The sequence below is a fragment of the Nonomuraea sp. NPDC059023 genome, from assembly GCF_042740095.1.
In the GTDB taxonomy this organism is placed as follows: Bacteria; Actinomycetota; Actinomycetes; order Streptosporangiales; family Streptosporangiaceae; genus Nonomuraea.
On the sequence record NZ_JBHYIO010000013.1, the window covers coordinates 53743 to 110316 of the forward strand.

The 56574-nt window shown below is 70.8% G+C and carries 51 protein-coding genes (2 of these 51 cut by a window edge); 21 read left to right on the plus strand and 30 right to left on the minus strand.

Features of this window, described 5'->3' with window-relative positions; genetic code table 11:
• The 3 genes in view from ACFWYW_RS22750 to ACFWYW_RS22760 are tightly spaced (each overlapping or abutting the next) and all read right to left on the minus strand, a layout consistent with a single transcriptional unit that may run on beyond the window.
• On the minus strand, positions 1 to 85 hold the 5' portion of the coding sequence (locus tag ACFWYW_RS22750; RefSeq protein ID WP_379624170.1) for an ATP-binding cassette domain-containing protein. It extends 674 nt beyond the left edge of the window; 85 of the gene's 759 nt are visible here — the first part of the coding sequence; it begins with the start codon at positions 83 to 85; its stop codon lies off the left edge, out of view.
• On the minus strand, positions 82 to 1116 hold the full coding sequence (locus ACFWYW_RS22755) for an ABC transporter permease (RefSeq protein ID WP_379624168.1): 1035 nt from the start codon (positions 1114 to 1116) through the stop codon (positions 82 to 84). Before ACFWYW_RS22755 ends, ACFWYW_RS22750 begins: the two co-directional genes overlap by 4 nt.
• Entirely contained in the window at positions 1113 to 2102 is a 990-nt protein-coding gene (locus ACFWYW_RS22760) for a sugar ABC transporter substrate-binding protein (protein ID WP_379624166.1), read from the minus strand. Before ACFWYW_RS22760 ends, ACFWYW_RS22755 begins: the two co-directional genes overlap by 4 nt.
• Positions 2103 to 2232: 130 nt before the next feature.
• On the opposite strand from ACFWYW_RS22760, the gene ACFWYW_RS22765 reads away from it, so the two are divergent.
• Positions 2233 to 2871 carry a TetR/AcrR family transcriptional regulator gene (locus ACFWYW_RS22765; protein ID WP_379624164.1) on the plus strand — a complete coding sequence of 213 codons (639 nt, stop codon included), beginning with the start codon at positions 2233 to 2235 and terminating at the stop codon, positions 2869 to 2871.
• Positions 2872 to 2926: 55 nt separating this feature from the next.
• On the opposite strand, the gene ACFWYW_RS22770 is transcribed toward ACFWYW_RS22765, so the two are convergent.
• Together ACFWYW_RS22770 and ACFWYW_RS22775 are read right to left on the minus strand one after the other, a co-directional pair.
• On the minus strand, positions 2927 to 3289 hold the full coding sequence (locus ACFWYW_RS22770) for a cupin domain-containing protein (protein ID WP_379624162.1): 363 nt from the start codon (positions 3287 to 3289) through the stop codon (positions 2927 to 2929).
• Positions 3290 to 3303: 14 nt separating this feature from the next.
• Positions 3304 to 3549, minus strand: a complete 246-nt coding sequence (locus tag ACFWYW_RS22775; RefSeq protein WP_379624160.1) for an SCO4226 family nickel-binding protein — start codon at positions 3547 to 3549, stop codon at positions 3304 to 3306.
• A gap of 102 nt (positions 3550 to 3651) precedes the next feature.
• Between ACFWYW_RS22775 and ACFWYW_RS22780 the strand changes: the two genes are divergently transcribed.
• The 3 genes from ACFWYW_RS22780 to ACFWYW_RS22790 all read left to right on the plus strand — a co-directional run bounded on the left by ACFWYW_RS22780 (position 3652) and on the right by ACFWYW_RS22790 (position 6344).
• A complete protein-coding gene (locus ACFWYW_RS22780; protein WP_379624158.1) occupies positions 3652 to 4362 on the plus strand; it encodes an HAD family hydrolase in 711 nt (236 codons plus the stop codon).
• A 10-nt stretch (positions 4363 to 4372) separates the two neighbouring features.
• Positions 4373 to 5113: a GntR family transcriptional regulator gene (locus ACFWYW_RS22785; protein WP_379624156.1), complete on the plus strand. Its 741-nt coding sequence runs from the start codon at positions 4373 to 4375 to the stop codon at positions 5111 to 5113.
• Positions 5114 to 5249: 136 nt separating this feature from the next.
• Complete coding sequence (locus ACFWYW_RS22790) at positions 5250 to 6344, plus strand: glycoside hydrolase family 26 protein (RefSeq protein ID WP_379624154.1); 1095 nt, start codon at positions 5250 to 5252, stop codon at positions 6342 to 6344.
• On the opposite strand, the gene ACFWYW_RS22795 is transcribed toward ACFWYW_RS22790, so the two are convergent.
• Entirely contained in the window at positions 6322 to 6993 is a 672-nt protein-coding gene (locus tag ACFWYW_RS22795; RefSeq protein ID WP_379624152.1) for a formylglycine-generating enzyme family protein, read from the minus strand. The genes ACFWYW_RS22790 and ACFWYW_RS22795 overlap by 23 nt on opposite strands.
• A gap of 130 nt (positions 6994 to 7123) precedes the next feature.
• On the opposite strand from ACFWYW_RS22795, the gene ACFWYW_RS22800 reads away from it, so the two are divergent.
• On the plus strand, positions 7124 to 7492 hold the full coding sequence (locus ACFWYW_RS22800) for a hypothetical protein (protein WP_379624150.1): 369 nt from the start codon (positions 7124 to 7126) through the stop codon (positions 7490 to 7492).
• A gap of 189 nt (positions 7493 to 7681) precedes the next feature.
• On the opposite strand, the gene ACFWYW_RS22805 is transcribed toward ACFWYW_RS22800, so the two are convergent.
• Positions 7682 to 8401, minus strand: a complete 720-nt coding sequence (locus ACFWYW_RS22805) for a class I SAM-dependent methyltransferase (RefSeq protein WP_379624148.1) — start codon at positions 8399 to 8401, stop codon at positions 7682 to 7684.
• Between the two features lie 222 nt (positions 8402 to 8623).
• Between ACFWYW_RS22805 and ACFWYW_RS22810 the strand changes: the two genes are divergently transcribed.
• Entirely contained in the window at positions 8624 to 9439 is an 816-nt protein-coding gene (locus ACFWYW_RS22810) for an NmrA family NAD(P)-binding protein (protein ID WP_379624146.1), read from the plus strand.
• Between the two features lie 60 nt (positions 9440 to 9499).
• On the opposite strand, the gene ACFWYW_RS22815 is transcribed toward ACFWYW_RS22810, so the two are convergent.
• The 3 genes from ACFWYW_RS22815 to ACFWYW_RS22825 all read right to left on the minus strand — a co-directional run bounded on the left by ACFWYW_RS22815 (position 9500) and on the right by ACFWYW_RS22825 (position 13981).
• Positions 9500 to 11911 carry an ExeM/NucH family extracellular endonuclease gene (locus ACFWYW_RS22815; RefSeq protein ID WP_379624144.1) on the minus strand — a complete coding sequence of 804 codons (2412 nt, stop codon included), beginning with the start codon at positions 11909 to 11911 and terminating at the stop codon, positions 9500 to 9502.
• Positions 11912 to 12071: 160 nt separating this feature from the next.
• Complete coding sequence (locus ACFWYW_RS22820) at positions 12072 to 13397, minus strand: flavin monoamine oxidase family protein (RefSeq protein ID WP_379624142.1); 1326 nt, start codon at positions 13395 to 13397, stop codon at positions 12072 to 12074.
• 122 nt (positions 13398 to 13519) lie between these two features.
• Entirely contained in the window at positions 13520 to 13981 is a 462-nt protein-coding gene (locus tag ACFWYW_RS22825) for a MarR family winged helix-turn-helix transcriptional regulator (RefSeq protein ID WP_379624140.1), read from the minus strand.
• Between the two features lie 88 nt (positions 13982 to 14069).
• On the opposite strand from ACFWYW_RS22825, the gene ACFWYW_RS22830 reads away from it, so the two are divergent.
• Entirely contained in the window at positions 14070 to 14246 is a 177-nt protein-coding gene (locus ACFWYW_RS22830; RefSeq protein ID WP_379624138.1) for a hypothetical protein, read from the plus strand.
• A gap of 49 nt (positions 14247 to 14295) precedes the next feature.
• Here the strand turns inward: ACFWYW_RS22830 and ACFWYW_RS22835 are convergent, their stop codons facing one another.
• The 3 genes from ACFWYW_RS22835 to ACFWYW_RS22845 all read right to left on the minus strand — a co-directional run bounded on the left by ACFWYW_RS22835 (position 14296) and on the right by ACFWYW_RS22845 (position 20009).
• Positions 14296 to 15771, minus strand: a complete 1476-nt coding sequence (locus tag ACFWYW_RS22835) for a trypsin-like serine protease (protein ID WP_379624136.1) — start codon at positions 15769 to 15771, stop codon at positions 14296 to 14298.
• Between the two features lie 126 nt (positions 15772 to 15897).
• Complete coding sequence (locus ACFWYW_RS22840; RefSeq protein ID WP_379624134.1) at positions 15898 to 18693, minus strand: AAA family ATPase; 2796 nt, start codon at positions 18691 to 18693, stop codon at positions 15898 to 15900.
• A 179-nt stretch (positions 18694 to 18872) separates the two neighbouring features.
• Entirely contained in the window at positions 18873 to 20009 is a 1137-nt protein-coding gene (locus tag ACFWYW_RS22845; protein WP_379624132.1) for an ROK family protein, read from the minus strand.
• Between the two features lie 54 nt (positions 20010 to 20063).
• Here ACFWYW_RS22845 and ACFWYW_RS22850 point away from each other — a divergent pair, with 54 nt between their 5' ends.
• The 8 genes from ACFWYW_RS22850 to ACFWYW_RS22885 all read left to right on the plus strand — a co-directional run bounded on the left by ACFWYW_RS22850 (position 20064) and on the right by ACFWYW_RS22885 (position 31153).
• A complete protein-coding gene (locus ACFWYW_RS22850; protein WP_379624130.1) occupies positions 20064 to 21332 on the plus strand; it encodes an ABC transporter substrate-binding protein in 1269 nt (422 codons plus the stop codon).
• A complete protein-coding gene (locus tag ACFWYW_RS22855; RefSeq protein ID WP_379624128.1) occupies positions 21333 to 22232 on the plus strand; it encodes a carbohydrate ABC transporter permease in 900 nt (299 codons plus the stop codon).
• Positions 22229 to 23038, plus strand: a complete 810-nt coding sequence (locus tag ACFWYW_RS22860) for a carbohydrate ABC transporter permease (protein WP_379624126.1) — start codon at positions 22229 to 22231, stop codon at positions 23036 to 23038. Before ACFWYW_RS22855 ends, ACFWYW_RS22860 begins: the two co-directional genes overlap by 4 nt.
• Positions 23035 to 24315, plus strand: coding sequence for a Gfo/Idh/MocA family protein (locus ACFWYW_RS22865; RefSeq protein WP_379624124.1), 1281 nt, complete (start codon positions 23035 to 23037; stop codon positions 24313 to 24315). The genes ACFWYW_RS22860 and ACFWYW_RS22865 overlap by 4 nt, the downstream gene beginning before the upstream one ends.
• 22 nt (positions 24316 to 24337) lie before the next feature.
• Positions 24338 to 26683, plus strand: a complete 2346-nt coding sequence (locus tag ACFWYW_RS22870) for an Ig domain-containing protein (RefSeq protein WP_379624122.1) — start codon at positions 24338 to 24340, stop codon at positions 26681 to 26683.
• A 116-nt stretch (positions 26684 to 26799) separates the two neighbouring features.
• Positions 26800 to 28980, plus strand: coding sequence for an RICIN domain-containing protein (locus ACFWYW_RS22875; protein ID WP_379624120.1), 2181 nt, complete (start codon positions 26800 to 26802; stop codon positions 28978 to 28980).
• A 251-nt stretch (positions 28981 to 29231) separates the two neighbouring features.
• Entirely contained in the window at positions 29232 to 30584 is a 1353-nt protein-coding gene (locus ACFWYW_RS22880) for a hypothetical protein (protein ID WP_379624118.1), read from the plus strand.
• A gap of 113 nt (positions 30585 to 30697) precedes the next feature.
• Positions 30698 to 31153, plus strand: coding sequence for a hypothetical protein (locus tag ACFWYW_RS22885; RefSeq protein WP_379612528.1), 456 nt, complete (start codon positions 30698 to 30700; stop codon positions 31151 to 31153).
• Between the two features lie 116 nt (positions 31154 to 31269).
• On the opposite strand, the gene ACFWYW_RS22890 is transcribed toward ACFWYW_RS22885, so the two are convergent.
• The 14 genes from ACFWYW_RS22890 to ACFWYW_RS22955 form a co-directional block, all read right to left on the minus strand.
• Positions 31270 to 31509, minus strand: a complete 240-nt coding sequence (locus tag ACFWYW_RS22890; RefSeq protein ID WP_379612529.1) for a hypothetical protein — start codon at positions 31507 to 31509, stop codon at positions 31270 to 31272.
• Positions 31506 to 31805, minus strand: coding sequence for a type II toxin-antitoxin system Phd/YefM family antitoxin (locus ACFWYW_RS22895; protein WP_379612530.1), 300 nt, complete (start codon positions 31803 to 31805; stop codon positions 31506 to 31508). Before ACFWYW_RS22895 ends, ACFWYW_RS22890 begins: the two co-directional genes overlap by 4 nt.
• Positions 31806 to 31906: 101 nt before the next feature.
• A complete protein-coding gene (locus ACFWYW_RS22900; protein ID WP_379612531.1) occupies positions 31907 to 32365 on the minus strand; it encodes a dihydrofolate reductase family protein in 459 nt (152 codons plus the stop codon).
• A gap of 10 nt (positions 32366 to 32375) precedes the next feature.
• Complete coding sequence (locus ACFWYW_RS22905; RefSeq protein ID WP_379612532.1) at positions 32376 to 32990, minus strand: TetR/AcrR family transcriptional regulator; 615 nt, start codon at positions 32988 to 32990, stop codon at positions 32376 to 32378.
• Between the two features lie 10 nt (positions 32991 to 33000).
• Complete coding sequence (locus ACFWYW_RS22910) at positions 33001 to 33450, minus strand: S26 family signal peptidase (protein ID WP_379612533.1); 450 nt, start codon at positions 33448 to 33450, stop codon at positions 33001 to 33003.
• Entirely contained in the window at positions 33447 to 35210 is a 1764-nt protein-coding gene (locus ACFWYW_RS22915) for an ABC transporter ATP-binding protein (protein WP_379612534.1), read from the minus strand. The genes ACFWYW_RS22910 and ACFWYW_RS22915 overlap by 4 nt, the downstream gene beginning before the upstream one ends.
• A 34-nt stretch (positions 35211 to 35244) precedes the next feature.
• Complete coding sequence (locus tag ACFWYW_RS22920; protein ID WP_379612535.1) at positions 35245 to 35790, minus strand: TlpA family protein disulfide reductase; 546 nt, start codon at positions 35788 to 35790, stop codon at positions 35245 to 35247.
• A gap of 21 nt (positions 35791 to 35811) precedes the next feature.
• Positions 35812 to 36318 carry a MauE/DoxX family redox-associated membrane protein gene (locus tag ACFWYW_RS22925; RefSeq protein ID WP_379612536.1) on the minus strand — a complete coding sequence of 169 codons (507 nt, stop codon included), beginning with the start codon at positions 36316 to 36318 and terminating at the stop codon, positions 35812 to 35814.
• Between the two features lie 14 nt (positions 36319 to 36332).
• Positions 36333 to 36968 carry a hypothetical protein gene (locus tag ACFWYW_RS22930; RefSeq protein WP_379612537.1) on the minus strand — a complete coding sequence of 212 codons (636 nt, stop codon included), beginning with the start codon at positions 36966 to 36968 and terminating at the stop codon, positions 36333 to 36335.
• On the minus strand, positions 36959 to 38371 hold the full coding sequence (locus ACFWYW_RS22935; protein WP_379612538.1) for a hypothetical protein: 1413 nt from the start codon (positions 38369 to 38371) through the stop codon (positions 36959 to 36961). Before ACFWYW_RS22935 ends, ACFWYW_RS22930 begins: the two co-directional genes overlap by 10 nt.
• Entirely contained in the window at positions 38368 to 39228 is an 861-nt protein-coding gene (locus ACFWYW_RS22940) for an ATP-binding cassette domain-containing protein (RefSeq protein ID WP_379612539.1), read from the minus strand. Before ACFWYW_RS22940 ends, ACFWYW_RS22935 begins: the two co-directional genes overlap by 4 nt.
• A 392-nt stretch (positions 39229 to 39620) precedes the next feature.
• A complete protein-coding gene (locus ACFWYW_RS22945) occupies positions 39621 to 40526 on the minus strand; it encodes a helix-turn-helix transcriptional regulator (RefSeq protein ID WP_379612540.1) in 906 nt (301 codons plus the stop codon).
• Between the two features lie 221 nt (positions 40527 to 40747).
• Positions 40748 to 41221 carry a hypothetical protein gene (locus ACFWYW_RS22950; RefSeq protein WP_379612541.1) on the minus strand — a complete coding sequence of 158 codons (474 nt, stop codon included), beginning with the start codon at positions 41219 to 41221 and terminating at the stop codon, positions 40748 to 40750.
• Positions 41222 to 41319: 98 nt separating this feature from the next.
• The gene (locus tag ACFWYW_RS22955; RefSeq protein ID WP_379612542.1) at positions 41320 to 46554 is read right to left on the minus strand and encodes an amino acid adenylation domain-containing protein; all 5235 of its coding nucleotides are present in this window, start codon (positions 46552 to 46554) and stop codon (positions 41320 to 41322) included.
• A gap of 357 nt (positions 46555 to 46911) precedes the next feature.
• On the opposite strand from ACFWYW_RS22955, the gene ACFWYW_RS22960 reads away from it, so the two are divergent.
• From ACFWYW_RS22960 to ACFWYW_RS22975, 4 genes are all read left to right on the plus strand, one after another.
• A complete protein-coding gene (locus tag ACFWYW_RS22960; RefSeq protein WP_379612543.1) occupies positions 46912 to 47685 on the plus strand; it encodes an ABC transporter ATP-binding protein in 774 nt (257 codons plus the stop codon).
• On the plus strand, positions 47685 to 50153 hold the full coding sequence (locus ACFWYW_RS22965) for an FtsX-like permease family protein (RefSeq protein ID WP_379641057.1): 2469 nt from the start codon (positions 47685 to 47687) through the stop codon (positions 50151 to 50153). Before ACFWYW_RS22960 ends, ACFWYW_RS22965 begins: the two co-directional genes overlap by 1 nt.
• A gap of 227 nt (positions 50154 to 50380) precedes the next feature.
• The gene (locus tag ACFWYW_RS22970; RefSeq protein WP_379612546.1) at positions 50381 to 51019 is read left to right on the plus strand and encodes a DUF2306 domain-containing protein; all 639 of its coding nucleotides are present in this window, start codon (positions 50381 to 50383) and stop codon (positions 51017 to 51019) included.
• Positions 51019 to 52173 (plus strand): metallophosphoesterase, encoded by a 1155-nt coding sequence (locus ACFWYW_RS22975; RefSeq protein ID WP_379612547.1) that lies wholly within the window; start codon positions 51019 to 51021, stop codon positions 52171 to 52173. Before ACFWYW_RS22970 ends, ACFWYW_RS22975 begins: the two co-directional genes overlap by 1 nt.
• A 9-nt stretch (positions 52174 to 52182) precedes the next feature.
• Here ACFWYW_RS22975 and ACFWYW_RS22980 read toward each other — a convergent pair whose 3' ends face one another.
• Both ACFWYW_RS22980 and ACFWYW_RS22985 read right to left on the minus strand, forming a co-directional pair.
• Positions 52183 to 52854, minus strand: coding sequence for a response regulator (locus ACFWYW_RS22980; RefSeq protein ID WP_379612548.1), 672 nt, complete (start codon positions 52852 to 52854; stop codon positions 52183 to 52185).
• Positions 52851 to 54038 carry a sensor histidine kinase gene (locus ACFWYW_RS22985; protein WP_379612549.1) on the minus strand — a complete coding sequence of 396 codons (1188 nt, stop codon included), beginning with the start codon at positions 54036 to 54038 and terminating at the stop codon, positions 52851 to 52853. The genes ACFWYW_RS22980 and ACFWYW_RS22985 overlap by 4 nt, the downstream gene beginning before the upstream one ends.
• Positions 54039 to 54300: 262 nt before the next feature.
• Here ACFWYW_RS22985 and ACFWYW_RS22990 point away from each other — a divergent pair, with 262 nt between their 5' ends.
• A complete protein-coding gene (locus tag ACFWYW_RS22990; protein ID WP_379612550.1) occupies positions 54301 to 54591 on the plus strand; it encodes a hypothetical protein in 291 nt (96 codons plus the stop codon).
• Here ACFWYW_RS22990 and ACFWYW_RS22995 read toward each other — a convergent pair.
• A complete protein-coding gene (locus ACFWYW_RS22995; protein WP_379612551.1) occupies positions 54581 to 55711 on the minus strand; it encodes an acyl-CoA dehydrogenase family protein in 1131 nt (376 codons plus the stop codon). The genes ACFWYW_RS22990 and ACFWYW_RS22995 overlap by 11 nt on opposite strands.
• A 63-nt stretch (positions 55712 to 55774) precedes the next feature.
• Between ACFWYW_RS22995 and ACFWYW_RS23000 the strand changes: the two genes are divergently transcribed.
• A protein-coding gene (locus ACFWYW_RS23000; protein ID WP_379612552.1) for an endonuclease/exonuclease/phosphatase family protein crosses the window boundary here: on the plus strand, positions 55775 to 56574 show its 5' portion. It continues 118 nt past the right edge of the window; the window shows 800 of its 918 coding nt (coding positions 1-800); its start codon is at positions 55775 to 55777; its stop codon lies off the right edge, out of view.

The window sequence follows — 56574 nt, forward strand, 5'->3', positions numbered from 1 at the left end:
GCCCGGCGGCCACGCCCATGGACACCTCGCGCAGCGCCAGCACCGAGCCGAACGCCTTGCCGATCGCCCTGGTCTGCAGGATCACCGCTTCACCTCTTCCGCGTAACGCCGTACCAGGCGGTTGGCGAGGGTGGCCAGCAGCAGCATCGCGCCGAGGAAGAACTTGAACCAGTCGGCGTCCCAGCCCAGGAAGACGATGCCCTTGTCGGCCATGCCGAAGATGACGGCGCCGATCGCGGCCCCGATGGCCGAGCCGTACCCGCCGGTGAGCAGGCAGCCGCCGATGACGGCGGCGATGATGTAGATGAACTCCTGCCCGATGCCGATGTTGGCCTGCACGGACGTGTAACGCAGCGCCATGATCGAGCCGACCAGCCACGCGGCGAACGCCGTCGTCATGAACAGCGCGATCTTCGTGCGGGCGGCGGGCACGCCGACCGCGCGGGCGGCCTGCTCGTTGCCGCCCGCGGCGAAGATCCAGTTTCCGGCGCGGGTACGCATGAGCACCCACGTGGCCAGCGCCGTCGCCGCCAGCCACCACAGGATCGCCACGCGGAAGTGCACCTGCCCGATCTGGATCGTGCCCGCGAAGATCACCCGCGCCGACTCGAAGCCCGAGGCCGTGCGCAGCCCGCTGACCTGCACGGTGCCGGTGATCAGCTTGGTGACGCCCAGGTTGATGCCCTGCAGCATGAGGAAGGAGCCGAGCGTCACGATGAAGCTGGGCAGCTTGGTACGGGTCACCACGATCCCGTTGAGAAAACCGATCCCGAGCGCCACCGCCAGGCTGATCAGCATGGCGAGCCAGACGTTCACGCCGTACTCGGTGGCCAGCGTGACCAGGATGAGCCCGGTGGTGCCGGTCAGCACGCCCGCCGACAGGTCGAACTCGCCGCCGATCATCAGCAGCGCGATCGCGACCGCCATGATGCCGAGCGTGGCGGCCGGGTCGAGCCAGTTGGCGATGCCGGCGGGCGAGCGGAAGACCGGCGACTGCGCGGCGAAGAAGGCGAAGACGATGATCGCGCCGACGACCGCGCCGAGCTCGGGGCGGATCAGCGTCCGCCGCAGCCGTCCGACGTCGGCCAGCCGCTCGTCGGGCTTGACCGCGGTCATCGGGTGCCTTCGCCGGCCAGCTTCTCGACCTGCGCCGCGTTGTCCTTGGTGACGAAGCCGGGACCGGTGTTGACCGGCAGCCCGCCGCCCACGGTGTTGAGGTTGTCCTTGTAGAGCTTGAGGAAGGTGATCGGCAGCCAGCCCTGCAGGTACTGCTGCTGGTCCACGGCGAACAGCACCTCCCCGGCGTTGATCGCGGCGATCACGTCGGGCGACAGGTCGAAGGTGGCCAGCTTGGCCTGCGAGCCGGCGTCCTTGATCGCGTCGCGGGCGGCGACGGCCACGGCCGGGTTGAGCGCGAGCACGCCGGTGACGGAGGTGTCGGACTGCAGCTTGGCCGCCACCTTGGAGGTGACGTCGGCGAGGTTGCTGACGTCCACCTGCAGGCGTTCGACGGTGCCCCCGAGGCTCTGCTCGGCGCCCTTGCACCGCTGCTCCAGCCCGACGTTGCCGGCCTCGTGGATCACGCACAGCAGCTTCGACACCCCGGCCGCCTTCAGCTGCTCGCCCGCGCCGCGCCCGGCCACGTCCTCCGACTGGCCCACGTGGGTGAGCGCGCCGAACGCCTTGGAGGATTCGGCGCCGGAGTTGATGGTCACCACGGGAATCTTCGCGGCCACCGCCTTGCCGATCGACTCCTTCAGCGCGTCCGGGTTGGCCATGGAGACCACGATCCCGTCGACCTTCTGCGAGACCGCCTGGTCGATGAGCTGTGACTGCTTGCCCGCGTCGCCGTCGCCCTGGTAGGTGACGCTCGCGCCGTACTGCTTGCCCGCGGCCTCGGCGCCCTTCTTGACCACGTCCCAGAACTTGTCGCCGGCCGCGGCGTGGGTGATCACCGCGTACGTGCCCGCCGCGCCGCCGGTGGCCGCCGGCGCCTCCGCGGCCGGGGAGCTCGCGGCGCTCTGGCCCGCCCCGCCTCCGCCCGAGCATCCGGCCAGCGCCAGGGCGCCGAGCACGGCCACCACGATCCGGGTTCGCTTCATGGCTTCAACCTCCAAGACCAACGGCTTGCCCCGGTTCTAGTCCCGCCACGCTCCACTGTCAACCATTTGTCGTGACATTAAGACCTACAATATAGAACGGAATTCTCCGTTCCAATGCTACAGTGGGAAGATGACGAGCACACCGATGAGCGGACGCAAGAAGCAGGCCGCGCGCAACGACGAGGTGATCCTCCAGGCGGCCAAGGAGGTCTTCACCGCCAACCCCTCCGCTCCGATCGCCGCCGTGGCCGAGCGCGCCGGTGTGGGCATCAGCGCACTCTATCGGCGCTACCCCAGCAAGGACGCGCTGCTGCAGAAACTCTGCGCCGACGGCATGCGCGCCTACAACGCCGCCGGCGAGCGGGCCCTCGACCCCGGCATGGACCCGTGGGAGGCCTTCGCCCGCTTCATGGAGGAGGTGGTCGACGCCGACACGCACTCGCTGACGATCTCGCTGGCCGGCACCTTCCAGCCCACCCCCGAGCTGTTCGAGCTGTCGGCGCGCGGGGGCGAGCTGTCGCACGCCGTACCCGACCGCGCCCGCGAGGCCGGCGCGCTGCGCCCGGACGTGACCAACTCCGACGTGGCCCTGCTGTTCGAGCAGCTCGCCTCGGTCCGCCTGGGCGACGAGGCCCGCACCGCCGAGTTGCGCCGCCGCTACCTCGCCCTCGTGCTCGACGCCATCCGCCTGCCCTCCGCCGCCCGCCCGCTGCCGGGCGACCCGCCGACGCCGCCGGAACTGCGCGAGCGCTGGGTCCCCAAGAGCTGACACCCCCTCCCCGCCCGTACGGCGGGGCCCGCGCCCCGCCGCAGCCATGGCCGGACTAGCTCCCTTCGCGTTTGGCGTACTCCGCGGCGCCGCCCGCGAAGTCGTAGACGATGAACTGCTCGTCGCCGACCACCCAGGCGTCGTGTCCTGGCGGGCAGACGAACACGTCGCCGGGCCCGACCTCGGCCTCGGTGCCGTCGCCCATGCGCAGGCGCAGGCGGCCCTGGACGACGTAGCCGTTGTGGTGGACCTCGCACAGCTCCGTGCCGGCGATCGGCTTGACGGACTCCGACCACCTCCACCCGGGCTCCATGGTCGCGATGCCGAAGCTGAGCCCGCTGAGGTTGCACACCTCCAGGTGACCGCGCGGGAAGTCCCGGCGCTCGTCGGGCTTGTCGACGTTCTTGACCTCGATCATGTTTCCTCGCCCCCTCAGATCGTCAGCGGCACGGGGTGGATCTCGTCGGCCGGATGGCCCGCGCGCTGGTGGATCCGCTGAACGGCGGCGGCGTCCGGCGCGTCCGACAGGCAGTAGACGAGCCCCGAGTCGGGGTCGGCCCAGGCCTGCTCGAAGGTGACTCTCTCCTCCGATTGGATGGCCAGGTCGGCGTCATGGGCCTCGCGCAGCTGATCTGCCGTGATGCCCTGCATACCGTGGTGGACGTCCATGAACTTCATGGTTCCTCCTGACTACGGATCCATCCCAGCGTAGGTCGGACCCGTGGCACCGGTTCGTCATGGTTTGCCAAAGAAGCCTGGTGCGTGCGGAAGGATGGGCGGGTGATCAAAGGCATCCTTTTCGACCTCGACGGCACCCTGATGGACCATCGCGCCGCCGCCGACGCGGGGATCGCCGCCTGGATCGAGGACTGGATCGCCGCCCGTGCGCCCGGCCTGCCGCTGCCCGAGCGGGCCGCGACGGTGTGGGCGGAGCTGGAGGAGGTGCACCTGTCGGCCTGGCACGCCGGGGAGTGCGACCTGCCGGAGCAGCGGCGGCGCCGGATCCGCGGGATCTGCCAGGCGCTGGGGCTGGCCGTACCGGAGGATCTCGACGCGGCGTTCGCCGCGTTCACCCGGCACTATCGCGCGGGCTGGAGCCCCTACCCCGACGTGCACGAGGCTCTCGCGCGGCTCGGCGGCTACCGGCTCGGCGTGCTCACGAACGGCAGCAGCCCCGTCCAGATCGCCAAGATGCGCGCGATCGGGCTCGGCGAGCTCGGGCCGGTGCTGAGCGGCGACGTGCTCGGCGGGCACTTCAAGCCCGCCCCCGCCTCCTATCTGGCCGCCGCGGACCGCCTGGGACTGGAGCCCGGCGCGATCCTGCTCGTCGGCGACGACCTCGTCAACGACGTCACCGGCCCGGCGGCCGCCGGGATGCGCTCGCTGTGGCTGGATCGCCTGGGCGTGGAGACCGCTCCGGAGGGGTTCGCGAGGATCGCCACGCTGAGCGAGCTTCCCGGCTATTTGTCAGGACATTCTGACCTCGGATAATCTGATCAGCATGTCCGCACCCTTGGCGATCGATCTGGACCGATCCAGCCCCGTGCCCCTGTATTTCCAGGTGGCCGAGCAGATCGCCGAGGCCATCCGGCGCGGGGATCTGGCGCCCGGATCGCGGCTGGACAACGAGATCCTGCTCGCCGACCGGCTCGGCCTGTCGCGCCCGACGATCCGCCAGGCGATCCAGTACCTGGTCGACAAGGGCCTGCTGGTACGCAAGCGCGGCGTCGGCACCCAGGTCGTGCACGGCCAGGTCAAGCGCTCGGTCGAGCTCACCAGCCTCTACGACGACCTGCGCAGGGCCGGGCAGGAGCCCGCCACGCAGGTCCTGGCCCTGGAGCCGCGGCCGGTCGCCGAGGAGATCGCGCCCATCCTCGGCGTCGAGGCCGGCACGGAGATCCTCTACCTGGAGCGCCTGCGCTTCGCCTCCGGCGAGCCGCTGGCCGTCCTGCACAACTGGCTGCCGATCGGCCTGGCCAGGCTCACCGCCGCCGACCTGGAGGGCCGCGGCCTGTATGAGCTGCTGCGCGGCGCCGGGGTCCGCATGCGGGTGGCCAACCAGCGCATAGGAGCGCGGGCGGCCAACCCGGCCGAGGCCAAGCTCCTCGACGAGCGGCGGGGCGCGCCGCTGCTGACGATGGTCCGCACCACCTACGACGACCAGGGCCGCGCCGTCGAGCACGGCTCGCACGTCTACCGGGCCTCGCTCTACTCCCTTGAGGTCACGCTGATCGAGCGCTGACTGTTGATCATCGTAGATTCACAGCAAATTTGCAGGTACGGCCGAGCCGGCGCACTCCTATAGTCGTCATCACGGGGTTGAAGTCCTGCAATATGCTTTAATAATAAACTACTACGATGAGTAGGAGCGGCTGGTCTTGTCGCCTATTTCCGCGGGACGGCGCGGCCTCGCGAGAGCCGGATGGACGGCTTCCGCAAGCCTCCTGGTACTGCTCGCCGCGAGCTGCAGCACCACCCCACCCCCCACCGCCGCCCCGAGCACGGCCCCCGCCGTTCCGAGCACGAGCGCACCCGCCTCCCCGGCCTCCACCTGCGCCGCCGGCGACAAGCTGGTGCCGCCGTGCGGCGCGTACTGGGGCATGTACATCGCCCCGCCGGGCAACCGCACCCCCGTCGGCCAGGCCGTCGGCAACATGGAGTCGCAGCTGGGCCGCAAGCTCGACATCGTCTTCAGCTACCACGACATGTCCACCGGCCCCAATGGAACGTTCATGCGCGAGGACGAGGTCGCACTCGGCCGCGACCGCATCCTGCTGCTGAGCTGGGAAGCCAAGATCTGGGGCAGCCCGGAGCGCACCCTGCTGTGGCGCGACATCGCCTCCGGCACCATGGACGCCTCCGTCATCGACAAACAGGCCCAGCGCATCAAGAAGTACGGCAAGCCCGTCATGATCGGCTTCGACGGCGAGATGGACCGGCGCACCACCAGCGGCACCCCCAAGGAGTACGTGGCCGCCTACCGGCACATCCACGACCGCTTCCAGAAGCTCGGCGTCACCAACGTGATCTGGGTGTGGGCCGTGACCGGGTTCATGGAGTACAAGGACCAGTGGAAGGCCCTGTATCCGGGCGACGAGTACGTGGACTGGATCAGCTACGACCCGTACAACTTCGCGACCTGCCGCGGAGCTCCGTGGAAGAGCTTCGATGAGACCCTCAGGCCCACCTACGACTGGTTCCAGGCCAACGGATTCGACGACAAGCCGATCATCATCGGCGAGTACGGCACCGAGGTCGACCCGCGCAGGCCTGCGGCCAAGGCCGACTGGTTCCGCGGCATCCCCGCGGCGCTCAAGACGATGCCGAACATCAAGGCGCTCCTGCAATGGAACGCTGTATTGAACCCCGAGTCGCCCGACGGGTGCGACTTCCGGCTGGAGGGCCCGGGGGTGGTGGAGTCGTTCGCCGAGGTGGGCCGCGACCCCTACCTCAACCAGCGCACGCCCGGCTGAACCCGGGCGCCCCGGAACCGCGGGCCAGGCGGAAGCCGAGGTCGTCGATGCGCAGGGACGGGTGCGACTTGCGGCGGGCGGAGGCGCGGCAGCCCCGCGGGGTGTCCTGCCAGCCGCCGCCCCTGAACACGCGATACGGCCCGTAGGCCACCGGGTCGAACAGGTCCCAGCACCATTCCCACACGTTGCCGATCGTGTCGTGCAGGCCCCAGGCGTTCGGCCGCCTGGTGCCCACCTCGCGGGCGGCGCCGCCGGAGTTGCCCCGGTGCCAGGCGATGGCGTCGAGGTCGCCGTAGCGCTCACCGGTGGTGGCGGCGCGGCAGCCGTACTCCCACTCCGCCTCACTCGGCAGCCGGTACCCGTCGGCGCTCTCGTCACGGACCACGTCAAGGGCGTCGGGATCGTCCCCGATGACATAGCAGGGGTTGAGACCCTCTTCGGCCGAGAGCCGGTTGCAGAAGCGCAGCGCGTCCCGCCACGACACGTCGGTCACCGGCTCCTTCCCCGCCGCCCCGCCGACGACCGACCGGTACAGATCCCGCGTCACCGGATGCACCGCCAGCTCGAACGCGGGCAACCGCACCGTCCAGGCGACCCGCGTGGCCTCGTTCCGCAGCACGATCTCACCCGCCCCGATCCCCCGAAACACCACACCACCTCTTCCCTATCACTCCCTGATACAGACCATCATAAGGAATCCAGGGTCGTTGGGCCGACGGCGCGGGGTGACGCGATCAGGGAGCGGCCCCTGCCTCCATCACCGGGCATACTGCATGGTGATGATCGAATATGACGACCCGGCCTCGCTCCGCGGGCAGCTCCAGCGTGGCCGCGGAGCCGCCGTGCGGCGCGCGCCGGCCGAGCCCGGGGCCGCCGACGCGGTTTACGAGTGCGTGGTCACCGATACGCGCTGGGACCGGCAGGTCGACCAGCGCGACAGCTATCTCGCCGGTCTCATCGTCCGGCTCGGCCTGCCACTGGCGCCGATCGAACAGTACCTGTCCGGCTACGACGGGGCGGACGGCGATCCCCTGGCGCCAGACGTTCACGACGCCGCGAACACCAGACTGATGGAGTTGGCCGCTCTCGGCGTTCCAGGTGCCGCAGCGGAGTCCGAAGGACCTGGCCGGGCGCACGGCCAGGTCTGACACGGCCTCTTCACGAATAGGACCACGGCATGCTGTGGCGCACGACCATGTGATGTCGCGGAGGGCCATGCTGCTGAAGCCGGCGGAGGATCGGCAGGCGGCCGGGCGGTTCCAGGTCTACGCCGATCCTGCGGGGCACCCGTTCTGCCTCTGCCGGCACGAGTCGCGGGGTGGCGGCTGACGCGGCCGTCAGCCGGCTTCCAGAACGAAGAACAGGAAGCCCAGGAACCTCGGGGCGGCGAGTTCGGGGAACAGTTCGCGGGCTTCCGGCGCGGGTGGCGGTTCGCTGATGACGCTGATGCGGAAGCCGGCCGCAACGAAGGCGTCGGTCATCGCGTGCAGCGGCCGGTCCCAGAAGCTCATCTGGGCGGTCTGCCCGCCCATGGTCCACTCTTCGGTCCGGTTGCGGATCTCGAAATAGTTGGTCTTGTCCCCGGCCAGGCGACGCATGAGGGTGATCGCGAAAGGGTGCTCGACCGAGACCAGTAGCCGGCCGGCGGGCCTCAGCACGCGGCGCAGCTCGGCCAGCGTCGGTCCCCAGTCTTCCAGGTAGTGCAGCACCAGGGACGCGATGACGTCGTCGAACGCGTCGCCGGGGAAGGGCAGCGGGCGGGCCAGGTCGGCGACCCGCAGGTCCGCGTCGGCGCCCAGCCGCCGCCGGGCCAGTTCCAGCATCCCGGCGCTCACGTCGACGCCGGTCACGAGGGCGCCGCGATCGCGCAGCGCGGAGAACAGGGGGCCCGAGCCGCAGCCGGCGTCGAGGATCCGCCGGCCGGTCACGTCTCCGGCGAGCTCCAGCATGGCGGGCCGCTCGTAGTAGGCGTTGAGGAGGCTGGCCTCGTTCTCGGCCGCGTACGCCTCGGCGAAACGGTCATAGTCATTGAACGGGGACGGCTGTGCGGTTGGCATGCAGGCCATTTTGACCTACCGATCCAGGAGGTCGCCGACCCTCTCGACATGGCGAAGCTCGTTCGCCAACGGGCCGGCCGCGACCTGGTGCCTCGTCCAGGACGGCCGGCGCATCGGCCTCACCCACGAGGACGCCGCCCTCACGCGGTTGACCTCAAGTCCGCTTGAGATTCTAGGCTCGTCGGCGACGCATCCAGGCAGGACGACCTAAGGAACTTGACTGTGACGACCTTGGTGACGGGTGCCACCGGGAACACCGGCCGGCACGTTGTGGCAGAGCTGGTACGCCGGGGAGAGCACGTTCGGGCCCTGACCCGGGACCCGGCGGCGAACGCGGGAAGCTTTCCGGCCGGAGTGGAACTGGTGGGCGGGACGCACAACGCGCCAGAGAAGCTGGACGCCGCGCTCCACGGCGTCGGCCGGTTGCACATCACGGTGACGGCGGGGCTGGCGGAGGTCGGGCCCGAGCTGGTCCGGCGGGCGGTGGCCGCGGGCGTTGAGCGCATCACGGTGCTGTGGGGTGGCGCGGTGGGCCCGGTCGAGAAGGCGGTGGCGGACTCAGGTGTGGAATGGACGCGTCTGGAAGCACAGGAGTTCATGTCCAACACGTTGACCTGGGCGGCGTCGATCCGGGCCGAGGGAGTGGTCAGGGAACCGTACGACCTTCCCAGCGCTCTGGTGCACGAGGCCGACATCGCGGCCGTGGCGGCCGTCGCCCTGCTCGATGACGGCCACGCGGGGCAGGCGTACAACCTCACCGGACCCGAACCGCTGACCCCACGTGAGCGGATCGCGATCCTGTCGCGGGCCGTCCGCCGCGAGATCGCCTTCGAGCCGATCACGCACGAACAGGCGATCGTCAGGCTGACGGCCACCGGTGTGTCCCGGGCGGACGCCGAGTATGTCATCGGCTGGTACGCCGCGCACGATGAGGCCTCCACGACCGTGGACGACACGGTCACACGGGTGACCGGCCGCCCGGCACGGACGTTCGCGCAGTGGGCGGACGAGCACGCGGAGCGTTTCCGGGCGGGATGACGAACGGCCCGTACCGAAGCAAGGGCGGGCCCGGAGTGGCCCGCCCTCCTTCAGCGGGGTCTAGTGCTTATTGCCGACCAGGCCGAACAGGTCGAGCCCGAGCAGCAGGGGGTCGTGGTCCGAGGCGCGGTAGGGGCCGGGGCTGTACAGGTCGCCCGCCGTCCTGAACTCGGTGTTGTAGTCGTAGTAGACGTCCTCGTCGGCGTTGACGTGCCAGATGGTGGCGCCGGCGATGCGGCGCATCACCTGCTTGGTGGTCAGGACGTGGTCGAGTTCGCCGGAGGCGCCGCCGAAGACGTAGCTGTAGCGGCCGGCCAGCGGCACGAACTGCTTGCTGACGCTGCGCAGCCCGGCGGAGGCGAAGGTCTGGATCGGGTCCTCCTCGCTGTAGGCGTTGAGGTCGCCCACGACGAGCGGGTTGACGAGCTTCTGCTTCTTGATCATCTCGATGATGGCCTGTGCCTGCAGGACACGCTGGGCGTTCCAGCAGCCCTGGCCGTGGTCGGCGTTGTCACCGGTGGCGTCGCCGCAGCTCTTGGACTTGAAGTGGTTGGCGATCACGGTGAACGGGCGCAGCGACAGCAGGAGCTTGGTCGAGCGGAAGGTCTGGGCCAGGGGCGGGCGGGCGTTGAAGAAGCGGGGGTCGGAGATGGTCTTCGGCGAGCCGACCGGCTTCACGGCGGCGGGCTTGTAGATCATCGCGACCGCGATGGCGTCGGTGCCGGGGCCCGGGTGGGTGATGAGCTTGTACGTGCCCGCGCCGACCTCGGCGTTGAGCGCGTCGACCAGGGCCTCCAGGGCGGCGGGCAGGAAGCCCGTGCCGGCCAGATCGGGCCTGGGGTTCTCGACCTCCATGAGGCTGACGATGTCGGCGTTGAGCGCCTTCAGCGTGGCCACCTCCTTGGCCAGCTGGCGGTCGCGCTCGGTGAGGGTGTTCGCGCCGCGCGGGGTGAAACCGGGGCTGTAGGGCGGATTGGGGTATCCGGCGGCGTTGAGGGTGGTGAACCAGTTCAGGGTGTTGAAGGTGGCGATCTTCACGTCGCCGCCCACCTTGGCGGGAGCCGAGGTTCGGGCGTTGTCGCGGGTGAAGGTGAGCGGGCCCGTCGGGTGCACGAGGTACTTGACGTTCGTGCTCGTGGAGCCGTACGCGCCCTGGTTGAGCACGCCGGTCAGGCCGCTGACGCCGTCGCCGGAGCGGGCGAGCTGGTCGCCGGCCGGGTAGTGCGGCATGGGGTTGGGGTTCTGGCCGGAGGAGCCGTCGTCGATGACGACGGAGCGGCGCAGGTCGGCGGCGGGGTCGACGCCGGGGCGGTCGGTCGGGATGTACAGGCGTCCGCCGGTGGCGGCCAGCACCTGGCCGTAGCGGGCGTGCCAGTAGTTCTCGCTGACGGTCAGCTTGCCGGGCACCGTCACCAGTACGCCCTCCAGGCGCTCGAAGGTGTCGGAGGCGGCGATCGGCAGGGTGAGGGTGGCGGCGGCGATCGTGCCGGTGCCGCAGACGTCGAGCGCGGTGACGGTGGACAGCTGGGTGGCGCCGCCGAACTCGGTGGCGGTGCCGGAGACCTTGACCCGCGTGCCCGCGTTCAGCGCGGTGGAGGCGAAGGCGGGGGCGAAGACGAACAGGCCGTCGGAGGTGGCCGGGTTCGCGTCGGGCGTGTCGTCCTGGACGAAGAAGCCCGAGCGCGCGGTGGCGCTGGTGAAGGTACGGGTGACGACGCCCTCGACGCGGACCTGCTGCCCGGCCAGCGGGGTCTCGGAGCCCGCGCCCTGCACGTCGGCGACCTGGTGGGTGGCGGCGGTGTCGCACGGGTCGGCGGTGGGCGTCGGGGTCGGGGTGGGCTCGCCGCCGCCGGGGCCGGTCTGCCCGGCCAGGTTGGTGGGCGTGGGCGCGCCGGCGGCTAAGTCGGCGGCGTTGTTGTCGGTGTCCACGGGGGTGGCCGCGCGGCTGATGGAGTTGCTGTTGGACGGCGCGGGGGCCGGGGCTCCCTCGAAGGCGTTGGCGCTCGTGCCGTACCCGATGAAGTCGATCACGCCCGGGGCGGTGACCACGTCGGAGCCGGCCAGCGCGGTGGTGCTGGAGACCAGGGCGACCTTGCCCGCGGTGGCGCTCATCGGGATGGTCCCGGTGGCGTCGGCGGGCGGTAGCGGCTTGTCGGTGACGGTGGTTCCGGCGGCTTCCTGGACCAGCAGGCGGCTGCCGGGGGGCAGGCTGCCGCTCAGCGGGGTCACCTGCCAGGTCGTGCCCGCGGCCGAGGCGTACTGCACGCTCCAGCCGCTCAGGTTCACCGCGTCCGATCCCAGGTTGTACAGCTCGATGAAGTCGTTGCTCCACGTGGCGCCGGAGTTGCCACCGCCGCCGTAGACCTCGGCGATGACGACGTTGGCCGACACCGCTCCTGCCGGGGCGGCCCCGGTGATGGCTCCGGCCGCCAGCGCGGTGGCCACGAGTGCCGCCTTGGCACGTCTGGTCATGGGGATCTCCTCGTAGAAAGCGATTCTGAGCATTTCTACAGGTAGATCGTTGTTTGTGTCTTTGACACGATGTGCCGAGTATCGCGGGCTCCGGCTGGAGGTTGTCGGCACGCGTACCGCACGGGAGGAGTCGAATGCGGTACGCGCCTGGTCCGGCAGGCTACGTCACCGCCTCGGCGGCGGCCTCACCGGAGCGGATCGCGCCGTCGATGTAGCCGTACCAGCGGGTCGCGGTCTCGCTGCCCGCCCAGTGGACACGGTCCACCGGTTCGCGTACCGCCGGTCCGTACCGGGTCCAGGTGTGCGGGGGGAAGAGCGCCGCGTACCCGCCGCGGCTGAACGGGTCGGCGCTCCAGTCGTGCTGGACCCAGGCGACCGGCCGGCCCGCCGCGGCGCCGAACAGCCGGGTGAGCTGTTCCAGGACCGCCGCCTGGGACGCCGGTCGGTGCAGCACGGCGACCAGGACGCCGCGTCCTCCCGTTCGCGGGCTGCTGTCGGCGACGCCGTCGACGGGGCCGCGCATGCTGACGGCCTGCCCGCTGAGCCCGGCCGCGCGCCAGAACGGCTCGCCGTACACCAGCACGCACTTGATCGCACCGCCCATGGGCAGGCGCTGCGTGAGGCGGTCGCGGGCGGCGGGCAGCGGCGGGTCGTAGAGGATGCGCCCGGCCAGCGTCGGCGGGATCGCCACCACCACCTGATCGGCCCGCACGCTCCGGCCGGAACCGGTCGTGACCACGACGTGGGAGGCGGTGCGCGCGATCCGGTGGACCGGCGCGGCCAGGCGGACCCGGTCCCCGAGGCGGGCGGCCAGCCGCCGCGCCATCTCGCCCGCGCCGCCGTCGAGCCGGTCCTGCTGCGCGCCGCCCTCGGTGGCCATCACCGCGTTCAGCCCGCCGGCCGCCCTGGCGTAGAACAGCGCGTGCAGGAGCGACAGCTCGCCGGGCTCGCAGGCCCACATCAGCCGGCTCGCCGCCGTGAACAGCTCGCGTCCCCCCTTCGTCCAGAGGGTACGGCGCAGCCAGCCGCCCAGCGTCTGGCCGTCGAGCCGGGCGGCGCCTGACCCGCTCCAGGGGGAAGCCGGGTCGATCGTGCGGGCGAGCCGCTCGAACCTGGCGATCGCCTGCGCCAGATCGAGCATCTCGGGGACGCTCAGCCTGGGCAGGGTCCCCCGCCAGGGCCGTACGCGCCCGGCGGCCGTCTCCATCAGGTGGTCACCGGCGTTGTACGTGGCGAAGACCTCGATGCCCAGTTCCTCGGCGAGGGCGTAGGCACGATCCTGGCCGGGGCCGATGAACTGGCCGCCGAGATCGATGCGTTCGCCGCCGGCCTCGACGGTGCGCGTACGCCCGCCGACGTGGTCGCGCGCTTCCAGCACGAGGACGTCGGCGCCCCGCCCGAGCAGGGCGTTCGCGCAGGTCAGCCCGGCCATTCCGGCGCCGACGACGACAACGTCGGCGCGATCAGAGGTGTGGTGGTCGGTCATGGCACTCCTTGGGTGCGTCATGCCCTGCCGTGAGCGCGTCGCGGGAAGCGGACGCGTTCACGGCACGGCGAACACGTCAGCGCGCCCACCGACCACCATGGCACCGACCTACTGATCACACCTTACGGCTCCCGCGGGTCGCGGTCGGTCGCCGCGATCACTCGCGTGAGGACCCCGTGCAGGTGCTGGAGCTCGGCGAGGTCCATGCCGAGACGTTCGACGATGGCCGGGGGAATCTTCTCGGCCTCGGCCCTGAGCGCGCGCCCGGCGGGGGTGAGGGTCACCGCCAGGGCGCGTTCGTCCTTGGTGTTGCGTTCGCGGTGGATGTAGCCGAGCGCCTGAAGCCGCTTGAGCAGGGGCGACAGGGTGCCCGGGTCGAGGCGGAGCAGTTCGCCGAGTTCCTTGACCGACAGCGGCTCGTGCTGCCAGAGCGCCAGCATGACCAGGTACTGCGGATGGGTCAGCCCCATGGGCTGCAGCAGCGGGCGGTACAGGGCGATGACGCTGCGCGAGGCGATGCTCAGGGCGAAGCAGACCTGGCGGTCCAGGGCCAGGAGATCTGTTGTGTCTGTCACAGACTCCATGTGCGTACGCCTCCGGGTGACGGCCGCTAGATTAGTTGGTGTACAAATTAATAGCCTACCAATCAATGCCGCACAAAGGGACGTCCGCATGTTTCACCGCAAGCCGCTGGAGGAGCGCATCGCCGAGCGGCAGGCCAAGCTGCCTCCTCTCAAGGAGGGCAAGCACTTCGAGCACGGCCCGGCCAAGTTCGTGTTCGTCTCGCTGCTCGTCGCCGTGGTGCTCATGCACGTCGTCGGCCTGGCCATCGTCATGCACTTCGCCTGAGCCCACGCCTCCGGGCCGGAGGCGTGGGCGGCAGAGGCGGCAGGGGCGGCTACCTTCTCACGGTCAGCGTGAAGGTCGCCGTGCCGGTCCTGCCGTCGGCGGACCTCGCCCTGAGCACGATGGGATAGGTGCCGGGCGGGGTCGCCTGGGAGAAGCCGGTCAGGAGGGTGATCGAGCTCCGGCCCCCCTGCGGGATGGTCGCAGGCGTCATCAGCGCGTGGACCCCCGCGGGCAGCCCGGACAGTGACAGGGTCAGGTTCCCCGCGCCTCCGGTCGCGGTGGCGGAGGTCGTGGCCATCATGCCGGAGCGGACCGAGGCCGCGGGCGGGTTCAGCGTCACCTTCACCTCACCCGTCGGCGGGCCGCCTTCGACGGTGAGCGTGAGCGTGGCGCCGGCGGTCCTGCCCGCGGCGTTGGTGGCGGTGACCGTGACCGGCGAGGTCCCGGCGGGGGTCGAGGCCGAGGTCTCGACGGTCAGCCTGGCCGTGTCGCCGGTCATGATCGAGGTGGGCTGGAAGACGGCCCTGGCCCCGGCCGGAAGCCCGGCGGCGGACAGGGTGACGGACTCGGGGGCGCCGGAGGCGGTCGAGACGACGGTGGTCGAGACGGACTGGCCGGGGGCCGTCCGGACATCCGCCGGAGACAGCGACAGGCCGAACTCGCCCGGCTGCTGGCCGCCGATCTGCTCCTTGACCCAGTCGCCCATGTCGTTGGTGAGGCGGCCGTAGACGCTGTACCACTTGAAGTCGGCGCGGCTCCACGACGCCACGCCGACGATCTTGCCGTCGATGATCAGGGGGCCGCCGCTGTCACCGGGCAGGATGGTCACCCGGCCGTCGCCGTACCCGGCGCAGATCATGGTGGCCGCCTTGAACCCGGCGCCGACGCCCTGGCAGAGCCGTTCGCCGTCCACGACGGGCAGCGTGGCCTTGTCGAGGGTGACGTCGCGGGCGGTGTCGTTGAAGTCCTTCTTGCCGTAGCCGTAACCGACCCCGTCGCGCCCGGGTACGGCCAGCCCCTCGTCGGCGGAGGTGGCGACCTTGGCGTAGCCGCCGCCGGGTACCGGGATGTCGTCGGCGACGGTCACGACGGCCACGTCGTAGCCCTGGTCGAAGGTGACGTACCGGGGATGCTTCTTGTACTCGATCACCCGGGTGCGGAAGCCGCCCCCGGCGTTGAGGTCGTCCAGGCCGTACAGGAAGCTCTTCTCGCCCACGGCGTCGGCGCAGTGGGCGGCGATGAGGATCTTGCGGGGGGCGACCGCCGAGCCCGTGCACGACTGGCCCTGCGGGCGTGAGCCGCCCTCGCGCAGCCCGGCGATGATGGCGGGGTACTCCTGGACGGTGGTGTCCTGGCCGTTGTAGAAGCCCACCGGCCCGCCGGGGCCGGGTGTGGGAACGGTGTCGGACTCGTAGTTGGCGGCCGGTGGGGTGGCGGGGCCGGCGTGGGCGGCGGGCGGGCCGAGGGGGATCAGCGCCGCCGCGACGGCCAGCGGCAGCAGAGCCCGCGGGCGGGGAAATGTCACGTGTGGTCCTTTCCGCACTCCTGGGGGAGGAGATGGGGATAACTGCCGACCACGCTCAGCCCGCGCCCGCACCGCTGACCATCAGGGACAGGGTGGGTAGGGGTACCGGTCTTTGCCCGCGGCTACCTACTGCAGCAACTCGGTCCTGGAGTGTTTGCCCAGCTTCTGCAGGATGCGCGCGACATGCGTCTCCACCGTGCGCGGCGACAGGAACAGCATCCCGGCGATCTCCCGGTTGGTACGGCCGGTGGCCAGCAGCCGTGCGACGTCCTGCTCGCGGGGCGAGAGCGTGTCGCCGTAGCCCCGCCGCCCGCGGCGCACGACGACGCCGTGGGCGCGCAGGTGGTGGCGGCACCGCTCGGCGTCGTAGGTGGCGCCGAGTGCGGCGAAGGCGTCGCCGAGCTCGGCGAGTTTCTCCACGGCGCCGCCGCACAGGATGAGCCGTTCCGCGGCCAGGGCGGCGTAGTAGGGCGCGGGCAGCTCTTCGTAACGCCGCCTGGCCTGCTCGAAGTGCGCCCGCGCCGCGGCCGGGTCGCCGCCGGCCTGGGCGAGCTGCCCGCCGGCCATCCGTACCGCCGCGGCGGCCAGGGGCGCGTGCCGTCCGGCGAGCCCGCGTTCGAGCTCCGCGAGGAGGGTGCTCGCCTCCTCCGCCCGCCCGCTCTCCACCAGGACGTCGACCGCCACCGGGACCAGCTCGCCCGTCCAGGCCCACACGCCCTTGGTCCGCGCGACGCGCAGCCCGCGGTCGACGTCGGTGCCGGCCAGCTCCCGCTCGCCCCTGGCCAGGCGCGCCTTGGCGCGCGCGGCGAACGCGCTGAGCACGACGGGGATGATGGACTCCTGGGGTACCGCGATGCCGGTGCCGGCCAGCCAGCCCTCCGCCTGCTCCCACTCGCCCCGGGCGCTCGCCAGCCACCCGAGCACCAGCGAGAGCTCGCTGGCGACCGGCAGCAGGTCGCGGTACTCCTCCAGCAGCCGCAGCGTGCGCTCGTCCAAGCCCTCCCAGCGGCCGAGCATCCAGTCCAGCCGGGCCTGCGTGGCCTGCCCGGTGCTGGTCACGAACGTGGCGCCGACCTGCGCGGCCAGGTGCAGCCCGTCGCGCAGCAGGTGCCCGGCCCGCTCGTAGCGGCCGGTGCAGACGCAGGAGTCGGCGAGGTTGCAGCGCAGGCGGGCCAGGTGCCGCTGGGCGCCGAGCCCGGAGGCCCGCTCCGGCACCCGCGGCGTGCCCGGGTCGCCGACGGTCACCAGGGACGGCAGGTAGTTGGCCAGGAGCGACATGCGCAGCTCGCCCTCGGGGACGCTCTTCAGCGCCACCTTCAGCCGCCGCGTCCAGGGGTGGAGCCGGGCCAGCGGCGTGGTGCCGAGGTAGGGCAGGGCGAGCGAGGCGATCCCTCTGGCGACCAGGTCGGGCCGGTCCTCCAGCTCGTCCACCGCCTTGGCGATCGCCGCGCGGCCCTCGTCCAGCCCTTCGGCCTGGCGGATCAGCATCCAGCCGAGGAACAGCCGCACCTCCCCCCTGGCCGCGGCCGACAGGCGCGGGTCGTCCAGGAGCCGTTGGAGCGTGGTGGACGGGTCGCGCTGGTCCAGGCCGGTGTGGGCGATCTCGCCGAGCTTGATGGCCAGCCGGTCGACGTCTCCGGCGGGCAGTCCCGGGTCGTTGAGCAGGCGCTGGAGCAGGTGGGTGGCGGTGGCGATGTCCCCGACCCGGACGGCGGCGTCGGCCGCGGCCTCGCCGTAGCGCTGGGCGTCCTCGGCCAGGCCCGCGTGGCGGCTGTGGTCGGCCAGGCGGACCAGCGGCGGCGGGTCGAGGCGGCGCAGGACGTCGATCACCCGCAGGTGCAGGCGGCGGCGCTCGTATCCGGCCATGGTCGCGTAGACGGCCTGGCGGGCCAGGGCGTGGCGGTAGCCGTACACGCACTCGTCGATCTCGTGCAGGACGCCGCGGTCGAGTGCGGCGCCGAGCGCGGTCCGGCAGCGCTGGTCGTCGAGGCCGGACACCTCGCGCAGGTGCTCCAGCGTCGCGGGTGTGCCCAGGACCGCCACCGCCTGCGCCAGCGCGATGGCGTCGCCGGACAGGCTCGCCAGCCGTTCGGCCATGGCCTCGCGCAGCAGGACGGGGACCTCGGCGTTGTCCAGCAGGCGGCGGGCGGCCGCGCCGTCCAGGGGGACGCCGCCCGCCGAGGAGCGCACCGCGCGCAGGGTCTCCTCGATGACGAACGGCAGGCCGGCCGTGCGCTCGTACAGGCGCGTGGCGAAGTCCAGGGGGACGGAGCCGCCGAGGATGCAGGAGGCCAGCGTGCGGACGTGGCCCAGGGTGAGGGGGCGCAGCCGTACCACGATGCTGCCGGCGCGCGGCGGCGGGCGGTAGGCGCGGCCCAGCGGCACGCCGCCCGCGACCTCCTCGCGCCGGTAGCTCAGCACGACGGCCAGGTTGGCCGGCGGGTTCGACAGCAGGAACGACAGCAGGTTGCGGGTGCCTTCGTCGCTCCAGTGCAGGTCCTCGATCAGCAGCAGCGCCGGTCCCGCGGCGCCGAGCACCTCGCGGACCGCGCGGAACAGCCGGTGGCGCTCGGCCTGGGGGTCGCCGGTGGGGGCCGGGGACTGCGGCAGGTGCTCCGACAACTCGGGCAGCAGGTCGCGCAGCATGCCGGTGACGGGGCTGAGACGGGCGCGCTGGAAGGGGTGGGTGAAGCCGCGCAGGCCGTCCACGGCCTCCAGCACGGGACCGAACGGGAACGGCTCGCGCAGCGGCTGGCAGTAGCCTGTCAGGATCCGTAAGCTCGCCAGGTCCGGCTGGGCGATCAGCTCCCCCGCCAGGCGGCTCTTGCCGACCCCCGCCTCGCCCTCGATCATCGCCACCGCGGGCCGGGCCGACAGGACAGCGAGCAGGTCGCCCAGCTCCTGCTCCCGTCCGACGAGCACGGGCGACCTCGTCCGTATCCGCGTCACCGCCGACTGTCCCAAGGCTGCGGTCATGTCGTGTCCCGTTCACGTGCTCGGTTGGACAACGCCGGATAACAGGCCGTGAAATGCCGAGTTTAGGGGTTGGTGCCCGCCTGGGGAATGGTGCGTCGCGTACCCCTACCGACCCTTCTACGCATTCAGGCCCGGACGCCGAAGAGCTCCTCCTCCACGTGGTCGAGTGCCAGCCGTACGGCGCCCAGGGCGACGGACTCGGTGCCCAGCGTCGAGGCCTCCACCCGCACCGGGAACAGGCAGATCTCGGACAGTGCCGCACGCAGAGGCGCCGCCAGCAACTCGCCCGCGCCCGACATGCCCCCGCCCACCACCACCAGTTCGGGATCGACGGTGAGCACCGCGGCGCCGATCCCCTTGGCCAGGTCCTGGGCGAAGGCGCGGACGATCGTCGCGGCCTCCTCGTCACCCTGGCGGACGGCCTCGAAGACCCGTTCGGCGGCGCTCCTGGCGGAGCCTTCGCGGTCGGGGTCGTGGCCGGCGTAGGCCAGGAAACGGTCGAGCGCGGTGTACCAGCCGAAGGCGCGCATCACCCCGATCTCGCCGGCCGCGCCGTTGCGGCCCTGGTGCAGTTTGCCGCCGATGAGCAGGCCGGCGGCGATGCTCCTGCCGACCAGGATGCACAGCACGTCGTCGGTCCCCGCCGCCGCTCCGCGCCAGCGTTCGGCGACGGCCGCCAGGTTGGTGTCGTTGCCCACCAGGACGGGGCCGCCGGCCAGACCGTCCAGGGCGGAGCGCAGGTCCATGCCCGTCCACGCGGGCAGCCGGTCGCTGAGCACGACCTTGCCCACCGCGGGATCGACGACACCGGTCGTACCGACGCCGAGCGCGCGCACGGACGAGACGCCCGCCGACCGCAGGGATCTGCGCACCACCGCCTTGGCCGCGGCGATCCTGGCGGCGGGGTCGGTGGCGGGGGTGACGGCCGATCGGCGGGTGTCGACGATCGTGCCCTTGAGGTCGGCGGTGACGGCCAGCACCTTGTGCGGGCCGATGTCGAGGCCGACCACATGCCCCGCCTCGGCCCTGAAGCGGTAACGCTTGGCGGGACGGCCGACGGCGCGCGGGCCGCCCGGCGGGGGAACCACCTCCTCCACCAGGCCGGGCAGGCCCGCGAGCACGTCTTCCACCGTCGCCCTGGACACCGACGTCATCTTGACGATCTGGGTCAGCGTGAGCTCCTCGGCGCCATGGAGAGCGCGCAACACAGCTGCCGCGTTGAGGCGGCGCAGCAGGGCTGGGTCCTGTCCGGTCAAGGTCACGATTTGATGGTAGGGCATTGTGAATTATTTGAAGACCTACTAAAAATATCCACCATGAAGAAGGCCATGGTCCTCACCGCTGCCGCACTGGCACTCGCCGCGTGTGCCCCAGCGGGCAGTCAACAGCCGGTGCTCAGCGGGAAGAAGGAGGTCACCTTCCTCACGTTCGAGACGCCCAACCTGACCCCGCAGTACTGGGACGCGGCGATCAAGCGGGTCACCGACAAACATCCGGACATCACGGTGAAGAAGCTGGTGGCGCCCAGCGCCGGCGAGCGCAACGCCTACGCCAAGCAGCTCCTGGCCTCCGGGCAGCTGCCCGACGTCATGCAGGCCATCGCGCCGAGCGGGTTCGCCGAGAGTGGCAACCTCTACGCCTGGACCGACGAGGAGCTGAAGAACTACGACTTCCCCAGGTCGAACCCGCTGGGCGGGAAGATCTACCAGCTCCCCTACAACACCCAGCCGACGCCGCTGGTCTACTACAACAAGAAGCTGTTCGCCGACGCCGGCATCAGCGCGCCGCCCAAGACGTACGCCGACCTGCTCGACGTCGCCGGCAAGCTCAAGGACAAGGGCGTCAACCCGTTCGTCGTGGGCGGCGGCGGCAAGGACGCCTTCGCGGCCGGCTACCTCTGGATGGCCCTCGTCGGCTCGGACGTCTATGCCCGGCAGCCCGACTTCCTGCTCAAGCGGCGGGCCGGGCAGGTGCGGTTCGGCGACCCGCTCTTCGTGAAGGCGACGCGGAAGTTCGCCGACCTGGTCAAGCGGGGATACGTGGACAAGGCCGGGCTCAGCCGCGACTATCCCTCGACCGAGAAGGCGTTCCTCGACGGCAAGGGAGCCATGTACCCGATGGGTTCGTGGTTCGCCGCCTCCGCCGAGGCCGGTAAACCCTCCTTCGACGTCGGTGTCTTCGCCTGGCCGACCGACGACGGCAAGGTCGTGGTTCCCGCCTTCACCGGCGGCGGGCCGATCGTGAACGCCAAGTCCAAGAACCTCGACGCGGCCAGGACCTTCGCCCTGGAGTTCAACCAGAACGCCGACAACAACGCGGTGCTGGTCAAGACCGATGCCGCGATCATCGCCATCAAGGGCTACCGGCCGCCGCCGATGGGCCCGGTCTACAACGCCACCCTCGACGTGCTCAAGTCCGCGACCGTCGTCAACGCCTTCACCGTCGAGACGGGCGACGACGCGCTGCTGCCCGGGGTCGGCGACAAGGTCTTCGCCCTCGCCCAGGAGATCATCGCCGGCAAGACCGACGGCGACACGGCGGCCAAGGTCCTGGACGACGAGTGGGCCAAGGCGGGCGGCCAGTAGATGTTCCGCACCGCTCCGGCGGCCGCCCGCAGGGCGGCCGTCCCCTGGGACAGGCTGGCCTACCTGCTGAGCTTCGTCGCCCCGGGGCTGCTGATCTACGCCTGTTTCGTGCTGGCGCCGATCCTGCTCAGCCTCGGGTACAGCCTGACCAACGCCAACCTGTTCACTCCCACGGCCCGTTTCGTCGGCCTGGACAACTACCTGCGGCTGCTGACCGACTCGGGTTTCCTCACCTCGCTCAAGGTCACCACGATCCTCACGCTGATCATCGTGATCGTGCCGAACGTGGCCGGTGTCGGCGTCGCCGTCCTGCTGGACCGCAAGGGCTGGCTCTACAACGCGCTGCGCAGCGTGTTCTTCATCCCCGTGGTGCTCAGCTCGGTGGTGGTCAGCGTCGTCTGGATGGCGATGTTGCAGGACGAGGGCCTGGTCAACCGGCTGCTCGGCACCCGGATCGGCTGGCTGTCGGATCCCGATCTGGCGTTGTACTCGATCGGGATGATCATCAGCTGGCAGATGCTCGGCTTCTGCTCGGTCGTCTACCTGGCCGCGCTGCAGGGCGTGCCGCAGTCCCTGCACGAGGCCGCCTCGATCGACGGGGCGGGTCCGTGGACCCGCTTCCGCAAGGTGACCTGGCCGCTGCTGGCACCCGCGCTGACCACCAACACGGTCATGCTGCTGATCACCGGATTCAAGGCCTACGACCACATCCAGGTACTGACCGCGGGCGGTCCCGGCGTCGGCACCACCGCGACGGTGGCCTTCAACGTGATCCAGGTGGGCTTCACCGCCAACCGCACCGGCGAGTCGTCGGCCATGGCCGTCCTCATGCTGGTGATCATCACGATCGTCTCCGGCGTGGTGTTGCGGGTGCTCAACCGCCGGGAGGTGGACCTGTGATCCGCAAGGTGCTCGCGATCGGCGTGGCCGCCACCTTCTTCCTGCCGCTGTATCTGGTGGTCGCCAACGTGTTCAAGCACGGCCCGGACATCACGGCCGCCCCCGCGGCACTGCCAATCCCGCCCACGCTGGACAACCTCACCCAGGCGCTGACCCGCCCCGACGCCCTCTTCTGGAACGGCCTGATCAACAGCGTCACGGTGACGCTGCTGTCGATCGTGCTGCTGACGGTCGTCTCCGCGATGCTCGGCCACTACGTCTGCCGCACCCGCTCCCGCTTCGCGCGGGTCATGCTGCTGGTCCTGCTGGCCGGGCTGATGATCCCGCCGCAGGTGATCCTGGTGCCGGTGACCCAGGTGCTCAACCTGACCCACCTGATGGGCACGATCAGCGGGCTGGTGCTGTTCAACGTCGGCTACTACGTGCCGTTCGGCGTCTTCGTCTTCTCCGGCTTCATCCGGGCCATCCCGATCGAGCTGGAGCAGGCCGCCGCGATCGACGGCGCGGGCAGGTTCGGCACGTTCTGGCGGGTGGTCTTCCCCCTGCTGCGCCCGGCCACCGCGAGCGTGCTGATCTTCCTGGGCGTGTGGATCTGGAACGACTTCCTCAACCCGCTGATCATCCTCGGCCCGGCCGGTGGCACCACGGTCACCGTGGGCGTCTACCGGGCGCTCGGCCAGTTCCAGCGGGACTACGGCGGCATGTTCGGCCTGATGGTGCTCTCGGCGCTGCCCATCCTCATCTTCTATCTGCTGCTGCAAAAGCACTTCGTCAAGGGACTCACCGGGGGAGCGGTCAAAGGATGATCAACCTGAAGGACCATGCGGGGAAGCCGCTCGACCGGCCCGTCACGCTGGCCGTGGTCGGCGCGGGCGCCCGCGGCGCCGCCTACGCCGAGCTGGCCGCGCGCCATCCGGACAAGGCGCGGGTGATCGCCGTGGCCGAGCCGCGCGCCGCCGTCCGCGATCGATTCCGTGTACGGCACGCGCTCCCGCCCGACCGGATCTTCGACGACTGGCAGGCGATGGCCGCCCTGGGCCGCATCGCCGACGCGGTGATCATCGCCACCCTCGACGCCGACCATCTGGAGCCCACCGAGGTCTTCGCCGGGCAGGGCTACGACATCCTGCTGGAAAAGCCCATCGCCCCGGTCGAGGAGCAGGTCCTCGCGATCGGCGAGGCGGCCGCCAGGACGGGCGCCACGATCGCGGTCTGCCACGTCATGCGCTACACCCCCTACACCAGGACGTTGCGTGAGCTGCTCCCGCTGATCGGCGAGATCGTCAGTGTGGAGCACCTGGAACCGATCGGCTTCTACCACTTCGCGCACTCCTTCGTGCGCGGCAACTGGCGGCGTACCGACGAGACGGCCTTCGCCCTGCTGGCCAAGTCCTGCCACGACATCGACTGGCTGACGGCCGTGGTGGGCCGCAGGGTCACCAGGGTCTCCTCCTTCGGCGGGCTGAAGCACTTCACCGCGGCCAACCGGCCCGCCGGGGCGGCCGACCGGTGCCTGGACTGCCCGCTGCGCGACAGCTGCGCGTACTCGGCGGTCACGCTCTATCGCGACGGGCTGCGGCACGGCGGGACCAAGCAGTACTTCACCCGGGTCATGTCCGGCGGAGTGCTCACCGAGGAGGCCGTCACCCGGGCGCTGGCCGAGGGGCCGTACGGCAGGTGCGTCTATGCCAGCGACAACGACGTCGTCGATCACCAGGTGGTCGGGATGGAGTTCGAGGGCGGCGCCACGGCCTCGTTCACGATGACGGCCTTCACACCCCTGGAGAACCGCCACACCAAGATCTTCGGCACGCTCGGCCAGCTCACCGGCGACGGGCGGTTCATCCACGTCTATGACTTCGCATCCGAGCGGACCACCACCATCGACACCTCGCGCGGCGGATCCAACGCCGCCGAGGGCCACGCGGGCGGCGACGAGTCACTGATCGAATCCTTCGTCACCGCCCTGCACGAGGGCCGTCCCGAACTGATCCTCTCCGGCATCCAGGAGAGCGTCGACAGCCACCGGGTCGTCTTCGCCGCCGAACGTGCCCGCCGTCAAGGGCGGCTCGAACACCTCTGATCCCCCAGCAAGGAGAAGGTTCATGCGTCATTTCGGAAGGCTGGCCACCGCGGTGCTGGCGGCGGGAGCGCTGCCCCTGATCATGGCGGACGCCGCCGCCGCGACCGGCACCGGCCGCGCCGCGCCGGGCATCACCGCCGGCTACCTCAGCATCGAGCTCGACCGCACCGGCACCGTGACCGGCCTGCGGGACACCAGGACCGGCACCGACTACCTGGCGGCGGGCAAGTCCGCCTCCCTGGTCAGCCTGGTGGTCGACGGCAGGCAGGTACGGCCGACCCGGGTTCACCGGCGCGGGCACGACCGGCTGACCTTCAAGGGCGAGGGGTTCACGGTCGAGGTGAAGGTCGTGGCCAAGCCCGGCTACACCACCCTCACGGCGACCGACGTCCGCGCCGACGGAGACGTGCAGACCCTCCTGTGGGGCCCGCTGGCCACCTCCATCACGCGGACCATCGGCGAGACGGTCGGCGTGGTCCGCGACGAGGCCTTCGCCGTGGGCCTGCGGCCGCTGGCCGACCGGACCGAGGGCGCCTGGCCGCAGGAGTACCAGGAGCTCGGCTGGGAGAGCGAGGTCGCCGACAACCCCTCCGGCCTGCAGGTGGCGCCGCACGAGGAGTGGAGCGCGGCGGGCATGACCGGCTGGGGCTCGGTGCTGCGGGCCTTCACCTACGACTACACCAAGGAACGGCAGCGGCATAACCTCGGCGGCTATCCCATTCCGGTCGGCCCGCTGGCCGGCGACGAGGGAAAGGTCACCGGGTCGGAGATCGCGCTGTTCGGAGCGGCCCCGGAGCTCACGCCGACGGTCCTGGCGAACATCGCCAAGGGCGAGGGCCTGCCGTACCCCACGCAGAACGGCCAGTGGCAGAAGACGGCGCAGGCCAGCAGCCAGTCCTTCCTCGTTCTGAGCGACCTGCGGACGCACAACGTCCAGGAGGCGACCACGTACGCCAAGGCGGCCGGGATCGGCTACCTCTACTCGCTGCCCAACGCCGTGGGGCCGTGGAAGACGACCGGGCACTACCAGTTCGACGCGGGCATGGGCGGCGACGACGAGGGCGCGAAGCGGACCGTGGATCTGGCCAAGGCCGAGGGCGTACGGCTCGGCGTCCACACCATCTCCGATTTCATCAGCCTCGACGACCGCTACGTCCGGCCCGCGCCCGCCGACAGCAGGCTCGCCTCCGGCCAGCGTGCCCGGCTGACCCGCCCGCTGACGGCGGCCGACACCACCCTGTACGTCGACTCCGGCGCGCCGTTCGCCCCCGGCCTGCACTTCAAGGCGCTGCGGATCGGCGATGAGCTCCTCACCTACGGCGACGCGCGCCAGGACGGCGACGAGTGGGTCGTGAGCGGCCTGAAGCGGGCGCAGGCCGGCTCGCCGGCCACCTCCCACGCCGCCGGAGACCAGGCCGCCAGGATGATCATGAACTCGTACGCGGGGGCCATCGGCGGCCTCGGCATCATCGACGAGATCGCCACCCGCCTGGCCACGGCCTGGAACACCACCGGCATCATGTCCCACTCCTACGACGGCGTGGAGTCGGCCTCGGAGTCCGGATGGGGCAACTACGGCCAGGCCAGGCTGATCAACGGCAACTTCCGGCAGCTCAAGGCCAAGGACGGCTACATCACCGAGACCAGCCGTATGACCTCCAACACCTGGGACGCCCTCACCCGGGCGAGCTGGGGCGAGGTCGGCGTGACCAGCATGGACCAGGTCTTCGTCAACAACGCCTTCTACCGGGCCAACTTCCTGCCCGGCATGCTCGGCTGGATCAGCCTCAAGGGATCGGAGCCGCTGCTGAGCATCGAGGGCAAGCTGGCCCGCGGCGCCGGGCTGAACGCGGGGGCCGGGTTCCAGAGCTCGCTGTCCAGCCTCCGGTCCGGCGGCGAGAACGCCAAGAAGGTGCTCGACGCGATCAGCCAGTGGGAGACGGCGCGTAACCTCGGCGCCTTCACCGAGGAGCAGAAGACCCGCTTGCGCGACAAGAGCACCAACTGGCACCTCTCGGTCGTCACCGCCGGGCAGAAGTGGTCGCTGCAGGAGCTCGACGCGTCGGGCCGGCCCATCGGATCACCCCAGGAGGTCACCGTGCCGGCCCCGGCGCTGACCACCACCAGCCTGCCCGCCGCCACCCGTCACCGGCTCTACGCGGCACGACTCACCACCAACACCCCGGCCACGATCCGGTACGAGCTCACCGGCGGCGCCCTGCCCAAGGGACTGTCCCTCAACCAGGACACGGGCGGCATCATCGGCACGGCCCGGCACACCGGGAAGGCCACCTTCACCGTCACCGCCCACAGCACGGGCGGGCTTCCCCCCGCGAAGGCCGACTACGAACTGACCGTCCGCCGCTAGAGGGCGTCGTCGCGGGCGCCCCGGAAAGTGCAACAGCGCGGGGCGCAAAGTCCATGGAGTGGCGGGAGCGCATGGGGCACGGTGACTGATCAAGGGCTTCTGTGAGGAGGGAACCCGTGTTACCGTCCCGAACCTGGCGCCTCGGCGCCGCTGTCGCGCTCCTGCTGCCCATGGCATGGGTGGCCGCAGGCGCCGTACCGGCCTCGGCGGCGACCTACACGATCTCGGTGGGAAGCACCGGCACCTGGTCGCATCCGACCGACACGCCGGCCATGCCGTACATCGACAAGAACGGCACGTTCTACTTCCAGCAGTCCGCCGCGCTGTACGGCGCGACGCAGCCGAGATACTGGGACTTCTACACCGGGACCGACTTCGACACCGCGAGCCGGTCCGCGGCCATCAGCAACGCGGTGAACCCGGACAACCCCGCCGACCGGAACAACGACACGACGTGGCGGTGCAACAACAGCCCCACCGGCGTCGAATCCACCCCGGCGCCGCCCGGTTCCGGCTACTCCCAGAAGAACTTCTGCGGGCTGATCGGCCTGTGGGTCGATCCGGACACCGGACACTGGCACGGCCTGGTGCACAACGAGTTCACCCCGCAGCCGTTCGGCGACGGCCTGCACTACGACGCGATCGACTACGCCGTCTCCACCAACCAGGGCAGGACGTGGTCGATCACCGATCACGCGATCACCTCGCCGTTCAGCACCAGGCGCGGTGACACCGCCGCCTTCCCGCAGCAGACCTACCACTACGGCGACGGCGACCAGCGCCTGTACGCCGACACCGCCTCGGGGTACTTCTACGTCTACTACGGATCGCGCCTGGTGAACAAAGGCGGCGGCTGGGTGGCGTTCTACTCCCACGTGGCGCGGGCGCCGATGGCGGCGAAGATGGCTCCCGGCTCGTGGCAGAAGTGGTACGACGGCTCCTGGTCGCAGCCCGGCGTCGGTGGCAGGGAAAGCAACCTGGTGCCCGTCACCGCGGCCAACCCGAACGGTTACACCCCGGCGGACAAGGAGTACGACCCGAACAACACCGGGACCGTCAGCCAGCAGATCGCCGCCGGCAAGACCCCGCCGACCTCGCCGCTGTTCGTCATGAACATCACCTACAACGCCTACCTGGGCCTGTACATGGGCACCCCGCAGGCGGTCGACCAGTCCGGCAACGCGCCGCAGGACATCTACGTCACCGACGACCTGAGCACCGCCAAGTGGTACCTGGCCGGAAACACCGGCGGCTACCGGACCGCCTCCTGGTACCGGTGGTTCCTCGACGGCGCGAACAGGACCGGCGGCACGATCGTCGGCAAGTCCTTCCGGAACTACTGCTCGATCGCCTGCTCGGGCGGCCGCTCCGGCGAGTACGTCAACGTCACCATGACCTCGACCGCGCCGGTGACCTCACCGGTCGATCCGTCCAGGACGTACACCGTCTCCAGCGGCGCCGGACGCGTGCTCGCGCAGGCCGCGAGCGGCACGGGGACCGCCGCCGTCGCCCCCACCGGCTCGGCCCGCGAGGGCTGGCGCTTCACCGCCACCGGGGACGGCTCGTACCGCGTCACCAACGCCGCCACCGGGCAGGCACTCGGCGTCGATTCCACCGCCACCTCCACCCGCGCGTGGGGCACCAAGCCCACCGCGGCGGGCGGCGTCCCCACGGTCGGACAGCAGTGGTTCATCGTCGGCAACGGCTCGTTCCGCCTGGTCAACCGGCACAGCAACCTCGTACTCGGCCTGTCGGCCGACCCCGCCCGCTCGGCCGAGACCACGCCGGTGCGCCACTGGACGAACACGACCGGCAACCCGGTCGGCGGCACCCGCACCGCCGCCGAGCAGACCCTCACCTTCACCGGCACGGACACGCCGCCGGGCAACCTCGACGGCACCCGCACGCTGGTCGCCTCGGGCAAGGCGCTGGACAACCCGAACCACTCCACCAGCGCCGGCACCCAGGTCAACACCTGGACACCGAACGGCGGAGCCAACCAGAACTGGGTCTTCACCGCGCAGCCCGACGGCTCCTACCAGATCGTCAACGGCCACTCGCGGCTGTGCCTGGACGTCAGCGGAGGCTCCGTCAGCGCGGGCGCCAAGGTGATCCAGTGGACCTGCACGGGCGGCGGCAACCAGCGCTGGGTCGTCACCCCGGCTTCCGGCGGCGGCTACACGGTCGCCGCGCGGCACAGCGGGTTGCTGCTCACCACGGCATCGACCGCCGACGGCGCCCCGGTCACGCAGCAGAGCGGCGGCGGCTCGGCGCTGCAGCGCTGGACCATCAGCTAGGCCAGGTCGGCGACAGGCGCAGGCACCAGTCGACGTCCTTGTCGCCGAAGTCGAACTGCGCGAAGTGATCGAAGGCGCCCGCCGGCTCGCGCCCTTGGTGATCGAACCCGGGCCCGCTTGACCGCTCAGCATTACCGCTTTCGATTGGCTTTATCGCGAAATTTCGTGCCTTATCAAGCCTTGACCGCTCTTCTTGATCAAGAAATCATGCTGCGAGTAAGGTCGTTCGTCATCAGATACGGGGGTATTCAATGTCCGGTTTATCCAGAGCGGGCGTCACGGCGGGCCTGATCGTCGCGATGGTCGCGTTACCGGTCGGATCCGCGTCCGCCGATCCCGACGGCACACCGACGCTCACGCTGAACGCGGAATCCCAGCCCAAGCAGGACCGCCCGACACTTGCGGGGATCAAGCAGCAAGCGGCCCAGCGGGGCATCAGCCTTGAGCAGGCCGTGGCCGAGTACATCGCCACGACGGCCAGGACCCAGCGCTCCGCCTGGGCCAACCAGCCCGACGGTCCGGTCAGCATCCCGGACGTCATGATCGACGACATGCACGCCGCCGAGGTCGAGGACCTCGCGCGCATCGCGGCCTCCGAAGGCATCGGCCTGGCCGCGGCGATCGACGCGATAGCCTGGCAGGACGAGTTCGAGAAGGTGGCCGCCGAGCTCGAAACCGCGCTCCCGGGGGAGTTCGCGGGCGCGGTCAAAAACGACGACAGTGCCTGGTTCGCCTTCAAGGGAGACGTACCGGCCAAGGCCATCGAACTCGCCAAGACCCTGCCCGTGCGGGTCGAACTCGCCGGCGGGCGCGGCTTCTCCGAGACGGAACTGGCCGCGGCCTCCGACGCCACGCACCGGGCGGTGCTGGCCAATCCGGTGGTGGCCGACGCGTCCACCTCGTACGACGTCCGTACCGGCGCCATCCAGGTGGAGGCGCAGACCAAGACGCCCGCCAACGCGCAGGACCTCGCGCCCGCGCGGGCGCTGGCGGCCGGGATGCGGGTCGAGGTGACGATCGTCGGCAAGGCGAGCGAACCCGAGGACCAGTACATCCGCGGCGGCGGGACCCTGGGCACCTGCACGTCGGGCTTCAACCTGAAGTACATCACCAGCAACACCAAGCGGCACGGTACGGCGGGCCACTGCGGCCGCAGTACCGCGACCCGTACCTACTCCAACCACAGCGGCGACGGCGGCAGCACCTCCGTCAAGCGGGTGTGGTGGCACGTCGGTGGCTGGGGCGACCTGGCGTACTACACGACGGGCTCCAAGTCGCCGACCCGCACGTTCTACTACGACTGGAACAAGAAGCGTTACGCCGACAACCGCTCGGGCATGCCGTCGGTCGGCACGCGCATCTGCCACTTCGGCAAGAATTCCGGCGCCAGTTGCGCCAAGGTGGCGCGCAGGGACGTCTCCAGCGGCGTCCTGAGGCACATGGTCGTGATGGACAAGAACATCAGCACCGGCGGTGACTCCGGCGGGCCGTGGTACTACGGCGGCACCGCCTACGGCATCCACTTCGGGAAGATCGGCGGAGAGTCCGCCTTCACCCCGGCCTACCTGTACCAGAACCGCAGCTACGACGTCTGGCAACGGTGATCGCGAGCCCGCCGGCCCATCGGCCGGCGGGCCGTCCGGTGAACCACGGAGGCGGCCCGGCCCGTTACCTTCAGGCAAGGCCCACCGCAACCCGCCCTCTTGGAGGACGCACCGTGCGCTCCCTCGCCCTCGTCGCCATCCCCTTCCTGGCGATGGTGCTGGCCGCCTGCTCGGGCAACGGCCCGGTTCCCGCGGCGCAGCCCAGCCCGTTCACAGCCGTGGGCGAGGACCCCGCGATCGTGGTCCACGACCTGCCAGAGGCCCCCGACATGGAGGTGGGAGGCAGGCTCGGTTACGTCGCCGAAGGCCGCTGCCTCACCGTCACCGGCATGCGGGACGGGCGCAGCGTCACCTTCTCCCCCGTGTGGCCGGCCGGCACCCAGCCCCTGGTTCGGGACGGCAGGCGAGGGGTGAACGTGCCCGGCCTCGGACCGCTCCTGGACGGAGACACGGTCAGCGCCGCGGGTGACGAGTGGCCGGGCGACGATCAACGGCTGAAGAATCACCCTCCGTGTGGTGGGGCCGAAAGGTTCATGGTCTTCAACGCGGGCTCGTTCAAAGCCGGTTAGGGACGTCGCCGTCGAATATCTGCAGGTCGACCGTGGTCTGGGAAGGCCTCGTGCACGTGGACTACGCGACCCAGCGGCAGATGCCACGCCGACGTCATCCGCGCCCACGCCGGTGATCAGGTGTTGATCTCCAGGACCCAGGCGGAGACGTGATCGGGTCCGTGGGTGTAGATCAGGCGGAAGGTGTCGGTGCGGAGCTCGAGCGCGTCCGGGATGCCGCCGTACGGCGTCGCGCCGAGCGGTTCCGGGTCCTCGATCAGATCGAGCAGGGTGTCCGCGATGGCCGCACGCAGGCCGAGCGCCGCCTGACGCAGGATGTCGCGGACGGGAAGGTCGACGTGGAGCAGACGTTTCAAGAGCGCTCGCCGGGGGCGGGCAGGCCGAGGTCGGCGTACAGGGCGGCCCTGTCGTCGTATGTCACCATCTCGCGCTCGCCTCGGGCATGCGCGGCGATCGCCTCGGCAACGCGGCCGGCCTCCAGCTCCCGGCGGGCGCGCAGCAGTTCCTCGTAGTCCTCTTCGGAGATCAGGACGGCGCGCTCGGTCGTGGACCGGCGGATGGTGGTGGGCTGGTGACCGTGCACGGCTCGCGCGACGAGCGTGCCGAGCTGGCTCCGGGCTTCGGCGATGCCCAGCGGGTCGGTCGTGGCCATGGTGACTCTCCTGCCTCTACCCGGGCGGCTCCTGCGTTCCACCGTACGGCAAAGGTGTCCATCCTGCACAGCTTGTTCAACATGTACAACTTGTATGGGCTTCAGTCCCTGCCGACGGCGGCCGCCACCTGCAAGGTGCCGTCGCTCAGGTTGCGGGTCCGGAGCAGGCGGACGGGCTCGCCGTCCGAGGGCAGGAGGTTGAGCCGGACCTCGTCCACCAGCCCCTCCTCCAGAAACGCGGCGTACGTCGCGGCGCCGCCCGAAAGGAGCGCCGTGCCGTGCCCGAGGGCTTCGAGGTGGCGCAGCGCCTCGGCCGGGGAAGCGGCCACGTGCGCTCCCTCGGTGTCCTGCCGCCGTCTCGACAGCACGACGATGTCGACACCGGCGAGCTCCGGCGGTGCTGACATGAGCGCAAAAGTCCCCCGGCCCATGATGAGATTGCCCGCCTCGCGGGCGCCGTCCAGGAAGTCCTTGAGGATGGCGGGTGGAATGTGGTGGCCGCCTTCGGCGCGGTGAAGACTTCCGTCGGGGGTGATCGACGCGTAAAGGATCGTCCTCATGAGGGGGACCCTACTCTAGTTGGAGAGAACTTCCAACTATCTGGATCGACCGCCAGGCCAGCTCCGGCAGCACGGCCCGCGCCCAGGCCAGATCACCCTCACCGGTGGCCAGCATCCGCCGGCACGCGTCATGGCTCGGCCCGAGCAGGACCGTCTGCAGCTGCTCCGGCGTCCACTCCGGCAACTCCCCCGGCCCGGCGACCTGCGCCAGCCGCGCCATGACAGGCGCCAGCAGCCGCTGTTTCGCGTCGGCGAGCTCCGCTGCACGATCCGCCGCCAGCTCCAGCGCCATGGCCTGGTACATGAACCGGGCCTCCACCCGGTTCGCCTCCACCCACGCCAGGTGCGCGCCGACGAGGGCGCGCACCGCGTCGCGCGCGGTGGCCGAGGCGAGAACGTCCCTTTCCAGCTGAGCGCCGACCCGCTCGAACGTCCGGATCAGCAGCGACAGCGTCAGCTCGCCGAACCCGCCGAAGAGGTGGTAGACGCTCGACGGGCTCGCCCCGGCGGCGCGGCGGATGTCCTCGATCCCCGTGGCCAGCAGGCCCTGCCGGTCGAAACATTGCAACGCGGCATCCAGAATCTCGTTACGCCGCTGGATCCCATCACGCCTGGCCGCCCTCATCCTGCCGAGGTTACCCCGCAGGCGTGTCACCCCTGTGGCGCCCGAGCCGGCGCACGACCTTCCCGCGTACATGACTCAGCGCGAAGTAGCCGGCCTCGCGCGAGTCGTAGCTGTGCGCCGCGTTGTCTCCCAGCAGAAACACCATTCCCTCGGGTACGGCGTCGCGCCGTTGCGCGATGTGGTCACCCGGAAGTGCCGCGACGCGCTTGATGAGCCAGCAGGGGACGCCGACCGTGTCCTCGTGGTGGCCCTGGCGCCGAGGCATGGGGATCTCCCCGCGGATGACCACCAGATCGCCATTGTTCAGGCTGGCGGGCCTCGCCCTGCGTGCCAGGACGCGCTCTCCGGGGGCCAGCGTGGGCAACATGCTCTCGCCCGAAACGGTCACCAGCGTGAACGTCCGGCGCAGCCACGACACGCCCCCGGCCAGGCACAGGGCGGTGACCAGGATGACGATCACGACTCCGCTTCCGTGTATCCCTGAGACTGCATGCGGAACAGGCGGGCGTAGAGTCCTGCCCGCCTGATGAGTTCGTCGTGGGACCCCGACTCCCGGACACGGCCCTGGTCGATCACGATCAGCCGGTCGGCGTGCCGGACGGCTCCCAGCCGGTGGGAGATCAAAACGCAGCTCTGTCCCGCGCGCCGCCTTCGCAGCGTCTCGTGAACCTCGTACTCGGCCTCGGCGTCCAGGCCGGAACTGGGTTCGTCGAGGATCAGCAGGTCACGGTCATGGCGCAGGCAGGCTCGCGCGAGCGCCATGCGTTGCCACTGGCCTCCGGACAACGAGACGCCCGTGCCGTCCTCGGTGTTCTCCCCCTGGAAGAAGATCCTGGACAACATCGTCTCGTACCCGTGGGGAAGCGCGCGGATGAAGTCATCGGCGCCGGCCAGGCGGGCGGCGTTCACCACGTCGTCGGCGGCACTGCCCACGTCGGCTATCGAGACGTTCTCGGCGGCCGTCAGGTCGTAGCACATGAAGTCCTGGAACACCGCGCCGACGCGTTGGCGGAGCGCGGCGGGGTCGATGTCGCGCAGGTCCACGCCGTCCCAGGTGATGGCGCCTCGGGAGGGGTCGTAGAGCCTGAGGAGGAGCTTGATGATCGTCGACTTGCCCGCGCCGTTCCTGCCGACGATCGCGACGGAATCCCCGGCCGGCACGGTGAACGAGACGCCCTGGAGTACCCACGGCTGATGTTCTGCGTAGCGGAACCAGACGTCCTTGAAATCGATGCCGCCCCGCAGCGGGCGGACCGGTACGGGATCCTCCGGTATCGCCAGATCGCGCCCCGCGTTCAGGACGTCCACGTAGTGGCCGAACAGCAGAATCTGTCCATGGCAGCGGGCCAGATCCCTGACGAGGGCGACAACCGCGGCTTGGACGGCGGCGAGCGCGGCGATGACCAGCGAGACGTCACCGATGCTGATCCGGCCCGCGACGGCCGCGGAAACGGCCCACAAGAGGGCCCCTCCGCTGATCATCCCGGCGAGCCCGCCGATCGTGCACTGAATGAGGAGCTCTCTTCTGTCCACTCTCTCTTTCGCCGCATTGGCCTTGCGGCGCTCGGACAACATCCGGTGGCGCAGGAAGCGTCCGGCCCCGAAGAGCCGGATCTCCTTCGCCGCCTGAGCATCGGTGAGCAGCGTGGAGAGAAACAGTTCGCGGCGCTCTGTCGGGCCGATGCGCCAGGCCGTCTCGGCCTGCCATCGGGCGTGGCGAAGTTCGGCGGCGAGCGAGGGCAGGGCCGAGAGGAGAACGACGAGGGGCAGCCATGGCGTCAGCGAGAGCAGGACACCCAGCAGGCTCAGGCCGCTGAGCACCGAGCGCCCCATGCTGACGAAACCGATCACCACCAGTGCCGGAGTGGCGCCGCCGTGCTGCTGGGCCAGGCGCAGGCGGTCGGCGAACGCGGGGTCCTCGAAACGGGAGAGACCCACGAACTCCTCCGTCGCCCGGAACAGCCGATCCTGCGCCACCAGGCCGATCCGCCGTTCGGCCTCTCGCTGAAGGTACTGCCCCAGGTGCGGCAGCGTGGCTCCCAGGATTCCCATGGCGGCGAGGCCCACGATGACGGAGATCAGGTCCCGGAGGGGCCGCCCGGCGGCCGCACCGTCCAGGACCAGCTTCGTGAGCCAGGCGAGCGTCAAGGGGATGACGCCGCCGATCACCGCCAAGAGCCCCAGTCCGAGGGTCAGCCAGCGGGCCGCTCGCCAGGCCATGCCCAGCGAATGCCGTACACCGTGAAAGGCCGCTCTAACGGTCGATCGTCGTGAAGCGTCTGACATGCTCCGGCCTCGTTCCCGCGACGTGCACGATCCCGGCAGAGAAGTCCACAAGGCCTATGGCGGGGTAACCCTGCACGCCGAGCGCGGCCGCGACGGGCCCCGGCACCGCTTCCATGATGATCTGAGCGACCGGCTCCAGCTTTCCGCGTTCCCGGGTGAGCTTCGCGGGGTCGCCGACGAGCAGCGCAAGCGTTCTCTCCCGCCCGGCCCTGAACTCCTTGGTCAGCTCCACGAAGTCGGGAAGCGCGTCCTTACACGCCGGGCAGCCCTGGGTGAAGGCGGCCACGAGGAAGGTGCCCTCCAGTTCGTCGCTGACGATGGCGCCGCCGCCGGCGAGCTCGGCCTTGAACGCTCCGACCTTCCCTCCGGCCGGCTGCATCGAGTCCAGCCTCGGGATTCCCGACAGCTCGTCCAGGCGGCTCGTATGCTCACGCAGCCGGCGGATCACCCCCGCGGTCAGGACGACGTTGAACAGACATAACAGTCCGAGGAGCACCACTACGGCCGTGGTCATGAAGATCCACCTTCGCCTTTCTCATGTGCCGAAGAGAGCGATGACGTCGTCGAGGAGCGCGATCACTATGGCGGCGGCCAGTCCGGCGAGGAGCGACACCATGAGGCCGTTCACCTCGTAGGTGGGGAGGGCTCCCGTGGTCGCCGAAAGGGCCGCGCCACAGAGCGCGATGACGAGCAGCACGAGGTTTCTCGCGATGTGCGGGACGCCCGCGGGCGTGTCCGTGCCGCCGAAGCACAGACAGGGCGCCGGGTTCTTCCCCCGGAGGTTCCAGATCAGGTATCCGGTGAAGACGGCGAGCGTGCCCGCCGCGCACAGGAAGCCGAGGGGAACCGTCCAGGGAATCGCCAGCAGGACGATGATCGCCGCTTCTGACGACAACACCAGCGCGGCGGTGAACCCGGGCAGGCTGGAGCCGAGCGTGTCCTTGAACCGGGTGAAACTCGCGCGGGTCCGCACCTTGGACACCAGCGCGAAGGTGAACGTCAGGCCGATCAGCAGCCTGGCAGCCAGAACGAGATACTCCATGACCTCCCCGTTCGCTAGGTGAGAACCACGTCGCGGTTGGCGTGGAGAAGAACGGCGATCGGGATGGGCAGGACGCCCAGCCATCGTGCGTGCACCGTGTCCCAGACCGGGTCACCGGCCCAGGGCCACGGCCAGGCGGGCCCGGTCAGAAACAGGGTGGCGACGCACAGGGTCAGCGTGAGGGCGCAACCCATGACACCCGCCGTCCAGTCCGATCGCCGTCTGAGCGGCACGGCCGTGGCGGCCAGCGCGGTCAGCACACACATCCCGCCTTCGGCCAGGAAGCCGGGGCCCGGGAACGTCATGGTCGCGGGGAAAGCCGCCCAGGCCCCGGCGAGGATCACCAGCCAGGCCGTCCCGCCGATGACGAACGCGACCCCTGTCCGAATCCACCGCCGCCGCCGGCGTGGCCGGGGGGCGGCGGCGAATGTCGGCTCCATGACATCGATGAGCGCGAAAGCCGCCCCGATGCCGATGATGATCGCCGACACCCGCAGGCAGATGGTCAGATTGGCCATGCGGTTCACGGGGTGCGGGTTCATGGCGGCGACGGTGACGACGATCAGAACGATCGACACCGCCCAGGCGATGACAAGCGGATTCCAGTTCGCCGCCCGGGTGGAGAACTTCAGGGTCGTCGTCAACGGCATGGCGTTCCCCTGACGTTCTCGGCCGGCGGCAACGAATCCAGCCGCAGCAAGCAGGCGGCGGTGGCCATGGAGGTCTCCGGCGACACGAGCGTGCGCCAGTGAGCCCACAGGCGCTCTCGCGAGTCCCGCGCGGCCAGGACGCGGTCCGCGGCGGCCAGTTCCGCCTGGCCGTAGTCGATCAGGCCGAAGTCGGAGGCCCGGTAAGCCATCGGTCTGTTGCTCACGTCATAGAACGTCCGCTCGTACGTTCCCGGTTCGAGCCCCGCCTGCTTGAGCAGCCACAGAGCGACCACCGCTCGTGCCTGGCCGCGCAGGTCGCAGTTGTGGAAGGCGCGGCTGCCTCCGGGCAGCCCGATCACCGTGGCGGCCAGCTGGCCGGCCATCGAACGGGCGAGAGGTGCCTCACCGCCGTTACGGCCCCAGGCCAGCCCTGTCGTGATGTCCGCGGCGCCACCTCTGCTCCGTTGCCCGGCCGATACCTGGACGATCCCCGGCAACCCGCTCCGGCGGTCCGGCGGGATGGCCCGGACGATCGGGTCGATCACGCCCTGCCAGATCGGAATCCAGCCGGCGAAGCGCGCGTAAGCGCAGTACTCCATGCCGTTCAGCCGGCGGCACACCTGACCGGCCTGCGACGCGTCGAGAACCCGCGCCCGCGCTTCCGGCTGGGCCAGCGTCGCCGTTCCGGACGCCACGACCCCCGCCAGCGACACGCCGACGGCCGCCACCGTGACCCGTGACCGTCGATCCCGCACGACTCCCAGCACCGTGATCAGTGCCAGGAGCGCGGTGAGATAGACCAGGTGCCACCCGGACGGCCTGCTGAAGTCTCCGGAGACGCCGGCGATGGGGACCAGCGGCATCAGCCAGTTGCGACCCGTCTGGAAGACGGCCCAGACGTAGACCACCAGGACCGCAGGAGCGGCGATCAGTGAGGGAACCCACCGAGCCACCGCCACGCCCGCGGCGGCCATCAGGACCGCGACCACCACACCCGCCAGGACCTCGTAGGCGTCGAAGCGTCCCGCAGGGACACTCGCGATCAACAGGCTGACGAGGTGAACGGCGCAGGCCAGGGCGGAGACGACCGCGGTCACGACCATGCCCGCCACGAGGATCGCGACGGAACGCGCCGCTCGTCCGCCCGGCACGGTGGAGAGCAGCTCCGCCAGGCCCGGCCGGCTGTCGCGGAGCGCCGCCAGGTTCGTGGCGATGAACGCGCCCGCCCCCACCAGCGTGACCGCGGTCGCGGTCTGCACGGTCTCCACGTGCCAGACCGGCATGGTCCGCCAGGTGCCGAACGTCCGCCAGCTCAGCATCGCCGCCACGGACGTCCACAGGACGGGGCTCCGCAGCAGGAGCTTCGCCTCGAACAGAGCGAGTTGCCGCACGGCGTGGTTCATCCGGAAGCCTCCTCGGGAACGCCGAGAAGAGCGAGGTAGCCGTCTTCGACGGTCGGCTCGGCCGGCTCCGCCCCCGGAGGCGGCGCGCCCAGCGTGCGGTAGCGGCCGTCCGCCGCGCGCCAGCTCGTCCCCGCCCCGCCGAGCGCGGGCTGAGCGGCGAGCCAGACACGGCCGGTCGCCTGCCGCGCCACCTCCTGAGGCGTTCCATCGAAGACGATCTCGCCCCGGCGCATGACCAGGACCCGCTGGCAGAGCGCCGCCACGTCTTCCGTCTGATGGGTCGAGAGCAGCACGATGCGGTCCTCACCCAGCCGGGAGAGCGTTCCGCGGATGCGCATGCGCTGTTCGGGGTCGAGACCGACCATCGGCTCATCCAGGATGAGGAACCGCGGGTCACCGATCAGCGCCAGAGCGATCCCCAAGCGCTGCCGCATCCCGCCCGAGAGCTTTCTGATCTTGGACTTTCGCGCGCCGGTGAGGTCCACTTCTTCCAGCACGCGATCGACCTCTTGGCGGCGGGCCTCGGGCTGGGCGATCTCCTTGAGCAGAGCCATGTACTCGGCCAGGGATTCGACCGCGAAATGGGGATACAAGCCGGCGTCCTGCGGGAGATAGCCGAGCTTGCTCCGTGCGCCGAGCCGTTCCGCAGGATGGGCCAGGTCGAATCCCAGGACGTGAACCCGGCCGGAATCGGGGGCGTGAGTCGAGGCGAGGCATCGCATCAATGTGGCCTTGCCCGCCCCGTTCGGCCCCAGGAGACCCGTCACCCCCGGTCGCAGCTCCAGGCTGAGTCCGTCGAATTCCTGAATCGCCCCGAAATGCTTGCTGATGCCCGACACCGTGACAAGAAGGCTCATTTCCCGGCTCCACCCAGCTGGTCGGCGATAGATTGTCCAGCGGGTGGTTCGCGTTCCCGTTCCGAGCGCGAACCACCCTTGTCACCGACCCCTAGGCTGCGCAGCTACCGCAACCTTCGGCGGTGGAGTCCTGACGGCCGTTCGGGCACCTGTAGTAGTGAATCCACCGGTCAATCCACCATATGCACCCCTCGTTGGTACAAACGGAGTGCGTGTACCGAGCTCCGGGGCACAGCGCCTGAGCCCTCACCTTGGGCACCAGGACTCCCAGCAGACGGTCTCCCAGAGAACTGATCAGGCTGATCACCACGTCTCCTTTCTTCTCGAGACTTCTACGGGATGGAAACAGACTCGTAAAAGTCCTCCGCTGTCATCCGCAACGATAAAGTCGCTTACGGCGCCGGGCGTTGAAGATTCTTGGCCGTTTCGATCACACCTGGGCTGCCGTCGGCGGCTCGCAGAAAGACCGAAACTTGTGTTGGGGTCTGACCCAACTGCTGGCGGAAGGTTCGTGTCATGTGCGCCTGATCGGCGAATCCGAAACGATGGGCGACCGTCCTCAATGGCACTCCGTCGGCGATGGCTTCCGACGCGGCGCGGACCCGTAATTCGTTGCGGTACCTGGCCAGGGTCTGTCCTGTCACCGTGCGGAAGACCTTGCTGAGGTGGAAGGGGGACACTCCGACGTGGCGGCTCAGATCGTCCAGGCTCGCCGTCACCGGCCCGTCGATCAGGGCGGCTCGCACCTGCGCGACCAGCCTGCGATGAATGGTCCACGTAGCGGCCCTGCGCGGACCGACGCCGGGACGGCGACGCACGGCGGAGATCAGCGACAACATGCCGTGCACCCGTTCGGTGACCTCGAACTGATCCGTGCCGGCGTTGCAGGCGGCGACCAGCGCGCGGTGCTGCAGGTCGAGCTGGGACGCGACCGGCAGCACGGCGACCGCGGACCAGTCCAGGCACTCGCCGTACGTGTCCACGCCGAGGTCCACGATGCTGCTCACGTCACAGGTGTCGGCCGGATGGGCGATGTGCGTGTCGTCGCCATCGCGCCAGACGAACCCGACCGTGGGGTCGATGAACTCCTCGCGGCCGTTCCTGCGCAGCAGGAAGCCGCCGGACCTGAGCAGGCAGAGCCCCACCAACGGTCTGGTCGGCCGCGATATCGGATGATAGGCCCGCCGGTCCGAAAGGCAGGTCATTTCCGTGACACGGATGGCCGCGCCTGCGGCCAGTGCCCGCCTTACCACGGGATCGTCGCCTAAATCATCCCGGTGAACCACTGTCGTACGCATGAGCACCTCACTCCCGAATTAGGGTGCTGGGCATCGTCGAATGCGCGATCATCCCGAAACCGGAGCGCCACTGGAATACGGGCGGCAATAATTCTGCTTGTTTCGCTCGTATGGTGCTTGCCGGAGATGACTCCTATCTCGGCCTAGACAATGCCGGATATTTCACCTCCGCGCGAGACCCTGCCGGAGCGCGGCGCGGTGCACGTCCGCCGGATTGCGGCTCAGGTCAGGTCAGGTCCTTCGCCCGCCCTCACCTGAAAGCTCCCCCTCTTACCGACATGCGCCCCGGAGAAGCCGGTGAGGCCGAAGTCGGCGTTCCGGCTCGTGGTCATGCAGTACAGGCCGAGCACGGCTATCGCCGGCATCAATCCCACCTGCCCGGTGAACGGCGCGATGATCAAGGCGACGAGCAAGCCGAGGAGGGTGCCGCTCGCCAGGCAGCCCAGGGCGATGCCCAGGGCGCGCAGTCCCATCGCGATACGCAGGGCCCGTCTCCGTACGGCCCGCGACTCCACCCGGTTCAGAACGTGGGCGATCATCGCCGCGACGAGCCCGCATCCCCAGGCCGCCAGGAGGCACACCCACCACGCGGGGCCGTCCACCCGGTGCGTCAGCACCACGTACGCCGGCCAGACGAGCCCCGCGGTTCCTAGGACCACGATGAAGCCGGTCACCCATCTCGGCCGCTCGTTCACCGTTCACCGTCCGATTCGGAGCCCTCGTACGCCTACGCCGCCAGCGTCTCCCATCCGAGAGGAACCGTCCAGAAGAGACAGGGCCGGTCCCACCGGCATCATGCGCCCTCCCTGATCCGCGCGACGCCGATGAGATCGTCCGGGGTCGCGTCGGGAACCTGGTCGTCGAAACGGGCGAGCACCTTGGTCCTGAGCGCCGCGGCCACCAGCAGCGCGATCAGCAGGCCGAAGACGACGTAGATCAGCGCGACCCCGCGCCCCGGACCCGTGCCGAGCACCGTGCCCACGGTGGATGCCAGCGCGCCGCCCGGGAGCATGAGCGGTTCGAGCGCCCGTTCCGCGAACGGCGTCAGCACGCCCACCCCGAGCGGGATCGTGGACCAGGCGACCATCTGGTTGAGGGCGAACACCCGTCCGTGGTATCGCTGGGGCACCTTCACCTGCACGATGGTCGCGTACACGCCGTTGACCAGGGCCAGCCCGAACGACACTCCGAACGCGCCGATGCCGATCAGCATGAGCGACCGGGTCAGGCCGACGATCACGCAGGACGCCGCGATCACCAGCGTGAGCAGCAGCATGCCGATCATCCGCCGGCGTCGCGGGCCGCCCCACAGGCTCATGCACAGCCCGCCGGCCGCCGCGCCCGCGCCGCCGCACAGCGCCACCGTGCCCACCTCGGGCAGCCCGGCGAAGGCGAGGACGAGCGGCGAGTAGAGCATGAAGACCGGGGACAGCACGATCGCCAGCACCGCGAAGAACGCCACCATCGCCCGGAAGTCCCGGTTGCCGATCGACAGCCGGAAGCCGGCCTTGATCTCGGCGCCGACCGTCTCCCTGCGCTGGTGCGCGAGCGTCGCGGGGAAGCGCATCAGCACCAGAACGGTCGCGGCCACCAGATATCCCACGATGTCGGCGATCAGGATGCCGCCCAGCCCGATCACCGACATCAGTCCCACCGCCATCAGCGGGGCGACGAACTGCGCCACACCCGCCGTCATCTGCGCCACGCCGTTGGCGTGGCCGAGGTAGCGCTTGGGTACGAGCTGGGGAATCGCCGACGCGTACGCTACCCGCTGGAAGGCCAGCGCCACGGACAGAAGCGTGAGCAGCGGATACAAGGTCCAGGTGCCGAGCCCGCCGGTGAACAGCAGGACCGCGGCCGCCGACTGGATGGCGAGCCCGGCCACGCTGGCCGCGAGCATCACCGCCCGCCTGCTCGACCGGTCGACGATGGCGCCGACCAGCGGCGCGGCCAGTACGCCCGGGATCACGGCGAGCACGGTCATCAGCGCCATCTGGGCCAGCTGTCCGGTGGTGAGGTAGATCCAGATGGGGATGGCGAACTCGGTGATCGTCGCACCCGTGATCGTCGCCATCTGCCCGATCGCCACGGCCAGGAACCGCCGCACGCTCGGCTCGGGCCCCCCGGCCGAGGTCCCCATGCCGCCGGGGACGGAAGTGGAGGAGACGCTCCACCCCGTGCCGCCGTCGCCCGGGGCGAGCGGCTCGCGGGACACGATCGCCGCCAGCTCTTCCGCCCGATATTTCAGGAAATAGTGACCGGCTTCCTCGATCACCGCCAGCGTGGTGCGCCCGGACAGGAAGTGCCACTCGCGGTAGCGCTCCTCGTAGTACTCCGTCGTCGGGTCCTGCTCCCCCACGATCGACACGATCGGCGCGCGCAGCGGCGAGCGGGTGTTCGCCTGCAACAGGCCGGTGAAGTACTCCTCGGCCTGCCGCGCGTCGTGCCGCATGTTGCGCACGATGAACGCCCGCTGCTCCTCGTCGAGATCGCCCAGGTCGGCCCCCATCGAGGTCAGCCAGTTGAGCTGTTCGCGGTCGCTGCGCCACCGGCCGTTGCCGGTGACCCTGGCCCACAGGCCCAGCAGCCCGCGCGTCGGCCGGGCGAACGGGAAGATCCCGCCCAGGTACACGGTCTCGATCTCGCGGCCGGCCCGCTCCAGCAGGAGAGCGATTTCCACGGTCAGCGCGCCGCCGACCCCGCAGTGCCCGTACAGCGAAAGCGGCCCGTCCACCTTCTCCAGGATCTCCGCCGCGCACTCGGCCGCCACCTGCTCCAGCGGCCGGGGCTCTTCCTCCAGGCCCAGGTCATGGCCGGGCACGGCCACCGAGTACAGCGCCGTGCCCTGCGGCAACGCGGCGGCCAGGGGTTGGTAGACCACGGCGCTGCCCCCGCCGTACGGGACACAGACGAGGGTGCGCGTGGCGGGCTCGGGCGGGGTGAGCAGATAGAGCAGCCCGCGCCGCGCGGACGGGGCGGCGGCCACGGCGGCCAGCCTCCGCACGGTGGGGTGCTGGAACAGGTCCATCACGCTGACCGGCGCGCACTCCCCGGGCAGGTCGCGGCGGAGCCTGGCGATGACGCGGGTGGCCAGCAGGGAGTGCCCGCCCAGGTCGAAGAAGTCGTCGAGCGCGCCGACCCGGGACAGCCCGAGCACCTCCGCCATGGCCGCCGCGATCGTCTCCTCCACGGGTCCCGAGGGCGGCTCGAACGCCACGCCCTGTTCGGGGCGCTCGCCTTCCGGTTCGGGCAGCGCGGCCCGGTCGACCTTGCCGTGGGACTTCAGCGGCAGCCGGTCCAGCCAGACGTAGCGCGTGGGGATCATGTACTCGGGCAGCGCGGTCGCGAGTTCGCGCCGCAGCTCGCCGACCGGGACGGCCTGGCCGTCGGCCACCAGGTAGGCGACCAGTTCCTTGGACCCGGTCGCGCCGCGGGCGTCGGCTACCGCGTGCGCCACGCCGGGCAGCTTCCGCAGCGCCTCGTCGATCTCGCCCAGTTCGACCCGGTAGCCGCGGATCTTGACCTGCAGATCACGGCGGCCGAGGAACTCCAGGTCGCCGCTGGGCAGCCAGCGGGCCAGATCGCCGGTGCGGTAGAGGCGCTCGCCCCGGACGGTCACGAACGCCTTGGCGGTCAGGTCGGGCCGGCCGAGGTACTCGCGGGCCAGCCGGTCGCCGCCCACGCACAGCTCGCCGGCCACGCCGATCGGCACCGGGCGCATGGCGGCGTCGAGCACGTACACACGGGCGTGGCCCAGGGGGCGGCCGATGGGCGTGACCGGGCCGCGTACCTCGTCATCGGGCCTGACGGTGTAGGTGGTGACGCCCACGGTGGTCTCGGTCGGGCCGTAGTGGTTGACGATCTCGCACCGGCCCAGCGCGGCGAGCTCCTTGGTCTGCTGCCAGCTCGACCCCTCGCCGCCGAAGATGAGGGTACGGCGGGGCAGCAGCCGTTCCGGCGCCACTTCGGCGGCCAGCGCGCCGAAGTGGGAGGGCGTCATCTTGAGATAGTCCAGCCCGTGGCCGGCGAACTCGGTCCCGGAGATCCGCGACGGGTACAGCTCCAGGGTCCCGCCGGTCATGAGCGCCAGGTAGAAGACCGTGATCCCGAAGTCGAACGAGAGCGACTGCAGCAGCCCGAACCGCGCCCCGTCCACGACGCCGAAGCGTTCGCGCACGTCGGACAGGTAGTTGAGGACCTGCTGATGCTGGACGGCCACGCCCTTCGGCCGCCCGGTGGACCCGGAGGTGTAGATGACGTACGCCAGTTCGGCCGATCCGGCCGGCGCCCCGACCGGCCCGGCAACGGCCCGCGGGACGTCGAGCACGGGGCCGTCGAATCCGCCCACCCGGCGGTCGGACACCAGCGCCGCCGCGCCCGAGTCCGCCAGCAGGTACGCCAGCCGGTCAGCGGGCTGTTCGGGATCGACGGGCACGTAGGCGGCGCCCGCCTTGAGCACGCCCAGCACGGCCACGGCCAGCTCAGGCGACTGCTCCAGGCAGATCGCCACCCGGTCCTGCCCGCTCACCCCGCTGTCCTTGAGCATCATGGCGAGCCGGTTGGCCCGGCCGTCCAGCTCGGCGTAGGTCAGCGTGCGCTCGGCCTGGACGATGGCCGGGGACGATGGGCACGTGGCGGCGCTCGCCTCCACCATCTCGTGCAACGTCCGTGCCCGCGGCGGCACCGGCTCGGCCCTGCTCCACGCGTCGAGGAGAGCGCGTTCCTCCGGCCCGGCGAGTTCGAGCTCCGACAGTCGTAACCCGGGGTCGCCGGCCACCTGGCGCAGCAGGTTGACGAAGTGGCCGCAGAAGCGCTCGGCGGTGGTGTGGTCGAAGAGGTCGCTGCTGTAGACGAGGAAGAGCTGTAGCCCGCCGGCGCCGGGCGACGCCTCCAGCGTCAGGTCGAACTTGGCCCGAGCGGTCCCGGGGTCGTAGGGCTCGGCCGTCACGCCGTCGAGTTCGAGCACGCCCGTCTTCTCGGCGCCCATCACGAGCTCGGCCTGGAACAGCGGCGTGCGGCTCAGGTCCCGTCGCACGTCCAGCGCCTCGACCAGCCGGTCGAAGGGCACGTCCGCGGCCATGAACGACTCCATCGCGCTGCCGCGCACCCGGCGCATGAGCTCGCGGAACGTGGGGTCGCCGGACAGATCGGTCCGCACCACGACGGTGTTGAGGAAGAAGCCGATCACCGGCTCCAGCTCCTCGCTGTCGCGGGTGGAGATCGGGGTGCCCACGCACACGTCGTGCCGGCCGCTGTAGAGGGACAACTGCGCCTGGAAGGCGGCCATCAAGGTCATGAAGAGCGTGCACCGCTCCCGCCTGGCCAGCAGCCCGATCCGCTCGCTCAGCTCGGCGGGCAGGGTGGTGACCACGCGGCCGCCCGCCGTGGTCTTGACCAGCGGGCGCGGCCGGTCCGCCGGCAGTTCCAGGTCAGGCGCCCCGGCGAGGCGGGCGACCAGAGCATCGGGCGGCGTGGTGTCCTTCTCCCGCTGCTCGCGCGCGTAGCCGGCGTACTGCAGCGCCGGCGGGTCCAGGGGCTCGCCGTTGTAGCAGCGGCTGATCTCGCCCAGCAGGATGCCCAGCGACCAGCCGTCGGCGGCGATGTGGTGCAGCACGACGACCAGGATGTGCTCACGCGGGCCGAGCCGGATCAGGCAGGCCCGCAGCGGCTGGTCCTCCACGAGGTCGAACGGCCGCCCGGTCCACTCGGTCACCAGGCGCGCGGCCCGTTCCTCCACGCCGGGCCCGTCGAGGACGGTCCTGGTCAGCGTGACGCGCGGACGCGGGTCGACGATCGCGACGGGCCGTCCGTCCTCGTCGGCGTAGCGGGTGCGCAGCACCTCGTGCCTGGCCGCGACCGCGACGAGCGCGCGTTCGAGCGCGTCGGCGTCGACCGTCCCGTGCAGGCGCTCGGTGACGAACATGTTGTACGAGGCGCTGCCCGGGTCGAGCTGGGTCAGGAACCACAACCGCTCCTGCCCGGACGACAGCACGTGAGCGCGGCCCGCGACCGCGTGATCGGCGGTCATGCCGATACCTCCAAGACGCACGAAGACATTGGATGTATAGCGGAAAAGGAAGCATCGCCCGGACGGGGAGCGGCCTTACTGGAAAGAATCTTTCCAATTAAGCTGACGCCAGTTTCGCACGTCCCCTATTGCCGCCGCAAGTCGCCACAATCGTGGGTTTCGGAGCCCTTGCCCTCGCATAAGTTAACAATCTTTACTATTATGACGACCCTTACCCGATGTCGATGCCTGGGTAAATACATCGGATCTCTTGAGGCGTGGTGGTGCTGCCCTTACCTCCTGGGTACCGCCAGCATGATCGTCGCGGGGATGCCCGCTCCCTACGCTCATGGCCAGGGCGAGGACAAGGGGGCAGAGATGGACGTGAAGAACACGCCGGTGGCCGTCGGCCTGGGCGGCGTACGCAAGATCTACGGGCACGGGGACAGCGGGGTGACCGCGCTCGACGGCGTCACCCTGGACTTCCGCAAGGGGACGTTCACCGCGGTGATGGGACCGTCGGGCTCGGGCAAGAGCACGTTGCTGCACTGCGCGGCGGGGCTGGACAGGCCGACGGAGGGATCGGTCACCCTTGACGGCACCGACCTGACCACGCTGTCGGAGCGTGCGCTGACCGGCCTGCGGCGACAGCGGATCGGCTTCGTCTTCCAGGCGTTCAACCTCTTACCGGCGCTGAACGTGACGGAGAACATCACGCTGCCGCTGCGGCTCGCGGGCAGGAAGGCCGACGGGGCGCTGGTCGCCGAGGTGGTACGCCGGGTCGGCCTCGCCGACCGGGTGGGCCACCGGCCCGCGGAACTGTCCGGCGGTCAGCAGCAGCGGGTGGCGATCGCGCGGGCGCTGGTCACCAGGCCCGCGGTGATCTTCGCCGACGAACCGACCGGCGCCCTCGACACCAGGACGGCGCGGGAGGTTCTGGACCTGCTGCGGTCGGCGGTCGACCACAGCGGCCAGAGCATCATCATGGTCACCCACGACCCGGTGGCGGCGGCGTACGCCGACCAGGTCGTGTTCCTGGCCGACGGCAGGCTCGCCGGCTCGCTGGCCAGGCCGTCCGCCGACGCGGTGGCCGACCGGCTCACCCATCTCGGCGCGTGGGCCGCCGGGAACGCCGTGGCCGGGGGACGCTGATGTTCGGGATCGCTCTGCGCTCGCTGCGTCACCGCCGGGGCGCCTTCGCGGGAACGTTCGTCGCCATGTTCTTCGGCGCGGTCATCGTGTTCGCGACCGGGGCGCTGATGGAGACCGGGGTGCGTGCCACGGCGCCGTTGCAGCGCCTGGCCGCCGCCGACATCCACGTCGTCGCCGGGAAGAGCCTGGAGCTGCCGGGCGGTGGCGACGAGGCGGAGACGGCGCTCCTGCCCGAGCGGGTACGGGTCGAGCGCGGGCTCGCCGACCGGATCCGTGAGCTGCCCGGGGTCGGCGCCGCCGTACCGGATGTCAGTATTCCCGTCTCGCTGCGGGGCAGGCAGGTCAGCGGGCACGACTGGGCGACCAGCGTGCTCGCCCCGTACACGCTCGCCGACGGCTCGGCGCCGTCACGGGGACAGATCGTCCTCGGCCGCGGGTACGGCGTGCGGACGGGTGACACGGTGGACCTCGTGGCCCGGGGGGAAGAGGGCCGGTACCGGGTCAGCGGCACGGTCGACGGCGACGGCGTCTACTTCGCCACCGCCGACGTGACGCGGCTGTCGGGCACCGGCGGGGCCGACCTGATCGGCGTCGTCGCGGCCCCGGGCGCCGACGTCGCCGAGCTGTCGCACCGGGTGGCGCAGAAGCTCAAGGGGACGGGCGCGGTCCTGCTGACCGGGAACGAGCGCGGCGTCTCGGAGTTCCCCGAGGTCGCGGCGGCGGGGACCATGCTGGTCATCCTCGCCGGCGTCACCGGCGGGCTCACCATTCCCGTGGCGGTGTTCGTCATCGCCTCCACGCTCGTGCTCTCCATCCAGCAGCGCGAGCGGGAGATGGCTCTCCTGCGCACGATCGGCACCACGCCGGGCCAGCTGCGCGCCATGGTGCTGGGCGAGTCGATGCTGCTGGCCGTCGTCGCGTCGGCGCTGGGATGCCTGCCCGGCGTCCTGCTCGCGAAGTGGCTGCTCAGCCTGATGACCGGCGCCGGAATGGCGCCGCCGCAGCTCATCTACCAGCAGGGCGCGCTGCCGGTCCTCGTCGCGATCGGGGTCGGCCTGATCGGCGCCGCCGGCGCGGCGCTGATCGCCGCGCACCGGGCCGCCCGGATCCGGCCCACCCAGGCGCTGGCGGAGGCGGCGATCCAGCGGCGCTGGCTGACCTGGCCGCGGGCGATCCTGGCGTCGCTGACGTTCGCGGGCGGCATCGTGCTGATGGTCACGACCGTGACCTTGTTCGAGGGGCCGGTCGCGGCGTCCACCGCCGGTCCGACGTCGATGGTCTGGGCGATCGGGCTCGCGCTCGTCGCGCCGGGCGTGACCACCGTGTGCGTACGCCTGCTGCGCGGGCCGTTGGGGCTGGTCACCGGTGAGCCGGGCAGGCTGGCGATGATCAATGCCGGGGCGTACACGGTCAAGGTGGCCGCCGCGGCGACGCCGATCATGCTCGCGACCGGGATCGCCACGGCCAACATCTTCCTGCAGACCACGATGACCGACGCGGCGCGGCAGGCGTACACCGAGAATCTGCGCGCGGACGCCGTGCTGACGGCGACGGCGGGCGGGATCTCACCCGCCGTCGCCGACCGGGTCCGTGCGGTGCCCGGGGTGAGCGCGGTGTCGGAGGTCGTGTCGTCGTCGGTGTTCGTCATGGATCCGGCCGACGGTTCCGACGAGGGCCGGCCGGTCCAGGGTGTCAGCGCGGGCGGGGTGAGCCGGACAGCGGGGTACACGGTGACCGGCGGATCGTTGTCCGCTCTCACCGGCGACACCGTCGCGCTGCCGTCCCCGCTGGCGCGGCGGTGGGGCGTGGGCGTGGGTGACACGGTCAAGCTGCGGCTGGGCGACGGGTTCCCCCTGACGGCGAAGGTGGTCGCGACCGTCTCGGCCCGGCCCGGGTTCGAGACGCTGCTCATGCCGGTGCGGACGCTGGCGCCGCACACGTCCGCGGGGCTGCCGACGCAGCTCCTGGTGCGGTCCGCCGACGTGGGGGCGCTGCGGGACTTCGCGGCCGGCCGTCACGACGTCGTCCTGGGCGACCGTACGGCACAGCTGCGCTCCTTCCAGGACCAGGCGGCGCTCGGGGCGTGGGTGAACTACGCGCTGGTCGGGATGATCGCCGCGTACACCGTGATCGCGGTGGTGAACACCCAGGTCATGGCCACGCTCGCGCGGCGGCGCGAGTTCGGCCTGCAGCGCCTCACCGGCTCGACCCGCGGGCAGGTGCTGCGCATGGTCCTGGTCGAGGGCACGCTGGTGGCGATCATCGGCGTCATCCTGGGCGGCGTCGCCGCCGCCACCACGCTGGTCCCGTTCAGCCTGGTGGTGAAGGGGACGCCGCTGCCGTCCGGCTCGCCTCTGACGTTCCTGTCGATCGTCGCGGCCGCGGCGGCGCTCGCCCTGGTGTCCATGCTCGTCCCCGCCTGGCGGAGCACGCGCCGCCCGCCCATCGAGGCGGTGGCGACCGAGTGAGGTGATCCCCGGGCTTCTCAGCGCAGGCCGAGCGCGGCGCGTTCCAGAGCTCAGGGTCCAGTGGTGGTCGTGGTAGAGCGCCCGGCCTCGCGTGGGACGTCGGGGTTGGAACCTACGTGCGCGTCTTCAGCCTCCTGACGGCAGTACGTGTACTCCCGCCGGCCGATGCCGGGCGATCCGCCGCGCCGCATGATGGGCGGTCTTGACACACTAGCCCGGGGAAATCCATGATCCACCATCGAAGCGAGCCCGCGCGAGCCCGCAAGATCTGGCTGATGCTCGTCGTCGCGGCCGTGGTCGGCGCCGTGCTCGTCAGCCCCTATCTCGGGCTCGACGTCAACGGCAGCCGGCTCGAGGTGACGAGCGGGACGCACTACCACCTGCTCGTCGCCCACATCTTCACCGCGCTGATCGCGCTCGTCCTCGGCCCGCTCCAGTTCGTCCCGGCGATCCGGGCGCGCGGGCGCGTACACCGGATGATCGGCCGTTGTTATCTCCTCGCGGGCGTGCTCCCCTCGGCGCTGACCGCCATACCGGTGGCGTTGCTCTCCGGCCGTCTCATCACCCAGGTCGGCCTGGTCGTCCCCGCCGTCCTGTGGCTCGTCACCGGCGGGCTCGCCGTCCGGGCCGCCCGCGACCGCGACTTCGCCCGCCATCGGAACTGGATGACGCGCAACTACGCGCTCACCTTCCTCGCCGTCACCTCACGCGTCCTGGTGCCGCTGATCCTGCTGGCCCACCTGCCCTTCGGCGGTGCGGCCGACGTCCAGTCCATGATCCCGATCGGGCAGGCGCTCGGGTGGATCGTCAACCTCGTCGTGGCGGAGATCCTCATCAGGAGGTCCCGCACCCGGAGCGTGACCTGATGACGATTCCCCCATGGGTGGCGGGACAGTCGGTGATGTGGCTGCTGGCCCACATCTACCTGTGGGCCCGCCTCGTCCGGGCCACCACGCCGGCCCGCTCCCGCGCTCGCCGCGTGGGCACCGTCCTCGCGGTGGTGCTCGCGACGTTCGTCCCGGCCGCGCTCATCACGCCGTTCTTCCTGGACATCGCCGTGTCCCGCTGGATCGCGTGGCCCACCAACATCTGGTACGGCCTGGCCGTCTACCTGCTGATCCTGCTCATTCTCGCCGAGCCGGTACGGCTGGCCGCGGCGTTGACCCGCAGACGCCGGGCGAAGGCGCGGCTTGAGGCTCCGGACCCGGCACGACGGGCGTTCCTCGCCCGCTCGATCGCGGTGACGGCGGGCGCCGCCGCGACGTCCGTCGTCGGATACGGCATGGTGACCGCCCTGAGCCCGCCCCGCCTCGACCACGTCACCGTACGGCTACGCCGCGGCGGAGCCCAGGCCCAGGGGCTCCGGATCGCGCTGGTCGGCGACATCCACCTGGGGCCGATGCTGGGCAGAGCGCACACGCAGCGCATCGTCGACATGATCAACCGCACGGAGGCCGACCTCGTCGCGATCGTCGGAGATCTCGTCGACGGCACCGTCGAGCAGCTCGCCTCCGCCGCCGCTCCCCTGGGCGATCTGCGCAGCCGGCACGGCACGTTCTTCGTCACCGGCAATCACGAGTATCTCTCCGGCGCGACCGCGTGGATCGAGGAACTGCGGGACCTGGGCGTCCGGCCGTTGCAGAACGAACGCGTGGAGCTGCCCGGCCTCGACCTCGCCGGCGTCAACGACGTGACCGGCGCCCGGCAGGACCACGGACCCGACTACGACCTGGCGCTCGGCGACCGCGACCGGGACCGCCCGGTCATCCTGCTCGCTCACCAGCCGATCCAGGTGAACGAGGCGATGCGGCACGGCGTGGATCTCCAGCTGTCCGGGCACACCCACGGCGGCCAGATGGTGCCGCTGAACCTGATCACCTCCTGGGCACAGCCGACGCTGGCCGGGCACGGGCGCTTCGGCGACACGCAGCTCTACGTGACCAAGGGGGCGGGATTCTGGGGCCCGCCGGTCCGGGTCGGCGCGCCGCCGGACATCACGATCGTGGAACTCGCCATCTGACGGCCGCGGTCAGGCCTGATGGTCCCAGCCGGGGCTGACCAGACCGCTCTCGTAGGCGAAGACCACGAGTTGAGCCCGGTTCCTGAGATCGAGCTTCATCATCGCCCGGCTCACGTGGGTGCGGATCGTGGCGTTGCTGAGGAACAGCGCGCCGGAGATCTGCTCGTTGTCCAGGCCCCGGGCGACCAGGGTCACCACCTGGCGTTCCCGGTCGGTGAGCTCGCCGAAGCTCGCGCGCCGGTCGAGCGGCCTGGCCCGGCGCGCGTACTCGGCGATCAGCCGGCGGGTCACGCCCGGGGACAGGATGGCCTCCCCGGCCGCCACGGTACGCACGGCGTTGATCAGCTCGTCGGGCAGGCCGTGCTTGACCAGGAAACCGGCGGCGCCCGCCCGCAGCGCGTCGAACACGTACTCGTCCATCTCGAAGGTCGTCAGGATGACGACCTTCACCTCGGCGGTGGCGGGCGAGGACAGGATCGCGCGGGTGGCCTCAAGGCCGTCCATTCTCGGCATCCTGATGTCCATCAGCACGACGTCCGGCCGGATCGTCCGCGTCTGCTCGATCGCGGCCAGCCCGTCGCCGGCCTCGCCGACGACCTCCACGTCGTCGGCGCCCGACAGCAGCGCGGCGAAGCCGGCTCGCACGAGGCGCTGATCGTCGGCCAGCAGGACACGGATCATCGGTGCTGCTCCTGGAGGGGAAGGGTGGCCCGTACGGACCAGGCGAACGGTTCGAGCGGGCCGGCGGTCAGCGTGCCGCCGCAGGTCTCCACGCGGGCGCGCATGCCCGGGATGCCGCGCCCGCCGCCGGGCGTACGGGCGGCTTCGGGGGTGGGCGCGGCGTTGTCCACCCCCACGCACAGCCGTTCCTGGCGGTAGTCGATGCGGACCCAGGTCTTGGGGCGCCCGGCGTGCCGGAGCACGTTGGTGAGCGATTCCAGGACCACCCGCCCGGCGACCAGGTCGTGGGCGGCGGGCAGGCTCCGCGGCTCGCCGGTGACGACGACCTCGACGTCGAGCCCGCCGGCACGCGCGGAGCCGAGGAGGCCGTCGAGGTCCGACAGCGAGGGAGAAGGCAACCGCGACGCGGCGTGGCCGGGGTTTCTGAGCGCGTCCAGCAGGACCTGCACGTCGGAGAGCGCGCGCCCGCTCGCCTCCCGCATGACGCGCAGGGCCTCCTCGACGCCGGGCCGCCGCGCGGCGTGCAGATGCAGGCCCGCGGCGGCCTGGACGTTGATCACCGCCAGGTGGTGGCCCACCACGTCGTGCAGTTCGCGGGCCAGGTCCAGGCGATCCTCCGCCGCCTCCCGCCTGAGCTGGTCGGCGTGGGCTTCCAGGCCGGCCGCCCGGCGCCGGCGGCGTTCCTCGGTCAGGGCGTGGCGGTGCCGGATCAGTTCCCCGAAGGCGAGGAGGAACAGCAGCCACGCGGTCAGGGCTCCCATCGCGGTGAGCGACGAGGCGTCCCGGCCGGGCAGCAGGCCGGCCCCGGCGTGCCCGGCCAGTGTGGCGACGACCACGAGATAGGCCGCCCAGCGGGCGCCGTGGACGACGGCGCTGACCAAGGCGACGATCATCGGCCCGTAGACGGGTCCGGGCGGCAGGCCGCCGAGGATGTACGTCCAGGTGACGGCGACGCAGCCGGCCAGTACCAGCCACGGGTCGCGCCTGCGCCACCACAGCAGCACCGGCCCGATCATGAGCAGGAGCACGACGCCGGGCGTCAGCCCGCCCAGGGCATCGTTGTGCGCGGCCACGACGACCACGCCGCCGACGTTGATCGCCGCGGTGACGGCGACCCAGGTTGCGTCGATCGCCCGCTCGGCCGGGGTGGCGAGCCCGAGACGAGGGGCGGTGTCCTCCCCCACGGTGGCGTCCTCCCTGTCAGGTGTCGCTCCGCATTGTTCCGTGGCCGGCCGTCGCGGACGTCCCCCGTGGGGATACATCGCGGGTACGACGCGGCGATGACCCGGCCGCGGGCCGGGTGGTATCCCGGTGGCGCACGATTGCGCATTGTGTGGAGGCGGCCGCGCACCCCAGGGCTGACGATCCGGGCCGGGCGATGGCGACACGATGTCGTCGTCGCCCGATGGATGTCGCGCCCCAAGGAGATGGGCTTGCTTTTGCCCCGTGCACGTGACCGCGCGCCGGCACGACGGGAACCGGCATCGACCCCGCCACCGACCGGCGCGTGACCTTCGGCGGGAAGCGGGCCGTGACGCTCCGGCGGGCGCGCGGCTCACCAGCGATCCCGTCAAGCTGGACGTCGCGCCGGACTCCGATCTCGTGGTCAGCCTCTACCTGCCCGAACGCGCCGAAGTCAGCACCATTCACCGCTACGCGACGCAGGTGAACGCCGTCGCGGCCGTTCCCCTGCGGCTCTTCGCCGCCGTGGACGGACGCCCCGCCGTCAGTCGCTGAACAGCTCCTCCCCGATCCGGTCGCGGCAGACCTCGACCGAGTACGCCATCACCCAGCCCGCGTACGCGTCGCGCAGGATGCGCTGGATGGGGGACGTGCTGAGGAAGCCGGAGCCGCCGCCCGCCTTGAGGGCGAGCTGGGCGGCGTCGATGGCGACCTGGTTGCTCAGCACCTTGGCGCGCAGGGTGGCGGAGTTGAACCCGGGGTCGTTCTGGTCGGCCAGCCACGACATGTGCCGCGCGTACATGCCGGCGGCCTCCACCTGGCTGTGGACCGTGGCCAGGTCGAACCGCAGCCACTGCATCGCCGACAGCGGCTCGCCGGTCGTGGGGATCGTGCGTCCTCGGGCGTGGGCGACCAGCGCCGCGACCGCCGCGTCGGCGATGCCCAGCGACAGGAACGCGATCCCGGACCCGATGTGGTTCGGCCGCGGCCCCGCCGGGGGCGGGCAGCGGCGGTCCTCGCGCAACAGGGTGCCGGAGAACTCGACGAGGCGGCTGCCGTTGGCCCGCATGCCCATGGTGTCGCCGATGGGCAGGTGGCGGATCGACTCGCCCGCCTCCACCCCGAAGAACGTCGGCACCCCGTCGACCAGCACGTTGACGAGGAAGTGGTCGGCGATCTCGCAGCCGGAGGTGAACCGCTTGGATCCCGACAGCCGGAACCCGCCGGGAGCGGGCTGGGCGTGCTGCTGCGGCAGCAGGAACAGGTTGCCGCCCGTCGGCTCCGACAGCGCGTTGGCGAAGCGCCGCCCGGCGATCAGCTCGTCGGCGTAGAAGCGCCCCGCCTCCGGCGCCGACATCTCGGCGAGCCCCACGCCCGCCCCGATGTGCATCACCCAGATGCAGGCGGTGGCCGGGCAGGCCGCGCTGACCAGGCGCACGATCTCGCCGTAGCTCCGGTAGCTCAGCCCCTGCCCGCCGAGCCGCTTGGGCAGCAGCGCCGCGTCGAGGCCGGCGGCGTGCAGCATCTCCAGGTTCTCGCGCGGGACCAGCGTGCTCTCGTCGTAGGCGGCCGCGGTCCTGGCGAACTCCTTGGCGAGCTCGGCCGCGGTCCGCACCCAGTGCTGCTCTTCCGGCGGCGGCGCCAGCGGATGCGCTTCCCTCTTCTGATCCGGCATGACGTGATCTTAGGCGGACGGCGGTAAGCGTATCGATAGCGCTCGGCCCTAGAATCCCGGCCCATGTCCAAGCGAGCGAGATTCCTGCGTACGGTCGTGGCGGCGTCGCTGGCCGCGACGCCTCTGGCCGCCGTCCCGGCCGCGGCGGCCGTGCCGTTGCGTGTCATCACGTGGAACATCTGCGGCGAGGCGGGCAGCCCGCGCGGCGAGAACGGCTACTGCCCCTACCGCGACGACCCGGGCGCCAAGGTCGAACAGATCGCCGGCCTCGTGTCGCGCCATCAGGCCACCGTCGTGCTGCTGCAGGAGGTGTGCGGCCTCGCGCCGGACAGCCATCTCGAACGGCTGAAGGCGGCGCTCGGGCCCGGCTGGTCCTTCGCCCGTGCGAGCGGCGCCCGGCCCGACGGCCGCACCGACTGCCGCGGCGAGCTGTCCGGCGAACTCGGCGTGGGCATCGCGGTGAAGTCGCCCATCACCGGCACCAAGGTCACCCAGACGCTGCCGCCGGATCCCTCCGGCAAGAACAAGCAGACCCTGCCGACCTTGTGCGTACGAGCCGGGAACTGGCCCCGAACCCACATCTGCACCACCCACATCCTGGCCGACCCCAAGGACCTGCGCCGCCCCAAGCAGGTCGCCAACGTCAAGGCGGCGGTGTCGCAGGGCGGGCTGGACGTCGTGCTGGGCGGGGACTTCAACCTGTTCCCCGGCTCGGCGGAGCTGCGGCCCCTGTCGAGCGCGTACGAGGAGTGCGACGCGTCCGGCACCACGAGGAACGAGGTCACCCACCACGCGTGGACGAACGGCAAGCACGTCTACCGCAAGCGCGACCACATCTTCGCGAGCAAGGTGTCAGGCTCAAG

Coding starts and splice junctions, on each gene's coding strand:
- ACFWYW_RS22755 (WP_379624168.1), bottom strand. CDS start 1,116: ATGACCGCGGTCAAGCCCGACGAGCGGCTGGCCGACGTCGGACGGCTG.
- ACFWYW_RS22760 (WP_379624166.1), bottom strand. CDS start 2,102: ATGAAGCGAACCCGGATCGTGGTGGCCGTGCTCGGCGCCCTGGCGCTG.
- ACFWYW_RS22765 (WP_379624164.1), top strand. CDS start 2,233: ATGACGAGCACACCGATGAGCGGACGCAAGAAGCAGGCCGCGCGCAAC.
- ACFWYW_RS22770 (WP_379624162.1), bottom strand. CDS start 3,289: ATGATCGAGGTCAAGAACGTCGACAAGCCCGACGAGCGCCGGGACTTC.
- ACFWYW_RS22775 (WP_379624160.1), bottom strand. CDS start 3,549: ATGAAGTTCATGGACGTCCACCACGGTATGCAGGGCATCACGGCAGAT.
- ACFWYW_RS22785 (WP_379624156.1), top strand. CDS start 4,373: ATGTCCGCACCCTTGGCGATCGATCTGGACCGATCCAGCCCCGTGCCC.
- ACFWYW_RS22800 (WP_379624150.1), top strand. CDS start 7,124: ATGATCGAATATGACGACCCGGCCTCGCTCCGCGGGCAGCTCCAGCGT.
- ACFWYW_RS22805 (WP_379624148.1), bottom strand. CDS start 8,401: ATGCCAACCGCACAGCCGTCCCCGTTCAATGACTATGACCGTTTCGCC.
- ACFWYW_RS22815 (WP_379624144.1), bottom strand. CDS start 11,911: ATGACCAGACGTGCCAAGGCGGCACTCGTGGCCACCGCGCTGGCGGCC.
- ACFWYW_RS22820 (WP_379624142.1), bottom strand. CDS start 13,397: ATGACCGACCACCACACCTCTGATCGCGCCGACGTTGTCGTCGTCGGC.
- ACFWYW_RS22825 (WP_379624140.1), bottom strand. CDS start 13,981: ATGGAGTCTGTGACAGACACAACAGATCTCCTGGCCCTGGACCGCCAG.
- ACFWYW_RS22830 (WP_379624138.1), top strand. CDS start 14,070: ATGTTTCACCGCAAGCCGCTGGAGGAGCGCATCGCCGAGCGGCAGGCC.
- ACFWYW_RS22850 (WP_379624130.1), top strand. CDS start 20,064: ATGAAGAAGGCCATGGTCCTCACCGCTGCCGCACTGGCACTCGCCGCG.
- ACFWYW_RS22855 (WP_379624128.1), top strand. CDS start 21,333: ATGTTCCGCACCGCTCCGGCGGCCGCCCGCAGGGCGGCCGTCCCCTGG.
- ACFWYW_RS22865 (WP_379624124.1), top strand. CDS start 23,035: ATGATCAACCTGAAGGACCATGCGGGGAAGCCGCTCGACCGGCCCGTC.
- ACFWYW_RS22870 (WP_379624122.1), top strand. CDS start 24,338: ATGCGTCATTTCGGAAGGCTGGCCACCGCGGTGCTGGCGGCGGGAGCG.
- ACFWYW_RS22880 (WP_379624118.1), top strand. CDS start 29,232: ATGTCCGGTTTATCCAGAGCGGGCGTCACGGCGGGCCTGATCGTCGCG.
- ACFWYW_RS22895 (WP_379612530.1), bottom strand. CDS start 31,805: ATGGCCACGACCGACCCGCTGGGCATCGCCGAAGCCCGGAGCCAGCTC.
- ACFWYW_RS22900 (WP_379612531.1), bottom strand. CDS start 32,365: ATGAGGACGATCCTTTACGCGTCGATCACCCCCGACGGAAGTCTTCAC.
- ACFWYW_RS22905 (WP_379612532.1), bottom strand. CDS start 32,990: ATGAGGGCGGCCAGGCGTGATGGGATCCAGCGGCGTAACGAGATTCTG.
- ACFWYW_RS22915 (WP_379612534.1), bottom strand. CDS start 35,210: ATGGCCTGGCGAGCGGCCCGCTGGCTGACCCTCGGACTGGGGCTCTTG.
- ACFWYW_RS22920 (WP_379612535.1), bottom strand. CDS start 35,790: ATGACCACGGCCGTAGTGGTGCTCCTCGGACTGTTATGTCTGTTCAAC.
- ACFWYW_RS22925 (WP_379612536.1), bottom strand. CDS start 36,318: ATGGAGTATCTCGTTCTGGCTGCCAGGCTGCTGATCGGCCTGACGTTC.
- ACFWYW_RS22930 (WP_379612537.1), bottom strand. CDS start 36,968: ATGCCGTTGACGACGACCCTGAAGTTCTCCACCCGGGCGGCGAACTGG.
- ACFWYW_RS22935 (WP_379612538.1), bottom strand. CDS start 38,371: ATGAACCACGCCGTGCGGCAACTCGCTCTGTTCGAGGCGAAGCTCCTG.
- ACFWYW_RS22940 (WP_379612539.1), bottom strand. CDS start 39,228: ATGAGCCTTCTTGTCACGGTGTCGGGCATCAGCAAGCATTTCGGGGCG.
- ACFWYW_RS22945 (WP_379612540.1), bottom strand. CDS start 40,526: ATGCGTACGACAGTGGTTCACCGGGATGATTTAGGCGACGATCCCGTG.
- ACFWYW_RS22955 (WP_379612542.1), bottom strand. CDS start 46,554: ATGACCGCCGATCACGCGGTCGCGGGCCGCGCTCACGTGCTGTCGTCC.
- ACFWYW_RS22960 (WP_379612543.1), top strand. CDS start 46,912: ATGGACGTGAAGAACACGCCGGTGGCCGTCGGCCTGGGCGGCGTACGC.
- ACFWYW_RS22965 (WP_379641057.1), top strand. CDS start 47,685: ATGTTCGGGATCGCTCTGCGCTCGCTGCGTCACCGCCGGGGCGCCTTC.
- ACFWYW_RS22970 (WP_379612546.1), top strand. CDS start 50,381: ATGATCCACCATCGAAGCGAGCCCGCGCGAGCCCGCAAGATCTGGCTG.
- ACFWYW_RS22975 (WP_379612547.1), top strand. CDS start 51,019: ATGACGATTCCCCCATGGGTGGCGGGACAGTCGGTGATGTGGCTGCTG.
- ACFWYW_RS22980 (WP_379612548.1), bottom strand. CDS start 52,854: ATGATCCGTGTCCTGCTGGCCGACGATCAGCGCCTCGTGCGAGCCGGC.
- ACFWYW_RS22995 (WP_379612551.1), bottom strand. CDS start 55,711: ATGCCGGATCAGAAGAGGGAAGCGCATCCGCTGGCGCCGCCGCCGGAA.